This window comes from Novosphingobium sp. GV079 (genome assembly GCF_003058045.1).
GTDB lineage: Bacteria > Pseudomonadota > Alphaproteobacteria > Sphingomonadales > Sphingomonadaceae > Novosphingobium > Novosphingobium capsulatum.
In genome coordinates this window covers 1-55,745 of the sequence record NZ_QBUE01000009.1, presented here as the reverse complement: position 1 = coordinate 55,745, position 55,745 = coordinate 1, and the positions used below count along the sequence as shown (strand labels likewise).

51 protein-coding genes and 1 other RNA gene are annotated in these 55,745 nt (G+C 65.6%); 30 read left to right on the top strand and 22 right to left on the bottom strand.

The features are described from left to right. The first annotated feature begins 100 nt into the window (after positions 1–100). From C8K14_RS12920 to C8K14_RS12910, 3 genes are all read left to right on the top strand, one after another. Complete coding sequence (locus C8K14_RS12920) at positions 101–910, top strand: GntR family transcriptional regulator (protein ID WP_133726811.1); 810 nt, start codon at positions 101–103, stop codon at positions 908–910. A 269-nt stretch (positions 911–1,179) separates the two neighbouring features. Next, the gene (locus C8K14_RS12915; RefSeq protein WP_107716961.1) at positions 1,180–1,524 is read left to right on the top strand and encodes a hypothetical protein; all 345 of its coding nucleotides are present in this window, start codon (positions 1,180–1,182) and stop codon (positions 1,522–1,524) included. A gap of 426 nt (positions 1,525–1,950) precedes the next feature. Continuing rightward, positions 1,951–3,921 (top strand): ATP-binding protein, encoded by a 1,971-nt coding sequence (locus tag C8K14_RS12910; RefSeq protein ID WP_158271912.1) that lies wholly within the window; start codon positions 1,951–1,953, stop codon positions 3,919–3,921. Positions 3,922–4,289: 368 nt separating this feature from the next. Here C8K14_RS12910 and C8K14_RS12905 read toward each other — a convergent pair whose 3' ends face one another. After that, complete coding sequence (locus tag C8K14_RS12905) at positions 4,290–6,236, bottom strand: NAD(P)-binding protein (protein ID WP_107716959.1); 1,947 nt, start codon at positions 6,234–6,236, stop codon at positions 4,290–4,292. Positions 6,237–6,339: 103 nt separating this feature from the next. Between C8K14_RS12905 and C8K14_RS12900 the strand changes: the two genes are divergently transcribed. After that, positions 6,340–7,407, top strand: a complete 1,068-nt coding sequence (locus C8K14_RS12900; RefSeq protein WP_022675408.1) for a PotD/PotF family extracellular solute-binding protein — start codon at positions 6,340–6,342, stop codon at positions 7,405–7,407. Between the two features lie 131 nt (positions 7,408–7,538). Here the strand turns inward: C8K14_RS12900 and C8K14_RS22880 are convergent, their stop codons facing one another. Beyond that, positions 7,539–8,015 (bottom strand): cupin domain-containing protein, encoded by a 477-nt coding sequence (locus tag C8K14_RS22880; RefSeq protein ID WP_199223729.1) that lies wholly within the window; start codon positions 8,013–8,015, stop codon positions 7,539–7,541. A 152-nt stretch (positions 8,016–8,167) separates the two neighbouring features. Between C8K14_RS22880 and C8K14_RS12890 the strand changes: the two genes are divergently transcribed. The 3 genes from C8K14_RS12890 to C8K14_RS12880 all read left to right on the top strand — a co-directional run bounded on the left by C8K14_RS12890 (position 8,168) and on the right by C8K14_RS12880 (position 11,540). Next, a complete protein-coding gene (locus C8K14_RS12890) occupies positions 8,168–9,136 on the top strand; it encodes a LysR substrate-binding domain-containing protein (RefSeq protein ID WP_107716958.1) in 969 nt (322 codons plus the stop codon). Between the two features lie 121 nt (positions 9,137–9,257). Next, entirely contained in the window at positions 9,258–10,622 is a 1,365-nt protein-coding gene (locus C8K14_RS12885; protein WP_107716957.1) for an aminotransferase class III-fold pyridoxal phosphate-dependent enzyme, read from the top strand. A gap of 6 nt (positions 10,623–10,628) precedes the next feature. Continuing rightward, positions 10,629–11,540: a LysR family transcriptional regulator gene (locus tag C8K14_RS12880; protein WP_062788337.1), complete on the top strand. Its 912-nt coding sequence runs from the start codon at positions 10,629–10,631 to the stop codon at positions 11,538–11,540. On the opposite strand, the gene C8K14_RS12875 is transcribed toward C8K14_RS12880, so the two are convergent. Continuing rightward, positions 11,517–12,455: a LysR substrate-binding domain-containing protein gene (locus C8K14_RS12875; RefSeq protein ID WP_107716956.1), complete on the bottom strand. Its 939-nt coding sequence runs from the start codon at positions 12,453–12,455 to the stop codon at positions 11,517–11,519. The two genes, C8K14_RS12880 and C8K14_RS12875, sit on opposite strands and share 24 nt — an antisense overlap. Before the next feature lie 110 nt (positions 12,456–12,565). Between C8K14_RS12875 and gabT the strand changes: the two genes are divergently transcribed. From gabT to C8K14_RS12850, 5 genes are all read left to right on the top strand, one after another. After that, positions 12,566–13,852 carry a 4-aminobutyrate--2-oxoglutarate transaminase gene (gene gabT / locus C8K14_RS12870; RefSeq protein ID WP_107716955.1) on the top strand — a complete coding sequence of 429 codons (1,287 nt, stop codon included), beginning with the start codon at positions 12,566–12,568 and terminating at the stop codon, positions 13,850–13,852. Further along, positions 13,849–15,330 carry an NAD-dependent succinate-semialdehyde dehydrogenase gene (locus C8K14_RS12865; protein WP_107716954.1) on the top strand — a complete coding sequence of 494 codons (1,482 nt, stop codon included), beginning with the start codon at positions 13,849–13,851 and terminating at the stop codon, positions 15,328–15,330. Before gabT ends, C8K14_RS12865 begins: the two co-directional genes overlap by 4 nt. Before the next feature lie 135 nt (positions 15,331–15,465). Beyond that, complete coding sequence (ald, locus tag C8K14_RS12860) at positions 15,466–16,581, top strand: alanine dehydrogenase (protein ID WP_022676896.1); 1,116 nt, start codon at positions 15,466–15,468, stop codon at positions 16,579–16,581. Positions 16,582–16,604: 23 nt separating this feature from the next. Continuing rightward, positions 16,605–17,483 carry an XdhC family protein gene (locus C8K14_RS12855; protein WP_107716953.1) on the top strand — a complete coding sequence of 293 codons (879 nt, stop codon included), beginning with the start codon at positions 16,605–16,607 and terminating at the stop codon, positions 17,481–17,483. A gap of 100 nt (positions 17,484–17,583) precedes the next feature. After that, positions 17,584–18,555 (top strand): nucleoside hydrolase, encoded by a 972-nt coding sequence (locus tag C8K14_RS12850; RefSeq protein WP_107716952.1) that lies wholly within the window; start codon positions 17,584–17,586, stop codon positions 18,553–18,555. A 75-nt stretch (positions 18,556–18,630) separates the two neighbouring features. On the opposite strand, the gene C8K14_RS12845 is transcribed toward C8K14_RS12850, so the two are convergent. Together C8K14_RS12845 and C8K14_RS12840 are read right to left on the bottom strand one after the other, a co-directional pair. Beyond that, complete coding sequence (locus tag C8K14_RS12845; RefSeq protein ID WP_107716951.1) at positions 18,631–19,227, bottom strand: nucleotidyltransferase family protein; 597 nt, start codon at positions 19,225–19,227, stop codon at positions 18,631–18,633. Continuing rightward, positions 19,224–19,727 (bottom strand): Lrp/AsnC family transcriptional regulator, encoded by a 504-nt coding sequence (locus tag C8K14_RS12840; RefSeq protein WP_022676900.1) that lies wholly within the window; start codon positions 19,725–19,727, stop codon positions 19,224–19,226. Before C8K14_RS12840 ends, C8K14_RS12845 begins: the two co-directional genes overlap by 4 nt. A gap of 143 nt (positions 19,728–19,870) precedes the next feature. Here C8K14_RS12840 and C8K14_RS12835 point away from each other — a divergent pair, with 143 nt between their 5' ends. Genes C8K14_RS12835 through C8K14_RS12825 form a run of 3 tightly spaced genes read left to right on the top strand, consistent with a single transcriptional unit; the run spans position 19,871 to position 23,509 of the window. Further along, complete coding sequence (locus tag C8K14_RS12835; RefSeq protein ID WP_233251072.1) at positions 19,871–21,166, top strand: thiamine pyrophosphate-dependent enzyme; 1,296 nt, start codon at positions 19,871–19,873, stop codon at positions 21,164–21,166. Further along, positions 21,163–22,194: an alpha-ketoacid dehydrogenase subunit beta gene (locus C8K14_RS12830; protein ID WP_233251071.1), complete on the top strand. Its 1,032-nt coding sequence runs from the start codon at positions 21,163–21,165 to the stop codon at positions 22,192–22,194. Before C8K14_RS12835 ends, C8K14_RS12830 begins: the two co-directional genes overlap by 4 nt. Positions 22,195–22,198: 4 nt before the next feature. Next, the gene (locus C8K14_RS12825; RefSeq protein ID WP_107716949.1) at positions 22,199–23,509 is read left to right on the top strand and encodes a dihydrolipoamide acetyltransferase family protein; all 1,311 of its coding nucleotides are present in this window, start codon (positions 22,199–22,201) and stop codon (positions 23,507–23,509) included. A 137-nt stretch (positions 23,510–23,646) separates the two neighbouring features. On the opposite strand, the gene C8K14_RS12820 is transcribed toward C8K14_RS12825, so the two are convergent. Then, positions 23,647–24,567 (bottom strand): SDR family NAD(P)-dependent oxidoreductase, encoded by a 921-nt coding sequence (locus tag C8K14_RS12820; RefSeq protein WP_022676904.1) that lies wholly within the window; start codon positions 24,565–24,567, stop codon positions 23,647–23,649. Continuing rightward, positions 24,564–25,508, bottom strand: a complete 945-nt coding sequence (locus C8K14_RS12815; RefSeq protein WP_062788321.1) for an SDR family NAD(P)-dependent oxidoreductase — start codon at positions 25,506–25,508, stop codon at positions 24,564–24,566. Before C8K14_RS12815 ends, C8K14_RS12820 begins: the two co-directional genes overlap by 4 nt. A gap of 177 nt (positions 25,509–25,685) precedes the next feature. Between C8K14_RS12815 and C8K14_RS12810 the strand changes: the two genes are divergently transcribed. The 7 genes from C8K14_RS12810 to C8K14_RS12780 all read left to right on the top strand — a co-directional run bounded on the left by C8K14_RS12810 (position 25,686) and on the right by C8K14_RS12780 (position 33,730). Next, complete coding sequence (locus tag C8K14_RS12810; protein ID WP_107716948.1) at positions 25,686–27,128, top strand: MFS transporter; 1,443 nt, start codon at positions 25,686–25,688, stop codon at positions 27,126–27,128. A 54-nt stretch (positions 27,129–27,182) separates the two neighbouring features. Next, on the top strand, positions 27,183–27,938 hold the full coding sequence (locus C8K14_RS12805) for a nuclear transport factor 2 family protein (RefSeq protein ID WP_107716947.1): 756 nt from the start codon (positions 27,183–27,185) through the stop codon (positions 27,936–27,938). 10 nt (positions 27,939–27,948) lie between these two features. After that, positions 27,949–29,385 (top strand): NAD-dependent succinate-semialdehyde dehydrogenase, encoded by a 1,437-nt coding sequence (locus tag C8K14_RS12800; protein WP_107716946.1) that lies wholly within the window; start codon positions 27,949–27,951, stop codon positions 29,383–29,385. Positions 29,386–29,469: 84 nt separating this feature from the next. Continuing rightward, positions 29,470–30,156: a DUF2490 domain-containing protein gene (locus tag C8K14_RS12795; RefSeq protein WP_107716945.1), complete on the top strand. Its 687-nt coding sequence runs from the start codon at positions 29,470–29,472 to the stop codon at positions 30,154–30,156. A 37-nt stretch (positions 30,157–30,193) separates the two neighbouring features. Next, positions 30,194–31,249, top strand: coding sequence for an amidohydrolase family protein (locus tag C8K14_RS12790; protein WP_107716944.1), 1,056 nt, complete (start codon positions 30,194–30,196; stop codon positions 31,247–31,249). Between the two features lie 34 nt (positions 31,250–31,283). Continuing rightward, complete coding sequence (locus C8K14_RS12785; RefSeq protein ID WP_107716943.1) at positions 31,284–32,123, top strand: NAD(P)H-binding protein; 840 nt, start codon at positions 31,284–31,286, stop codon at positions 32,121–32,123. 2 nt (positions 32,124–32,125) lie between these two features. After that, positions 32,126–33,730, top strand: coding sequence for an MFS transporter (locus C8K14_RS12780; RefSeq protein ID WP_107716942.1), 1,605 nt, complete (start codon positions 32,126–32,128; stop codon positions 33,728–33,730). A 137-nt stretch (positions 33,731–33,867) separates the two neighbouring features. Here the strand turns inward: C8K14_RS12780 and C8K14_RS12775 are convergent, their stop codons facing one another. Continuing rightward, positions 33,868–34,329, bottom strand: a complete 462-nt coding sequence (locus C8K14_RS12775; protein WP_107716941.1) for a DUF3237 domain-containing protein — start codon at positions 34,327–34,329, stop codon at positions 33,868–33,870. Between the two features lie 48 nt (positions 34,330–34,377). Then, positions 34,378–35,847, bottom strand: coding sequence for a carotenoid oxygenase family protein (locus C8K14_RS12770; protein ID WP_107717026.1), 1,470 nt, complete (start codon positions 35,845–35,847; stop codon positions 34,378–34,380). A 77-nt stretch (positions 35,848–35,924) separates the two neighbouring features. Here C8K14_RS12770 and C8K14_RS12765 point away from each other — a divergent pair, with 77 nt between their 5' ends. After that, on the top strand, positions 35,925–36,395 hold the full coding sequence (locus C8K14_RS12765; RefSeq protein ID WP_022676914.1) for a MarR family winged helix-turn-helix transcriptional regulator: 471 nt from the start codon (positions 35,925–35,927) through the stop codon (positions 36,393–36,395). 69 nt (positions 36,396–36,464) lie between these two features. Beyond that, a complete protein-coding gene (locus C8K14_RS12760; protein WP_166643357.1) occupies positions 36,465–37,769 on the top strand; it encodes an MFS transporter in 1,305 nt (434 codons plus the stop codon). 49 nt (positions 37,770–37,818) lie between these two features. Here C8K14_RS12760 and C8K14_RS12755 read toward each other — a convergent pair whose 3' ends face one another. Genes C8K14_RS12755 through C8K14_RS12740 form a run of 4 tightly spaced genes read right to left on the bottom strand, consistent with a single transcriptional unit; the run spans position 37,819 to position 40,447 of the window. Beyond that, on the bottom strand, positions 37,819–38,364 hold the full coding sequence (locus tag C8K14_RS12755) for an NUDIX hydrolase (RefSeq protein WP_107716940.1): 546 nt from the start codon (positions 38,362–38,364) through the stop codon (positions 37,819–37,821). After that, on the bottom strand, positions 38,361–39,032 hold the full coding sequence (locus C8K14_RS12750; RefSeq protein WP_107716939.1) for a TPM domain-containing protein: 672 nt from the start codon (positions 39,030–39,032) through the stop codon (positions 38,361–38,363). Before C8K14_RS12750 ends, C8K14_RS12755 begins: the two co-directional genes overlap by 4 nt. Position 39,033: 1 nt before the next feature. Next, on the bottom strand, positions 39,034–39,837 hold the full coding sequence (locus C8K14_RS12745) for a YgcG family protein (RefSeq protein WP_062788304.1): 804 nt from the start codon (positions 39,835–39,837) through the stop codon (positions 39,034–39,036). A 4-nt stretch (positions 39,838–39,841) separates the two neighbouring features. Further along, positions 39,842–40,447, bottom strand: coding sequence for a LemA family protein (locus C8K14_RS12740; RefSeq protein ID WP_043609664.1), 606 nt, complete (start codon positions 40,445–40,447; stop codon positions 39,842–39,844). 169 nt (positions 40,448–40,616) lie between these two features. Here C8K14_RS12740 and mscL point away from each other — a divergent pair, with 169 nt between their 5' ends. Together mscL and ssrA are read left to right on the top strand one after the other, a co-directional pair. Next, entirely contained in the window at positions 40,617–41,057 is a 441-nt protein-coding gene (mscL, locus tag C8K14_RS12735) for a large conductance mechanosensitive channel protein MscL (RefSeq protein ID WP_062788302.1), read from the top strand. A 177-nt stretch (positions 41,058–41,234) separates the two neighbouring features. After that, positions 41,235–41,631: a transfer-messenger RNA gene (gene ssrA / locus C8K14_RS12730) on the top strand. 42 nt (positions 41,632–41,673) lie between these two features. Here the strand turns inward: ssrA and C8K14_RS12725 are convergent. The 3 genes from C8K14_RS12725 to C8K14_RS12715 are packed head-to-tail and all read right to left on the bottom strand — an operon-like array spanning position 41,674 to position 44,173. Continuing rightward, entirely contained in the window at positions 41,674–43,134 is a 1,461-nt protein-coding gene (locus tag C8K14_RS12725) for an MATE family efflux transporter (protein WP_107716938.1), read from the bottom strand. 5 nt (positions 43,135–43,139) lie between these two features. After that, positions 43,140–43,661 carry a DUF177 domain-containing protein gene (locus C8K14_RS12720; RefSeq protein ID WP_107716937.1) on the bottom strand — a complete coding sequence of 174 codons (522 nt, stop codon included), beginning with the start codon at positions 43,659–43,661 and terminating at the stop codon, positions 43,140–43,142. Further along, positions 43,658–44,173, bottom strand: coding sequence for a ubiquinol-cytochrome C chaperone family protein (locus C8K14_RS12715; protein ID WP_107716936.1), 516 nt, complete (start codon positions 44,171–44,173; stop codon positions 43,658–43,660). The genes C8K14_RS12720 and C8K14_RS12715 overlap by 4 nt, the downstream gene beginning before the upstream one ends. A 233-nt stretch (positions 44,174–44,406) precedes the next feature. Between C8K14_RS12715 and C8K14_RS12710 the strand changes: the two genes are divergently transcribed. From C8K14_RS12710 to hslU, 3 genes are read left to right on the top strand one after another with little or no spacing between them, the layout of a single operon-like run. Then, complete coding sequence (locus C8K14_RS12710) at positions 44,407–44,925, top strand: outer membrane protein assembly factor BamE (protein WP_107716935.1); 519 nt, start codon at positions 44,407–44,409, stop codon at positions 44,923–44,925. Between the two features lie 48 nt (positions 44,926–44,973). After that, positions 44,974–45,531: an ATP-dependent protease subunit HslV gene (gene hslV, locus C8K14_RS12705; RefSeq protein WP_022676924.1), complete on the top strand. Its 558-nt coding sequence runs from the start codon at positions 44,974–44,976 to the stop codon at positions 45,529–45,531. After that, a complete protein-coding gene (gene hslU, locus C8K14_RS12700) occupies positions 45,531–46,832 on the top strand; it encodes an ATP-dependent protease ATPase subunit HslU (protein ID WP_022676925.1) in 1,302 nt (433 codons plus the stop codon). The genes hslV and hslU overlap by 1 nt, the downstream gene beginning before the upstream one ends. Before the next feature lie 18 nt (positions 46,833–46,850). Here hslU and C8K14_RS12695 read toward each other — a convergent pair whose 3' ends face one another. Next, complete coding sequence (locus C8K14_RS12695; RefSeq protein WP_107716934.1) at positions 46,851–48,251, bottom strand: peptide MFS transporter; 1,401 nt, start codon at positions 48,249–48,251, stop codon at positions 46,851–46,853. Between the two features lie 65 nt (positions 48,252–48,316). On the opposite strand from C8K14_RS12695, the gene C8K14_RS12690 reads away from it, so the two are divergent. Then, positions 48,317–48,517 carry a DUF1737 domain-containing protein gene (locus C8K14_RS12690; protein ID WP_062788295.1) on the top strand — a complete coding sequence of 67 codons (201 nt, stop codon included), beginning with the start codon at positions 48,317–48,319 and terminating at the stop codon, positions 48,515–48,517. Positions 48,518–48,669: 152 nt separating this feature from the next. Here the strand turns inward: C8K14_RS12690 and C8K14_RS12685 are convergent, their stop codons facing one another. From C8K14_RS12685 to C8K14_RS12665, 5 genes are all read right to left on the bottom strand, one after another. Further along, positions 48,670–50,487, bottom strand: a complete 1,818-nt coding sequence (locus C8K14_RS12685; protein ID WP_054132681.1) for an ABC transporter ATP-binding protein/permease — start codon at positions 50,485–50,487, stop codon at positions 48,670–48,672. Positions 50,488–50,553: 66 nt separating this feature from the next. Continuing rightward, on the bottom strand, positions 50,554–51,546 hold the full coding sequence (locus tag C8K14_RS12680; RefSeq protein ID WP_233251070.1) for an aspartyl protease family protein: 993 nt from the start codon (positions 51,544–51,546) through the stop codon (positions 50,554–50,556). 110 nt (positions 51,547–51,656) lie between these two features. Further along, a complete protein-coding gene (locus tag C8K14_RS12675; protein ID WP_107716933.1) occupies positions 51,657–53,189 on the bottom strand; it encodes a lipopolysaccharide biosynthesis protein in 1,533 nt (510 codons plus the stop codon). Further along, complete coding sequence (locus tag C8K14_RS12670; protein WP_107716932.1) at positions 53,186–54,202, bottom strand: glycosyltransferase family A protein; 1,017 nt, start codon at positions 54,200–54,202, stop codon at positions 53,186–53,188. The genes C8K14_RS12675 and C8K14_RS12670 overlap by 4 nt, the downstream gene beginning before the upstream one ends. 46 nt (positions 54,203–54,248) lie before the next feature. After that, positions 54,249–55,283: a glycosyltransferase family A protein gene (locus C8K14_RS12665; RefSeq protein WP_158271911.1), complete on the bottom strand. Its 1,035-nt coding sequence runs from the start codon at positions 55,281–55,283 to the stop codon at positions 54,249–54,251. Positions 55,284–55,745: the final 462 nt, after the last annotated feature.

The following is a 55,745-nucleotide window of genomic DNA, read 5'->3' as shown; positions in this document are numbered from 1 at the left end:
AAAAGCCTTGGCCTTGGCGTGCAAAAGGTTCATCACGGTAGCCAATTGAACGGGCATGGCCCAAGATCACGGCAGACAGGTTCATTTGGAACAGACAGGCATGAAAAACGGCGCCGGCACGGCCAAAAGCCCGGCCAAGGTAGCGGCCAAGAGCGCGGCCAAATCCGCCGCAAAAACCGGCGCTGCCAAGGTGGCAGCGGCCAAGGCGCCCATCGCGCGGGCGGCCCGCGCGTCCAAGGTGGCGGTGGCCCAGGCTGACGAGGGCGAAGCGACTTCGTCGCTGCGCGAACAGGTCTATGAAGACCTGCGCTATCGCCTGATCACCGGCAAGATCGCGCCGGGCGTGGGTATTTCCACGCGCGGTCTGGCGCAGCAACTGGGCGTGAGCCAGATGCCGGTGCGCGACGCGCTCAGCCGCATCGCCGCCGAAGGGGCGGTCGATATCCGCTCCAAGCGCGCGGTGATGGTGCCCAAGATGACGCTGGAGCGCTTTGACGAGATCATGCGCCTGCGCACACTGCTCGAACCGGTGGCCGCCGTGGCCGCGCTGCCGCACATCAGCGCCGAGCGTCTGCGCGACATTCGCGCCGCCGACGAGGCGACCGACGCTGCGCTGGGCGAGGGTGACGTGAACGCCTACATGGAATCGAACTTCCGCTTCCACTCGCTGATCTATGGCGCCGCGCCGATGCCGCTGGCCAACCGCATGATCGAAAGCCTGTGGATGCAGTTCGGCCCGTTCATGCGCGTGGTCTATGGCCGCTATGGCACGGCGGCGATGGTCGATCATCACCAGGCCGCGGCCAAGGCGATCGCCAAGGGCGATGCGCAGGGGCTGCACGATGCCATCGCCGGCGATATCGGCGATTGCGCCGATCTGATGCAGGATTGGGAACGGTTGAACCTTTAGGGTTCAAACTCGATTGGCATAGGGATCGTGATCGCCCATGGAAGCCCGCCGACAAGGAGTGCAGCGCAGACGCGTAGCACTGCTACGCGCAAGCAAGCGACGCTGCTCGGCGGGCTTCCATGGGGGACCGCTTCGCGGCGGGCGCCTTTTGGCGCCAGGCAGCGTCGCGCGTCGGTCACGATGGAATGCCATCGCTCCCTCCTTGCTCCTCGCCTGGCGCCAAAATGCGCTCCGTCACGACCCTATGCCAATCGAGTTTGAACCCTAATATGGCAAGAAAACACGCCAAGCGCGGCGGCTGGATGGACGACGAACCAGAAGCCACCGAAGACGAAGCCCCGCCGCCCGTTCCCTGCTGGCTGTGCGGCCGGCCCACCGGCACCACCATCGTGTGGCACCACCCCGTGCCCAAAAGCCGCGGCGGGCGCGACGTGGTGCCGATGCACGGCATCTGCCAGCAGACCCTGATCGCCAACTTCACCAATTCCGAACTGCAACGCGCCGGCCTCGACGTCGACGTGCTGCTCGCCCACCCGCCGATCCGCAAGTTCGTGGACTGGGTGGCGAATAAGGACCCGGACTTTACCGCGAGTGTGACGAAGAAGGGGCGGTGAGGGGATGGGTTTCGACCAGATTGCGCCGGTCCACGGCGCATCCATGGATGGCCGCTCGTGCGGAAACCCGCCATTCCTGTCCCGTTGAGCGGTTCGGCGGCAACTCGCCAATGGCGGTTGTAGCAGGGTCTTCGTGCCACCGCTGCACGTCGCTCGTCCTGTTTCAAGTCAATGAGGCTTTACCCCCAACGCGGAATCAGGTTGACCGGGTGGAGCGGCTTGGTTCGGTGGAGTGGAAGCCTGGCGTTTCCGACCTCTCGTTTCGATACATTATCGCGCCTGGCCTGCGCCCGATGGCACTCGCCTCTGGCGTAATGACAGTTGATGCTGCTGTTCAATGCAGCGACGCGACCATATCGGCAGATAGCGTCTCGCTTGATGCGGTCGGATGCGCTATCGCTAGGAAATTACTTACCGAGGCCAGCCATGACGTTTACGCCGTTTGATCCTCTCGAATTTAAGAACACGAAGATCAACGAGGCTGCAATCGGAGCGCTGAAGCGGGAGATAGGCAACATCCTATCATCTTATGTCGGCTGGTATGATCCCTTTGCGGAGTTGATCCAAAATGCCCTCGACGCGGTCGAGGCTCGGGCGGCGCAAGAACGAGCAGCGAGCTCATCGTCGGATTACAAGCCAACTATCACGGTGATAATTGATCTTGATGATAATGCGCTAACGGTTACAGACAATGGCATCGGATTAGATAAAGAAAAATTTGAGCAATTTCTTGCTCCAAATTTCTCATTTAAGACGGGAAAAACTCGAGGTCACAAGGGCGTTGGTGCTACCTACGTCGCATATGGGTTCAACTATATGCGAATTTCGACGCGGGTTCCCGGCTTCGAAGCATCAGGGCGCATCATTGGTGCCCGCAACTGGCTGCATGACAGTGGCGCAGGGGGCAACCCAAAGATTGAGCCGGACAACTCTCCGCATGTGGATCTGACATACGATGCTCAAGACCGGGGGGTGTCAATTACTGTCAGGTTCGACGACAGCACTCATCCTCGCCGCTTGGACTGGATCAAGGCCGACAATGCGGACAAATGGGCAAAAATTCTTGCGGTAAAGACTGGTCTTGGATCGATCATTGCGGATGAGGGGGTCGCCGTAACAATCCGTGTCATAGCCGCCGGGAATGAGACGGTCGCACGGCCTTCCGGAACTGCTTACTTGTGGCTTCACAAGAGCGCTGGCAAGGTCGCTCGCGTGCGCGAGGTTGAGACTGCAGCTAAGGCCTTGTTTGAAAAATTCGGGTCAGGACGAGCGCTGCCTGACAAGTATAGGAATCTCGATTTTGTCCATGACAGCTGGAACGCTACCGAGCTAGAGCTTCTGATCGGGTCATCGCTTGACCCCGAAGAAAAGGAAATACTAGCTCGCTACACGCCTAGTGTATCGGTAGAATTTGGCTACACAGCCAAGCTGTGGACGAAGTTTAATGAGTCGCTAGAGCTTCGGTTAAATTATAGAGTTTTAAATAGTGGCATTCAGCTTGCCGCCAACAATATGCCGCAAGGCGAAACAATACTCATACCTCTAACGCGCAATATAGGTCGTCAGAATCAGCTGCACTTCCTTATCCACTTTGACAATTATTCGCCGGACATGGGACGGAAAGGATTCCATCGCGAACTTACAGATTTTGCGAAGACCGTAGCTCGCCTGATAACTGAAAACCATTTGGCTAAAATTCGCCATCTACTTAAGGCAAATACGGGTGTTGCTCCTGATTTGGTCCGCGAGCTTAAGATCAGCGACTGGAAGAAGGAGATGCTTGCGCACGAGCGAGCTAGTCCATTGTCCCTAAGCAGCGAACATTTTTTCAAACCAACTGAGCGGGTGTCAGTAACCTCCGCTCCTACACGCGAACAGGACGTTATCGCGCTTTTCAATCAACTGATTGCAGGCGGGGTCGTGCGAGGCATTCGGGTGATGTCCACTAACGAGCGTTTCACCTATGACGGCTTATTCAAGGTCGTCTTCGATCTCGATCAGTCTCTATACATCTACGACGGCGAAACAAATCCACTTGGAGTGTCAAGTGACATTGCTGATGCGCTGCACGGCAGGATCACAGACCCACAGGTTTTAGAGTACAAATTTTGTTTGGACGGATTGATAGAAGATTTTGACAGTCAGGACAAAAATATAAATGATGTTAATCTGGCGGTGTTCTGGGAAACTGGTACTCTTTATAAAGAGCGCTTTGGTATTACATCGCTGCTAGTGCCTGAGAACGCCGATCAGCGCCAGTATCATGGTCTGACCCATGTACTAACCGATCTAGAATCTGGTGCAAAGCTCTGCGATCTTATTGTACTTGAAGAACTTATAGCATCACTGAATGATCCTGTCTCGACCGCGGCTGAACAGCGGGAGAAGTATGAGTAGGCGCTTATGGCCAGCACTGAAATAGATCGTGGATCAGGGGGTTTTTGGGAGATAGCTCGCCTTAATTAGAAGGCAGCTTTGGCGAGCCGTCCGGGAGTGACGGGTTTGTTCCAACATCAGTCATCATTTTTGAGCTTGCTGCAAGCCGATAGCGCGGACCCGTTCCTTCTGCCCCGTCAGTGAAAGGCGGATTTTGCTGACGCAAATTTGGCAGCTTCCGCTCCCGCACGTTTGCAAGCGCTCCGCAAAACTAACGGGGTGCAGGGGCGATGGCCCCTGCGTTTTTCCTTTTCTTAAAGCCTCTTGCCAGGCCTCGCATCACCCCCAACCCCCTCCTCTGAAGAGGAGGGGGCTTTGCGCGTCGCCTTTTATCCCAGCAATTCCGCCACCGCGCGCCAGGCCTGGTCGATGGCGCTGTCGGTGTAGGCGGCGCGGCCGCTGTCGGAGTTGGCGATGGTGATCGCGCCGAAGCGCTGGCGGGCGATCTTGTTGGGGGCTTGCGGATCGTCGTCCTGGTGCTTGTCCCACAAGGCGTTGTATTCCGGGGCATAGCCGTGTGGCCAGCGGTTCACCGTGATCGCGGCGATATCCTTGTCTGCGTCAAAGCCATAGGGGCCGAGTGCACGGGTGAGGAGGTCGCGGACGCGGGTTTCGTAGGTGGCGAGGTCGGTGCCGAGCAGTTCCATGCGGCCGGCGCGGCTCTGGTCGTGTTCGGGCAGGCCGGGCTGGTGGGGAATGCCGGTCATGTGCAGGACGATGGGATCATCGGGTGATCTGGGGCCGGCATAGCCGCCGATCGGCACGGCCTTGTCCAGCCCGGCGTTCTGGAACCAGGCCTGGGGAAACTGGATGCCCGAAAGCCCGGCCTTGGCAAAGGCGCGCCAGTTGTCGAGCGCGACGCTGACATAGACCAGCGGCTCCTTGACCAGTTCGTGCAGCGCTTCCTTCTGCGCGGCGGGCAGGCTGGGCACGAGGTAGGGGATGATCATGTTGTAGCAGGCCATGACCACGTGGCGCGCGGCCACCTTGTGTACCTTGCCGGCGTGGGAATAGACCACGTCGGCCCCAGCCTGGGCGCGGTTGACGGCGTGGACGACGATGCTGGAGAGGCGAAGGCGCACCGCGTTGTCTGGCCGGTCGAGCGCGGCATAGTCGGTGGGAGCGAGGATCGACTGTTCGACGGTGAGGCCCGGCGCCATGAAGCCGGGGATCAACTGGGCGACCAGGCGGCGGGCGATCGTGGCGTTGCCATCGGGGAAATGGAAATCATAGCTGCCGCCGGTGCTGGCAAAGCCGCGCGGGGTATAGCCCATGCGCATCGTGCCGCCGGGATCGAGCTTGAGGCCCTTGAAGCCGGGGAAGAAACTGGTGCCCCAGGCATCGAGCGCGCTGATCCCGTCCGCGCCCACGCACCACCAGCCGAGCGGGCGGTTCTGGTAGAACAGCATGGCTTCTTCGCCCAGGCCGCCATGCTTCATCAGGTAGTCGCGATAGCTGATGGTGGCGAGGTAATCCTTGCGCTGGTCCATCGCCATGGTGCCGAGCGGATCGCTGGCGCCAGCCTCCAGCGCAGCGATCTGCGCGCGCGCAGTGGCCGAAAGCGGCGACCTGGCCAGGGCATCGGCCAGTGGCAGATCATCGGGCAGGCGCACCAGCGCATCGCTGCCAAAGCTTTCCTTGTCGAAGAAGGCGGCGCGGCCCAGCTTGAGCCCGGCAAACATGCCTTCCTCTACCTCGGTATCGCCGCCATAGGCCTTGGCCAGCGCCGGCACATCGATCCCCAGGCGGCGCAGCAGGCCATCGGCAACCTTGCTGTAGGGCGTGGGGCTTTCGATGCCGGCGGTGCCGCCGTTCATCAGCAGGGTATGGCCGCGCACGCGAAATTCGTTGCGTTTGGCATGGCCGCCGAAATCATCGTGGTTTTCGAGGATGAGGATGCGCGCGGCCGGGTTGCGATCACGGTAGAACAGCGCCGCGGACAGCCCGCTGATCCCGCCGCCGACGACGACCAGATCATAGCTTTCGTGCGCCGGGCCGGCCAGCGCCTGGCCCACCGCCTGGCCATCGCGCAGGGCATGCGCCACTTCGAACGAGCCAACGTGCGATCCGCGCAGGCCAGTGCGCAGCGGCGGGTAGTAACCACCCGGTTCGCCCGGATGCACGGGCAGGGCGGCGGTGGGGGAGGCAGGCTTGGCCGGGGCGGCAACGGCGGGTGTGGCCAGCGCGGCGGCCGCCGTGGCAGAGCCGGTCTGCACGAACGCGCGCCGCGTCAGCCGTCCGCCGGGCATGCCTTTGGGTGAGCCATCGCGTGCCATTGTCGTTTCCCCGTGATGAAAGGCTTTACCTGTATCCTGTGATCACATATCGTGCGCAAAAGCAATGCCCGAAAATCCAACCGGGCCAACCATGAGGGCAATCATGCAAGCAACCCCTTCGCGGCGCGGATTCCTGGCCGGCCTGGGCACGGCAGCGGTCGGCATCACGTTTTCCGGGCTGGCGGGGTGCAAGAAGCATCCTTCGCAGATGGTCAATTTCTACAACTGGGATACCTACGTCGGCAAGCATACCCTGTCGGGCTTTGAGCAGGCCAGCGGCATCGGCGTGAACATGAGCCTCTATTCCAACAACGACGAGCTGTTTGCCAAGCTGCGCGGCGGCAATCCGGGCTATGACGTGGTGGTGCCGGCCAATGATTTCGTGCAGCGCATGGCGAAGGCCAACATGCTGATGCCGCTCGATCACGCCAAGATTCCCAACATGAAGAACATCCTGCCGCGCTTCCAGGATGCGCCGTTCGATCCGGGCCGCAAATATGCCATGCCCTATACCTGGCTGGTGCTGGGCATCGGCTATCGCAAGTCAAAGATCCAGGGCGTGCCCGACAGCTGGAAATGGGTGCTGGATTCGCCGCAATACAAGGGCCGCATAGCCGTGCTGTCTGACGCGGCCGACCTGTGCCGGCTGACCGAAATCTATCTCGGCGCCGATATGAACACGTTCGACAAGGCGACGCTCGCCAAGGTGCAGGACCTGCTGATCCGCCAGAAGGGCAACATCGCCACGTTCCATGACGACAATGGCCAGGATCTGCTGCTGTCGGGCGATTGCGATATCGTGATCGAATACAATGGCGACATTGCCCAGGTGATGCGCGAGGACAAGGACCTTGCGTTCGTGGTGCCCAAGGAGGGCAGCATCCTGCAGTCCGACCAGCTGTGCATCCCCGCCGGCGCGCCCAATCCCGATGCGGCGCACGCGTTCATCAACTACCTGCTGAGCGCGGACGCGGGCGCCGATATCTCGCGCACCATTCGCTATCCCACGCCCAATGGCGCTGCGCTGGCGCAGATGGACGCCGAATATCGCGACAACCCCGCGATCTTCCCGCCCGAGGCGGCGCTCGCCAAGTGCCAATACGCCAACTATCTGGGCGAAGATGCCTATCGTGCGTTTCAGGATGTGATCACCCGCGTGCGCGCGGCATAGGCGGAGGGGGAAAGCGGGCGTTGCTCTCCCCTCCTCTTCAGAGGAGGGGCCGGGGGTGGTGGAGGCGTAGCGCAAGGTTTCGCACCACCCCCCAACCCCCTCCTCTGAAGAGGAGGGGGCTTACGTTTGCGTTATTCCACCGGCTTTTCCGGGTCATAGACCACGTAGAACTTTTCATAGCCCTTGGAATCCCAGCGGCCGAGCCAGCCCTTGGGGATCGACACCGCATCCCCGGCCTTCACCTCCAGCACGGTGCCATCGGCCGAGGTGAGGGTGACGCCGCCCGATAGGAAGACCATGAATTCGTTCACCGGATAGCCTTCGCCGGTGAAGCTGTCGTGGTTGGGGCCGGCAACGGCATAGGCGCCGCTCATGAACTTCTTGTCGGCCGAATGCAGCTGCGGCAGGTCTGATACAGCCGCGCCGCCTTCGTCGCTGTGGTGTGCGGCGCTGCCGGCGAGGGCGGCGGTGACCGCGCTGCTTGCCAGTTTGGCCGGCTTGGCGATGCTGGCGGCGCCGGTATCAGCAAGGGCTGCGGTGGCGGGCAGGGCCAGCGCCAGGCCAAGGCCCAGGGCAAAATGCCGCGCAGAGCGGATGTGGACGCGCATCGGACGGTCTCCTGTTGTAAAGTGCTGCGATCACAATTGCGGTTGGATGTCAGGGCGTCAACTGCACGTGAGGCCGGAAATGTTGTCAATTTCCGAGTATTGGTGCATCTGGTGCACCGCTCGATTGGTGATATCATGCGATCGCACCAGCAATGAGGATGTCTGTGCCCGATCCGCTGCCTTCCGCAGACCTGAATTCCGGCGATTTCCTGTCGGGCAAGGCGATCCCGCCGTTTGCCGCGCTCCGGGCGTTCGAGGTGGTGGGCCGCGTCGGCGGGGTCCGCCGCGCCGCCGCGCTGCTGCGGCTCGATCACACGGTGGTTAGCCGCCATCTCAAGGCGCTGGAGGAATGGCTGGGGGTGATGCTGGTCGATCGCCAGGGCGGCCGCGTGACCTTGACCGAGGCGGGGCAGGCCTATCACGCGCGGGTTTCGGCCGCGATGCTCGATGTGGTGTCTGCCACGCGCGAGATCATGGCCCAGGGCCAGATTCACGACCTGCGGCTGTGGTGCGTGCCGGGCTTTGCCACGCAGTGGCTGTCTGCGCAGATTGCCGCGTTCGAGCAGACCGGGCCGGGTTTCCAGGTGGAACTGCGCCCCACCGACCGGCCGGCCAACCTGATCCAGTTCGAAGCCGATGTGGATATCCGCTATTACGGCGATGGCTGGCTGCCGCAGCCGGGCGGGCCGGGGCTGCACACGCTGGTGCTGGCGCGACCGCCGCTACTGGTCGTGGCGAGCCCGGGCGTGGCACAGGCGATGGTCGGGATCGGCGGGGTGGACGATCTCTTGGCCGCGCCGCTGTTGCATGAGGAGCACCACGAGCAATGGCGGTTCTGGCTGCGCGGCAATGGGCTGGACCTGGGGCGCCAGCCGCTGCCCGGCGCGCTGCTGTGGCATGCCCACCTGGCGCTGGCTGCGGCGCGGGCGGGACGCGGGCTGGCCCTGGCCAATCGCTATCTGGTGGCTGATGACCTGGCCAGTGGCGCGCTGGTGGAGCTGGCGGTGCCGGGCGCGCAGGCCGTGGCGATCGGGTCTTATTGCATGGTGACGCGCGCCGATCGCGCCAACAATCCGGCCATCGCGCAATTGCGCCGCTTCCTGCGCCAGCAAGCGGAGTGAGTCGCCGTGTGGTGCGCCCCATGCACCACCGGCGATCGCTTTTCCCCCTCCCGCGCCGGCGCGCCATTTTCGAAAGGTAACCTGAAAAAGATTCACGGCATCGCCGTTTGCAGGAGCTTTCATGGCCAGCCAGACCCAGCCGCCCGCAGCGGCCCCAGCGTCGATCGATTTCGCCAGCATGGATGGCGTCGATCTCGATCATTTCTGGATGCCGTTCACCAACAACCGGTTCTTCAAGCAGAACCCGCGCCTGTTCGTGGCGGCGAGCGACATGCACTATACCACGGCCGATGGGCGGCAGGTGCTCGATGCCACGGCGGGGCTGTGGTGCGTGAACGCCGGGCACGGGCGCGCGGCGATCACCGATGCCGTGACCCGGGCGGCGCAGACGCTCGATTTCGCGCCGACGTTCCAACTGGGCCATCCCCTGGCGTTCCGCCTGGCCAGCGACGTGGCGCGGATCATGCCGGCGGGAATGGACCGCGTGTTCTTTACCAATTCGGGTTCGGAAAGCGCCGATACCGCGCTCAAGATGGCGCTGGCCTATCACCATGCGCGCGGCGATCACACGCGCTTTCGCCTGATCGGGCGGCAGCGCGGGTATCACGGCACCAATTTCGGCGGGCTTTCGGTGGGCGGCATCGGCGGCAACCGGCGCCGCTTTGTCAGCCAGGTGTGGGGGGTGGATCACCTGTCGCACACCCATGGCCAGGCCGTGCGGTTTTGCCGGGGCATGCAGCCGGGCAACGGCGCCCTGGCCGAGGAACTGGAAGAACTGGTGGCGCTGCATGGCGCCGAAACGATCGCGGCGGTGATTGTCGAGCCGGTGGCCGGCTCCACCGGGGTCTTGGTGCCGCCGCAAGGCTATCTCCAGGCGCTGCGCGATATCACCCGCAAGCACGGCATCCTGCTGATCTTTGACGAGGTGATCACCGGCTTTGGCCGCCTGGGCAAAGCCACGGCAGCGGAATACTTTGGCGTGACGCCCGATATCATCACCACGGCCAAGGGGCTGACCAACGGCACCGTGCCGATGGGGGCAGTGATCGCCAGCCGCGAGGTGCATGATACCGTGGTCAACGGCAGCCCCGAAGGCATCGAGTTCTTCCACGGCTATACTTATTCCGGCCATCCCGTGGCGGCAGCGGCGGGGCTGGCGACGCTGGGTCTCTATCGCGAGGAAGGGCTGTTCGAAAACGCCGCCGCGCTGGCCGCGCATTGGGAAGCGGCGGCGCATGCGCTGGCTGATTGCCCGCATGTGATCGACGTGCGCAATCTGGGGCTGGTGGCCGGGATCGAACTGGCCCCGCGCGATGGGCAAGTGGGCGCGCGGGCGATGGAGGCGTTCCACCGCGCGTTCGATGCCGGGCTGCTGATCCGCGTGACCGGCGATATCATCGCGCTGTCTCCGCCCTTGATGATCAGCGCCGCGCAGATCGACACGATCTTTGGCATGCTGCGCGAGATCCTGAACGATCTGGCGTGATCACGCATGGCGCGTGACCGGCTTCCCCCGCTCAAGTCCCTGGAAGGGTTCGAGGCGGCCGCCCGGCTGGGCAGCTTTGCCGCGGCGGCGCAGGAACTGGGGCTGACGCAATCGGCGATCAGCCACCAGGTGCGCAACCTGGAAGAGGCGCTGGGCCATGCCCTGTTCCGCCGCGTCTATCGCCAGGTGGTCCTGACCGATGCCGGCCGCGATTTCCACCGCACGGTGCGCGACATGCTCAAGGTGCTGCGCGGCGGGGTGAGCCGATTGGCGCCCTATCGCAAGGCCAATTCGGTGATCGTCTATGCCGATGCCGGGTTTGCCGGGTGCTGGCTACAGCCGCGCCTGCCGCGCCTGATGGCGGATCTGCCGGGGATGGACCTGTGGCTCGACAGCCGCGGTCTGGCGGTGGATTTCGAGACGACCGAACTCGATATCTTTCTAACCGACGCGCCCGATGGCGGCGATACAGGCCTGCCCAGTGAAACCCTGCTGGGGCTGGACTATGCCGTCTATGCCGCGCCGGCGCTGGCCGGGGCGGCGGCTGGGTTTCTCGAAGGGCGGGGCACCGTGCCGCTGCTGCACGATGAAGGGCCGGTGGATTGGGCGGCATGGTATGCCCACTTCGGCTTGGCGATGCCGGGCGGCGACGCGCTGATCGCCGGGCCGACGTTTACCGCCGTGCCCGCCCTGCTGGGCGCGGCGGCCGATGGGCTGGGCCTGGCATTGGCGGCGCAAGGCTATGCCGCGCCATGGGTGGCGCGTGGCGAGCTGGTGCCCGTGGGTGACCGCATCTGGCTGGGCGCGGCGCAGCTGACCATGGTGGTGCGGGCCAAAGGGCGGGGCGATGCCCATGTCCATGCCCTGGCCGATTGGCTGCGCGCGGCTGCCGCGTCAGGCCAGCCAATCGACCGGTGAGGCGGCCACGGCCTCTGCCAGCCAGGCGCGGAAGCGGGCGATGGGCTGGGCGTCCCACATGTCTGCCCGCGCGGTGAAGTAATAGGCGCCCGGCGCGCAGGGGGAAAAGGCCGGATTGCCCGCGCCCAGTTCGACCAGGCGCCCGCTGCGCAGGTGCTCTGCCGCCAGGAAGCCATTGGTGATCGCCACCCCCTGGCCATCGGCGGCCGCAGCCAGGGTCATGTGCGCCTGCCACAGCCGCGCGGCGAGTGGCGGCTGCGCCTCTGCCAGGCCTTGCGCGGCAAACCAGGCGCGCCATTCGGCGTCGGAATCCTCGTGCAGCAGGGGCAGGGCCAGGAGATCGCGCGGGGTATCGACGCGGGCGCCGGCCAGCCAGGGCGCATCGGCCCGCGCCACCGGAAACAGGCGCGGTCGCACGATCGCCTGGCGCATGAGATTGCGCGGGGTGGCCAGCGCCGGGGCCGTGTCGAGATACCAGCGGATATCGCCCTGCGCCTCGCGCCGGACAAGGTCGGGCGGGCTGTCACTGGGCCGCAGGTCCAGCGCCATGCCGGGGTAGCGGCGGCCAAAGCCGGGTAGGTTGGGGGTGAGCCAGAGATAGGCCAGGCCCGCCACCGACCACACATCGAGCCGGCCGCCCGCCGCGCCACCGCGCATCTGGTTGGTGGCGGTGCACAGCTGGTCGAACGCCGGGCCGATCAGCGCGTGATAGCTTTCGCCCGCCGGCGTCAGCCCACCGCCCTGGCGATCGACCAGCATGACCCCCAGCCAGTCTTCCAGCGCGCGCAGATGGCGACTGACGATGGCATGGCTGACGCCCAAGGCAGCGGCCGTGCGGCGCACCCCGCCATGGCGGCCAAACGCCTCGAACGCGCGCAGTGCGGCAAAGGGTGGCAGGTGTGGGCGATCTGGCATGGCGATGGTAACCCCTGGTCACCATCTGGGTAGCATTAGTGGGCTTTTGTGCGCAAGCCGATGGTGCGACAAGCATGGGCATCTGTTTCTCTTGCCCGGAGTGTGCCGCCATGGCTGACAACGCGTCTCTTCTTGCCCGCCGTGAACAGGCCGTGCCGCGCGGCGTGGCTTCGTCCACCGCCGTGTTTGCCGATCGCGCGGACAATGCCGAGTTGTGGGACGTGGAAGGGCGCCGCTTCGTCGATTTTGCCGGTGGCATTGCCGTGCTCAATACCGGGCACCGCCACCCCAAGGTCATGGCCGCGGTGCAGGCGCAACTGGAACGCTTTACCCACACCGCGTTCCAGGTCTGCCCTTATGAAAGCTATGTCGCGCTGGCGGAAAAATTGAACGCTCTCGCCCCATTTTCTGGCCCGGCCAAGACCCTGCTGCTCACCACCGGGGCAGAAGCCACGGAAAATGCGGTGAAAGTGGCGCGCGCGGCAACGGGGCGTTCGGCGGTCATCGCGTTTACCGGCGGTTTCCACGGCCGCACCCTGCTGGCCAGTGCGATGACCGGCAAGACCACGCCCTACAAGCGCCGCTTTGGCCCGATGCCGGGCGAGGTGTTCCACGCGCCGTTCCCCACCGGCCTCAATGGCAACACGGTGGAGCGCACGCTGGAAGCGATCCACTACCTGTTTGCCGCCGATGTGGAGCCCGAGCGCGTGGCGGCGTTCATCGTCGAGCCGGTGCAGGGCGAAGGCGGTTTTCACGTGGCGCCGCCGGCATTCCTGGAAGCGCTGCGCGCCCTGGCTGACCAGCACGGCATCCTGCTGATCGCGGACGAGGTCCAGGCCGGCTTTGCCCGCACCGGCAAGATGTTCGGCATCGAAAATTCCGGGGTGGAACCCGATCTGGTCTGCGTGGCCAAGTCGCTTGCCGGCGGCTTTCCGCTCGCCGGGCTAATCGGCCGGGCGCCGCTCATGGACGCGCTCGATCCTGGCGGTCTGGGCGGCACCTATGGCGGTTCGCCGATCGGCTGCGCGGCTGCGCTCGCCGTGTTGGAGGTGATCGAGGAAGACGGCCTCTGCGCCCGCGCCGCCGCGATCGGGCAGCGCATGCGCACGCGGGTGGAAGGCTTTGCCGCCGCCGGCCTGCCGGTGGCCAACATTCGCGGGCTGGGCGCGATGTTCGGCTTTGACGTGACCAATGCCGCCGGGGAAACCGATGGCGCCATGGCCAAGGCGGTGACCGTTGCGGCGCTGGAACGCGGGCTGATCCTGCTGTCGTGCGGCACCAAGGGCGAAACCATTCGCGTACTTGTACCGTTGACCGCGTCGGACGAACTGATCGACGAAGGGCTCGATCTGGTGGAACAGGCCCTGGCGACAGTGGCCGGCAAGGTGATGGCATGAGTGACATTCTGGAAGTGACCCGCCCCGCGCTCAAGCGCGCCGACCTGTGGCGCGAACAGGCGTTCGTGGCTGGGCAATGGCGCGGCGCGGCGGCGACTATCGCGGTGGACAATCCCGCCACCGGCTCGGTGATCGGCCACGTGCCCGACATGGGCGCGGCCGAAACGCGCGAGGCGGTGGCCGCCGCGCATGCCGCGTTTGGCCCGTGGAAGGCCAGGACCGCCAAGGAGCGTGGCGCGGTGCTCAAGCGCTGGGCTGCGCTGATGCTGGAGCATGCCGATGACCTGGCCACGATCATGACTGCCGAACAGGGCAAGCCTCTGGCCGAGGCCAAGGGCGAAGTGGGCTATGCCGCATCGTTCCTGGAATGGTTTGGCGAAGAAGCGCGGCGCGTGCGTGGCGAGGTGATCGCCCCGCACCAGGGCGATCGGCGCCTGGTCGTCACCCGCCAGCCGGTGGGCGTGGTCGGCGCCGTCACGCCGTGGAATTTCCCCCTGGCGATGATCACCCGCAAGGCCGGCCCGGCGCTGGCCGTGGGCTGCCCGATCGTGATCAAGCCATCGGAGCTTACGCCGTTTTCGGCCCTGGCGCTGGCCGTTCTGGCGCAGGAAGCAGGGCTGCCCGATGGCTTGCTCAGCGTGATCACCGGGCAGGCCAAGCCGATCGGCGAAGTGCTGACCGGCGATCCGCGCGTGGCCAAGTTCACGTTCACCGGATCGACCGCCGTGGGCAAGCTGCTGGCCGCGCAGTGCGCCGGCACGGTCAAGCGGGTGAGCCTGGAACTGGGCGGCAACGCGCCGTTCATCGTGTTCGAGGATGCCGATCTCGATGCCGCGGTGGAAGGGGCGCTGGCTTCCAAATTTCGCAACACCGGGCAAACCTGCGTTTGCGCCAACCGCCTGCTGGTGCACACCGACGTACACGATGCCTTTGCGCAGAAGCTGGCCGCGCGGGTGGCCGCCTATCGCGTGGGGCCGGGCCTGGACGGGCCGACCGACCAGGGCCCGCTGATCGACGATCGCGCCGTGGCCAAGATCACCGCGCATGTCGCCGATGCCGTGGCCAAGGGCGGAAAGATCCTGACCGGGGGCAAGCCGGCCGAGGCGATCGGCGCGCGCTTTTTCGAGCCGACGGTGATTGCCGACGTGCCGGCCGATGCCCTGCTCAACCGCGAGGAAACCTTTGGTCCGCTGGCCGGCCTGGTCCGCTTTTCGAGCGAGCAGGAAGCCGTTGCCCTGGCCAACAACACCCGCGCCGGGCTGGCGGCCTATGCTTACACCGCCGATGCCGCGCGGCAATGGCGCCTGACCGAAGCGCTGGAATACGGCATGGTGGGCATCAACACCGGGCTGATTTCTACCGAGGTGGCGCCGTTCGGTGGTGTAAAGGAATCGGGCCAGGGCCGCGAAGGTTCACACCTGGGCGTGGATGACTATCTCGATGTGAAGCTGGCCTGCATCGCGGTGCCGGCGCTATAATTTGCGCGGATCGCCGGATGGTCGGGAGGAAATCCCGATATCCGGCGAATTCGCGCTAAAAATAGGGAAAAATCGTCCTGCGTTTTCCCATATCATCCCACTGGGATCGTAATCGATCGCATCGGGAGATCACGTATGTTTGTCGGCACCGTCAAGGAAATCAAGAACCACGAATATCGCGTCGGGCTGACCCCCGAAAGTGCGCATGAACTGGTGGCGCATGGGCACACCGTACTGGTGGAAACCGGTGCCGGCGCCGGCATCGGCGCTGCCGACGAAGCCTATGTGGCGGCCGGCGCGCAGATCGTGGGCACCGCGGCTGAAGTCTTTGCCCGGGCCGACATGGTGGTGAAGGTCAAGGAACCGCAGGCGGTGGAACGCGCCATGCTGCGCGAAGGCCAGATCCTTTATACCTACCTGCACCTGGCGCCCGATCCCGAACAGACCGCAGACCTGGTGAAGTCGGGCGCGGTGTGCATCGCTTATGAAACCGTGACCGACGCAACCGGTGGCCTGCCGCTGCTCAAGCCGATGAGCCAGGTGGCCGGGCGCATGGCGATCCAGGCCGGCGCCACCGCCCTGGAAAAGGCCCATGGCGGGCGCGGCGTGCTGCTGGGCGGCGTGCCCGGCGTGCTGCCGGCCAAGGTGGCGGTGATCGGCGGCGGCGTGGTCGGCTTCAATGCCGCGCAGATGGCCGCAGGCCTGGGTGCCGACGTGACGATCATCGACCGCAGCCCCGAAGTGCTGGAACGCTTGGCCACCCATTTCGAAAGCCGTGCCAAGACACTCTATGCCGGCAAGGCCAACATCGCCGCTGCCGTGGCCGAGGCTGACCTGGTGATCGGCGCGGTGCTGGTGCCCGGCGCCGCTGCGCCCAAGCTGGTCACGCGCGAGATGCTGTCCACGATGAAGCCCGGCGCCGTGCTGGTGGACGTGGCGATCGACCAGGGCGGCTGCTTCGAAACCAGCCATGCCACGACCCATGCCGAGCCGACCTATGTGGTCGATGGCGTGGTGCACTATTGCGTGGCCAACATGCCGGGCGGCGTGGCGCGCACCAGCACTTATGCGCTCAACAACGTGACCCTGCCCCATGCCCTGGCCATTGCCAACCTGGGCTGGAAGGCCGCGCTGGCGCGCAACGTGCACCTCGCCAATGGCCTGAACGTGGCGTTTGGCAAGGTGACCTATGAAGCGGTGGCCAACGACCTGGGCTATGCCTATACCCCGGCGGCCGACCTGATCGGCTGACGCCAAGCCCACCTGGAGATGCGATGATCCACACCGACCATGCCGCGCTGCGGGCCGCCCATGCTGGGGGCACCGGGCTGTGCACGGTGGTGGGGATCGATGGCAGCTTTTCGCGCCGGGTGGGCGCGCAAATGGCCACCCAAGGAGTCGGGCAAGGAGCCGGCGCGGATGCATCCGTGGCCGGCTCTTTGGCCGATGTCTGCCTGGAACGGCAACTGGCCGGAGACTTGGCGCAGATGGCGCCGGGCGCGGTGCCGGCGCTGCAGCGCTATGGCCGGGGTTCGCCGATCATCGATTTTCGCCTGCCCTGTGGTGGCGGGCTGGATATCCTGCTCGATCCCGCGCCCGATCGCGCTGCGCTGGCGCAGGTGGTGCAAGCACTAGACGCGCGCCAGCCGGCCAGCCTGCCGCTGCCCGTGCCGGCCGATGCCCCGCCGCACCTGCTGCGTGCGCGGCCCTACATTCCCGCGCTCTCGCTGGTCTTGCTGGGCGAGGGCGCGGAGCTGACCGCGACGGCGGCGCTGGCCCGCACGATGGGCATCGCGACACAGGTCTTTGCCAAGGAAGACACTGGCGCGCTGCGCCTAGGCGGGGTGCCGCAGGGCGCGCAGGCCGATGCCTGGACCGCCATCCTGCTGCTGTTCCACGATCACGAATGGGAACGCACGATTCTGCGCTGGGCGCTCGACACGCCCGCGTTCTACATCGGCGCGCAGGGCGGGATGCGCGCGCGGATGGCGCGGCTGGATGACCTGGCGCGCGACGGGGTGAATGAAACCCAGCTGGCGCGGGTGACCAGCCCGATCGGCCTGATCCCCCGCACGCGCGAGCCCGGCGTGCTGGCGCTGTCGGCGCTGGCGGAGATCCTGGGCGCTTACGAGGCGCTGCATCCGCTGGCGTAACGCACGAGGCGGCGGCCCTGTTGCACACCTGCCCGATTGCCATATGATAGCGATAACAAGGGCGCCCGCCTTGGCGCACCAGAGGGGATTGAGGGCAAAGATGCTGACAAGACGGGCGTTTGCAGTTTCGCTGGCAGGAACGGGTGCATCGGTTCTGGCGGGCCGTGCCGGCGCCGCCAATTTTCGGGCCATCCCGCAAAGACCATCGGCGCGGGTGATCGTCGACAATGATTTTGCCGGCGATCCCGATGGCCTTGTCGCGCTTGCGCATCAGTTGCTGACGCCCAAGACCCGGACGGTGCTGATCACCAGCTCGGCGCTGAACCCCAAGCTTACCGATCCAGCCATTGCCGGCAAGACCGCTGCCGCCGGCAAGGATATTGCCGAAGAACTGATGCGCCAGGCCGGCCTCGCTGCGCCGCCGCCGGTGTTTGCCGGGAGTGAGGATATGGGCAACAGCAATGCACCCGCATCGAAGGCGGCGCTGGCGATCGTGGCAGAGGCAATGCGCGATGATCCCTTGCCGCTGTTCTTTACCTGTGGCGGGCCGTTGACCAACCTTGCCGCCGCGCTGCGCATCGAACCGCGGATCGCCCAGCGGATGACGGTGGTGTGGATCGGCGGTGGCAGCTATCCCAATGGCAACTGGGAATACAATCTGGCAACCGATGTTGCGGCGGCGCAAGAGGTTGTCGAGCGCTCCGCCGTTCCCTTGTGGCAGATTCCCCAGGCGGCCTATCGGCAGATGCAGGCCTCGGTGGCCGAACTGGATGACCAACTCAGGCCGATCTCGCCGTTCGGGGCGTGGCTCTATGATCGGTTTACCACGCCGCCTGCCTTTATCAACGTGGGTGGCAGTTGGCCGCTGGGAGATAGCCCGACGGTGTTGCTGACGGCGATCTCGCCCGAGAGCAGCAATTTTGTTGATCGGACGGCGCGCCGGATCAATGCCGATGGCACATACGGGGCGGAAATCGCGGGACGAACCGTGCGCGTCTATGAGACGCTCGATGCACGGCTAACGTTCGCGGACTTCTATGCCTTGATGCGGCAGCATGCGCAGGGGCATTGACGCGCTGGGCTGCTGACGCCCCCTCCGACGGCCTGCGGCCGCCACCTCCCCCCGAGGGGGGAGGATCTGGCTGGGTTATCCTCCCCCCTCGGGGGAGGTGGCAGCCCGTAGGGCTGGCGGAGGGGGAAGCAGCGCTTGTGCGCGTGCCAGGTCTTCGGGCGTATCGATGTCCAGTGCCTGCTCGGCCGTCAGCGCCAGCGCGGGCGCATCGCGCAACAAGGCGCCTGCGCCGCGATCTCCCGTCAGCGCCAGCAACGCGGGGAAGTGCTGCGCGCCGAGCAGGGCCGGCGGCAGCGGCTGGCGGTTACAACTGCTGGTCAGGCGATCGCCATCGAATGCGGCCAGCATCGCGGCAAAGTGTGCTGCCGGCACCAGCGGCATATCGGCCAGCGCGATCAGCACGGCGTCTGCCCCCGGCGCGGCGGCAATGCCCAGCGCGAGCGAGCGGGATTGCGGCGCCTGGGGCGGATCGAGTGCCACGCGGGTAAAGCTGGGCAGGGCTGGCACATCGGGCGCGGCGACGAGTATGCGTTGCGCCACGGGCAGGGCGGCGGTGGCAGCGGCGACGTGTTCGATCACGGGTTTGCCGCCGAGCAGGGCCGCGAGCTTGCCACCGCCAAAGCGGCTGGCGCGCCCGGCGGCGAGCAGGACCAGGGCGATGTTCCGGCTCATCGCGCGCGCCGGATGCGGCTTTCGCTGATCAGCGGGGCCGGGCGGTTGATGAAGGTCTTGAGCGCGAAGCTGCTTTGCACATGGGCGACGCCCTCGATCTGCGTCAGCCGTTCGAGCAGTTCGCGGTAGTGATCGAGATCGCGCACCACGCAGCGCAGCAGGAAGTCTGATCCGCCGGACATCAGAAATCCGCTCATGATTTCAGGCAGTTGTGCCACTTGCGCCTCGAACCGGTCGAGCGCCTCGCGCTGCTGGCGTTCGAGCGTCACCGAGACGAACACGCTCATCTTGCCGGCCAGCGCGCGTTCGTCGAGCCGGGCGAAATAGCCGGTGATCAGGCCGGCTGCCTCCAACTGGCGCACGCGGCGGATCGTGGGGGTGAGCGACAGGCCGATTTCCTCGGCCAGGTCGCGCCAGCTCATCCGGCCATCGCGGGTGAGGCATTGCAGGATGCGGATATCCCAGGAGTCGAGTTCGGGCGGTGCGGTGGTTTCCGACATGGAAGCGTGAATGCACTACATTTCGCCAAACCGGTAGTGCAAAGTGCACTCCCGTGCTTTTACCTGCCCCGCAATTGGCAACCCTTTCCAACCCTTTCGCGTTATGCTGCCAGGGAAACCGAAAGGCCTGGGAAAGGATAATCGTGGCAGAATTCGCCAACCAGCAGCCCCTGGCGCTGCATGTGCCCGAGCCCAAGGCGCGGCCCGGTGCCGAGCCGGACTGGAGCGGCCTCAACCTGCCGCCGGTAGGCGCGCAGGCCCGCCCGGACGAGGCCTGCGCCGCTGCCGATACCTGGCCCTTGTGCACCGACCTGATCCGCGTGCTGGATGAAAATGGCCAGGCCGTGGGGGCGTGGAACCCGCGGCTCGATCCCGAAACCCTGCGCGCCATGCTGCGCAATATGGCGCTGACCCGCGCGTTCGACGAGCGCATGTTTCGCGGCCAGCGCCAGGGCAAGACCAGCTTCTACATGAAGTGCACGGGGGAGGAGGCGACCTCGGTGGCGCCGGCCATGGCCCTGGCGGCCGATGACATGGTGTTTCCGAGCTATCGCCAGCAGGGCATCCTGATCACGCGCGGCTATCCGCTGATCGAGATGATCAACCAGATCTATTCCAACAAGGCCGACAAGCTGAAAGGCCGCCAACTGCCGATCATGTATTCGGCGCGCGACTATGGCTTTTTCACTATTTCGGGCAACCTTGCCACGCAGCTGCCGCAGGCGGTGGGCTGGGCCATGGCCAGCGCGATTTCGGCCGATACCCGCATTGCCGCCGCCTGGGTGGGCGAGGGATCGACCGCCGAGGGCGATTTCCATTCGGCGATGACCTTTGCCACCGTCTATAACGCGCCGGTGGTGCTCAACGTGGTCAACAACCAGTGGGCCATTTCGAGCTTTTCCGGCTTTGCCGGTGGCGAGCGCCAGACCTTTGCCGCGCGGGCGATCGGCTATGGCGTGGCCGGGCTGCGTGTCGATGGCAACGATCCGCTGGCGGTCTATGCCGCCACGCGCTGGGCGGCCAACCGCGCCCGCAGCAATGCCGGGCCGACGCTGATCGAGCATTTCACCTATCGCGCCGAGGGGCATTCGACCTCTGACGATCCCTCGCAATACCGCAGCGCGCAGGAGCGGAGCACCTGGCCGCTGGGCGACCCGATCGTCCGGCTGAAGAACCACCTTATCGCGCTCGGCGAATGGGACGAGGATCGCCAGGCAGCGATGGACCAGGAACTGGCCGAGGCGGTGAAGGCCGCCACGCGCGCGGCCGAGGCCAACGGCGTGCTGGGCCACGGCCTGCACCATCCGTTCCACACGATGTTCGAAGACGTGTTCGAGACGCTGCCCTGGCACCTGCAGGAGCAGAGCGAGCAGGCCATGCGCGAGCGGCGGATCAAGTGGCCCGACTGGCGGCCCGAAGATGGAGACGATATGCCATGACGGACCAGGGAACGAGCCGTCGCATGACGATGATCGAGGCGATCAACGACGCCCTCGACGTGATGATGGAGCGCGACCCCGCCGTGGTGATCATGGGCGAGGACGTGGGCTATTTCGGCGGGGTGTTCCGCGCCACTGCCGGCCTGCAGAAGAAGTATGGCAAGACCCGCGTGTTCGATACCCCGATCAGCGAATGCGGGATCATCGGCGTGGCGGTAGGTATGGGCGCCTATGGCCTGCGCCCAGTGCCGGAAATCCAGTTTGCCGACTATATCTATCCGGGCCTGGATCAGCTGGTGTCGGAAGCGGCGCGGCTGCGCTATCGCTCGGCCGGGGAATTTATCGCGCCGCTGACGGTGCGATCGCCCTTTGGCGGCGGCATCTTTGGCGGGCAGACCCACAGCCAGAGCCCGGAAGCACTGTTCACCCATGTTGCCGGCCTCAAGACGGTGATCCCGTCCAACCCGCACGATGCCAAGGGGCTGCTGATTGCCGCGATCGAAGACAACGATCCGGTGATCTTCTTCGAGCCCAAGCGCATCTACAACGGGCCGTTCACCGGCGCTTATGACAAGCCGGTTGAACCGTGGAGCAAGCATCCCGACAGCGTGGTGCCCGAGGGCCATTACACCGTGCCGCTGGGCAAGGCGCGCGTGGTGCGCGAAGGCGAGGCGGTGACGGTGCTGGCCTATGGCACGATGGTCCACGTGGCGCATGCGGTGTGCATCGACAAGGGCGTGGATGCCGAGGTGATCGACCTGCGCACGCTGGTGCCGCTGGATATCGCCACGATCCGCGAATCGGTGCGCAAGACCGGGCGCTGCATGATCGTGCATGAGGCGACCCGCACCGGCGGGTTTGGCGCCGAGCTTTCCGCCCTGGTGCAGGAGCATTGCTTCTACGAGCTGGAAGTGCCGATCGAGCGCGTGACCGGTTTCGACACGCCCTATCCCCACAGCCTGGAATGGGCCTATTTCCCGGGGGCCGTGCGCATCGGCGAAGCCCTCGACCGTATCTGCAAGGATTGATCCCATGGCGCTTTACACCTTCCGCCTGCCCGACATCGGCGAAGGCATTGCCGAGGCCGAGATCGTTGCCTGGCACGTGCAACCCGGCGACACGGTGGGCGAGGACAGCCCGCTGGCCGACATGATGACCGACAAGGCCACCGTGGAAATGGAAAGCCCCGTGGCGGGCCGCGTGGTTTCGATCGCCGGCGAAGTGGGTGATCGCATTCCGATCGGCTCCATGCTGGTGGAGATCGAGGTGGCCGGCGAGGTTGGGGAAGGGGCTTCGACAGGCTCAGCCCGAACGGAACCTGAGCACGACGAACCCGCACCCGTTCGCCCTGAGCCTGTCGAAGGGCGCTTGCCGGACGTGGAGGTTGCGCAGGGGGCTTCGACAAGCTCAGCCCGAACGGAAACGAGGCAGGAGGAAACCGCACCCGTTCGCGCAGAACCTGCTACCGGGCACCAGAGCGCCCGCGTGCTCGCCAGCCCGGCGGTGCGCCAGCGCGCCCGGGAACTGGGGATCGACCTGGCCCAGGTGCGTCCGTCGCAGGATGGGCGCCTGCGCCATGGCGATCTCGACCAGTTCCTCGCCTATAATCGCAGCTATGCCCCCGGCGCGGCGGCGCGGGCGGATGAGCAGGTCAAGGTGATCGGCCTGCGCCGCCGCATTGCCGAGAACATGGCCGCGTCCAAGCGCGCGATCCCGCATTTTTCCTATGTCGAGGAATGCGATGTCACCGCGCTGGAAGAACTGCGCGCGCAGCTCAATGCCGGCGGCCTCGATCGTCCGCGCCTGACCATGCTGCCGCTGCTGATCGTGGCGATCTGCCGCACGCTGCCGCAGTTCCCCATGCTCAACGCGCGCTATGACGATGAAGCCGGCGTGGTGACGCGCCACGGCGCGGTGCACCTGGGCATGGCGACGCAGACCCCGGCGGGCCTGATGGTGCCGGTGATCCGCAATGCCCAGGCGATGAACCCCTGGGCCCTGGCGCGGGAAATCGCCCGCCTGGCCGATGCCGCGCGCAACGGCACGGCCAAGCCGGACGAGCTTTCCGGCTCCACCTTTACCATCACCTCGCTTGGGCCGCTGGGCGGCGTGGCGACGACGCCAGTGATCAACCGGCCGGAAGTGGCGATCATCGGCCCCAACCGCATTGTCGAGCGGCCGATGTTCGTGCCCGATGGCCTCGGCGGGGAACGCATCGCCAAGCGCAAGCTGATGAACATCTCGATCAGTTGCGACCACCGCGTGGTCGATGGCTGGGATGCAGCGAGCTTTGTCCAGGCGGTGAAGAAGCTGATCGAAACGCCGGCGCTTATTTTGGCGTAATTCCGGCTTTGCCGGAATTACGGTTGCGGCACCGGCCCGCTCCCCCACCCGACCTCCCATAGGGTACTATCGTTGGGAGGTCGGGTGGGGGAGCGGGCCGGTGCCGCAACGCCGAAACGTCATTTTCGGCGCAAACGTCAAAAATCCGACGCGCGCGAGGCGGCGCGGGCTTTGGCGAATGAGTCGCGGCGGAACGCCTCGAACGCCACGCGCTGGTCGTGACCGGCATCCTTGGGATAATCGCGGTATTCGGCGATGATCTCGTCAAAGATTTCGCGCATCTCTTCCTTGTGATCGGGGTGCGAGAAAATGTGCAGGCGGTTTTCGCGCATGGCGTCGAGCGTGCGCTGCGCGATCACGTCGGGCTCCATGCCGAATTCGTGAACGCCCGCCAGGCGCTCCACGGCTTCCTGGTTCACCGGCTTGGCGCCACCCTTCAGGCTGTCGGGGCGGATCGCGTCGCTGGCGTAGATATAGCTTTTGACCAGGCCCGGGCACAGCACCGAAACCCCGATGCCATATTGCAGCAGCGAGTAGTGCAGCGATTCCGACAGGCCGCGCACGGCGAACTTGGTGGTGTTGTAGATCCCCGGCGTGCCGGCGGCGAGGAAGGCGGCCATCGAGGCGGTGTTGGTAATGTGCCCGCCCTTTTGGGTGCCGGCCTTCACCCGCTCCACCATGCGCGGCACGAAGGTCATCACCCCGTTGATCACGCCGTGGAGGTTGACGCCGAGCAGCCAGTCCCAATCGTCATAGCTTGATTCCTCGATCGGCTGGAAAAGGTTGACCCCGGCGTTGTTGAACAACAGCGAGACCGGGCCGAATTCGGCCTCCACGCGGTCAGCCGCCTCGCGAAACGCCTCGCGGCTCGACACGTCGAGTTGGACGCCCATGACTTCGCGGTTGTCCAGGCTGGCCAGGGCCTGGTCGATCGAATCCTGGCGAATGTCGGCAATCGCCACTTTGCAGCCTTCGTTGAGCAACTGGCGGACGAGGCCGATGCCGACGCCGTTGGCGCCGCCGGTGACGAAGGCCGTGCGGCCGGCAAAATCCTTCATGCGGTTACTCCCATCCGGGTGGCCTTGAGTGCGTTTTGCCGCTCGATCTCGGCGGTGATCGCCGGGTTGCGGAACAGCATGGCGAACGTCTGCTTGTATTCGGGGTTTTCCGGCAGGTGGGTCTGCACCGCGGCGGTGGTCGCCTCGCCCCGTTCCTTCACGCCCACCAGGAATTCGGAGTGGGTGAGGATATAGAGTTCATCGTTGAGGATGCCTTCGAGCACGCGCTCCCCGACCTGCTCCTTGGTCTGGTAGAGGTGCGAGAAATTGCCGCCGGCCTGGCGGCGCTTGTCGGCTTCGGCATAGCCGGTTTCGGCCAGCTCTGCCGGGCGGGTCTTGCCGGCTTCGGCAATGTTGGATTGCACTGCCCCTGGGCAGAACGCCGAACAGATCACCCCGCGCGATTCCAGTTCGGGACGCATGCATTCCATCATCGAAGTGACGGCCGCCTTGCCCGAGGAATAGATCGTGGTCGCCGCCGCCGGCACGAGGGCGGACATCGAGGCGGTGTTGACGATATGGCCGCCTTCGCCATGGGACAGGATGCGCGGCAGCACGGTGACGATGCCGTTGATCGTGCCGCCCAGGTTCACGCCCATGACCCAGTCCCAATCGGCGAACGTAGCGAGGTCGGTCGGGCCGACCACGGCGACGCCGGCATTGTTGACCAGGATGTGGATCTTGCCAAAGCGCGCCTCGATCGCATCGGCCACCGCGGCATAGTTGGCGCGGTCGGTCACATCGAGCTTGAGCGCGAGGATGCGGTCGGTCGCGCCGCCGGCCACGTCGGCCAGTTCGGCGCTGCCCTGCGCCAGGTGATCGTCGCGAATATCGGCAATTGCCACGTTCATGCCCGCGCCCAGCAGCGCCTTGGCGATTCCCAGGCCGATTCCGCTGGCCCCTCCGGTGACGAGTGCTGTTTTGCCCGGCAGATTCTGCATGGTTCCTCTCCGTTTTTGCAAGATAACGTTTGTTATGGTGGCGCGCGCTGATCGCAGCCCGTCATTTGTTTTTGTGCCTACCCTATTCACTACCTGAGAATTGTATGCAAGACTAACAATGATCCGGATGAAAATGGCCCGATTCCAAGAAAGGCCGGCCGGGAGAGGAGAGACGCGATGGCAGGTGCAATGGCACCGACGATCCCCGATGACGGGGTAGCCGCCCTTCAGGCAGAGGCAGCGTTCGACAGCGAATCGGCCGTGCCGACAACGCAGCCCTGGCCAGCGGCGGGCGCGGCGTGGTTCGCGCTGTTCGCCATCGTGCTGGCCACGTTCCTCAACTTCTTTGACCAGACCGTGTTTGGCATGCTGGCCCAGCGCATCAAGCAGGATTTCGCGTTGAGCGACGAGGCACTCGGGTTCCTGGGTGGGCCGGCCAGCGTTATCTTCTTCGTGGTGGTGGGCATCCCGCTGGCGCGGTTGGCCGATATCTATCCGCGCCGCCTGGTGCTCGCCGGTGGCATGCTGGCGACGGCCACGATCATGGCGCTGGGCGGCATGGCACAAAGCTTTGGCCAGTTCGTGGGCAGCCGCATGTTCCTGGGGGCTGGGGGCTCTGCCCATGCGCCGGCGTCCTATTCGCTGCTCGCCGATTTCTTCCCGCCCAAGAAGATCACCCGCGCCTTTGCCGTGCTGCAACTGGGTTTCATCGGCGGCACCACGGTGGGCGTGGCGCTGGGCGGCAAGTTGATCATGTGGCTGGCGGGCCGGCCCGATCCGGTACTGCTGGGCCTGCGCATCCATTCCTGGCAGCTGATCCTGCTGGGCGAGGCGGTGGCGGGCCTGCTGGCGGCCCTGCTGCTGCTGGCGATCCGTGAACCGGCACGACGCGGCCATCAACCGGCCGCGCGCCAGGGCGGCGTGGTGGCTGAAACCAGCCTGGGCCGACGCGTTCTGGCGTTCACCGGATTGGACGCGGTGCGTGCCATCCATGCGCGTGGCCGCGTCTATTATCCGCTGTTCCTGGGCCTGGCGCTGGCCGCGATCGAAACCTTTGGCCTGGCGTTCTGGCGGGTGCCATTCATGATCCGCACTTATGGCTGGAACGAGGGGCGCATCGGCATGGTCATGGCGCCGATGCTGCTGGTCAGTTCGCTGCTGGGCATTTTCCTGGGCGGCGTTTTCGTGGAATGGATGGCCAAGCGGCACAAGGACGCCAACGTGCGCTGCGCGGCGATCCTGTTTGCGCTGGTCACGATCTGCGCGATTACCGCGCCGCTGATGCCGACGGGCGAGACCAGCCTGGCGGTCATGGCGCTGGGCGGAATGTTCGGCCTGGCCGGCGCCGTGCCGCAGAACGCGGCGATCCAGCGCATCGCACCCAACGAGATGCGCGGTCAGGTCACCGCGATCTATCTGTTCATGTTCACTTTCTTCGGGGCGATGGGCAGCTTTGTGGTGGGCGTGGTGGCGCAGCGCATCGTGGGCGTCGAAGCGCAGCTGTGGAAAGCGCTGGTGATCACCGCCGGCGCGCTGCTGCCGATCGCCACGGTGTCGATGATCCTGGCGATCCGGCCCTATCGTGAGGAAGTGGCCCGGCTGGAAGCGCAAGGGCGTTGACAGCCGCTTGCTGATCCGCAATTTGTTAGTGACACATACAAAATGGAGAGAGCGATGACGGGCGAAGCGGCAGGCGATCGTATTGCGCTGCTTGAACAAAAGCTGGCCCAGGTGGAAGCCCGCCTGACCGTGCGCGAGGACGAGCTGGACGTGCGCAAGCTCCAGCATCTCTATGGCTATCTGATCGACAAGTGCCTCTATAACGAAACGGTCGACCTGTTTACCGACGATGGCGAAGTTCGCTTTTTCGGCGGCGTGTGGAAAGGCAAGGAAGGCATTCGCCGCCTCTATGTCGAGCGGTTCCAGAAGCGCTTCACCTATGGCAACAACGGCCCGATCGATGGCTTCCTGCTCGATCACCCGCAGTTGCAGGATATCATCGATATCCAGCCCGATGGCGTCACCGCGCTGGCGCGCGCGCGCTCGATGATGCAGGCCGGGCGGCACAAGGATTTCGAGGGCGACGCGCCGCACCTCAAGGTCCGGCAGTGGTGGGAAGGCGGCATTTACGAAAACACCTACAAGAAGGTGGACGGCAAATGGCGCATGCATATCCTGAACTACATGCCGATCTGGCATGGTGATTTCGAAAAGGGCTGGGCGCACACGCCGCCCGAATACGTGCCGTTCCCCAAGGTGACCTATCCCACCGATCCCAGCGGGCCGGATGAGCTGCTCGAAGGCCACTGGCTGTGGCCCACGCACAAGATCACCCCGTTCCACATGAACCACCCGATCACCGGCAAGCCGATCGAGGCGCAGCGCCTGCAGCGCGACCTCGATCACGATGCCGCGATCGCTGCGAAGTAAGCCCCAGCCCATGACCACGACGACCTATCCCTCGCTTTGCATGATCATCAACGGCCAGCGCGTGAGCGGGGGTGGGCGGCGCACCCACGCCGTGGTCAACCCGGCGACGGGCGCGGTGCTGGGCGAACTGCCGCTGGCCGATGTCGCAGACCTTGACGCCGCCCTCGATGTGGCGGCGCAAGGTTTTGCGCTGTGGCGCAAGTCCACCCCGCAGCAGCGTGCCGCCGTGCTCAATGGCGCGGCCCGGCTGATGCTGGAGCGGCAGGAAGACCTGGCGCGGATCGCCACGCTGGAGCAGGGCAAGACCCTGCCCGAGGCGCGGATCGAGGTTCTGATGAACGTCGGGCTGTTCCAGTTCTATGCGGGCGAGGTGCAGCGCGTCTATGGCCGGGCGCTGGTGCGGCCCACCGGCATGCGCTCTACCGTCACGCACGAGCCGGTTGGCCCGGTGGCGGCCTTTGCGCCGTGGAATTTCCCGCTCGGCAATCCCGGGCGCAAGCTGGGTGCGCCGATCGCCGCAGGCTGTTCGGTGATTCTCAAGGCGGCCGAGGAAACCCCGGCCAGCGCGCTGGGCGTGCTGCAATGCCTGCTCGATGCCGGGTTGCCGCCGCAAGTGGCGCAGGCCGTGTTCGGCGTGCCCGACGAGGTCAGCCGGCATCTGCTCGGCAGCCCGGTGATCCGCAAGCTGTCGTTCACCGGATCGACCCAGGTGGGCCAGCACCTGGCCAAGCTGGCGGCCGACGACATGAAGCGCACGACGATGGAATTGGGCGGCCATGGCCCGGTGCTGGTCTTTGCCGATGCCGACCTTGATCGCGCGATCGAAACGGCGGTGGCGCACAAGTATCGCAACGCCGGGCAGGTCTGTGTCAGCCCGACGCGGTTCATCGTGGAAGAGCCGGTGTTCGAGGCTTTCCGCGATGGCTTTGCCGCGCGCGCGGCGCAGGTGCGCGTGGGCAACGGGCTGGAGGATGGCGTGCAGATGGGCCCGATGGCCAATCCGCGCCGGCCCGAGGCGATGGAGCGCCTGATCGGCGACGCCGTGGCGCGCGGCGCACGCCTGCACACCGGTGGTGAGCGGGTGGGCAATGCCGGGTTCTTCTTTGCGCCCAGCGTGCTGTCTGACATTCCCCTGGATGCCGCGATCATGAACGAGGAGCCGTTCGGGCCGGTGGCGCTGATCAACCGCTTTGCCGATGCCGATGCGATGATCGCCGAGGCCAATCGCCTGCCCTATGGCTTGGCGGCCTATGCCTGGTGCCAGGGCCATGCCACCCGCGCCCGCGTGGCGGCTGAGGTGGAAACCGGCATGCTGGGCATCAACACGACGATGATCGGCGGCGCCGATGCGCCATTTGGCGGGGTGAAATGGTCGGGCCACGGGCACGAAGACGGCCCAGAAGGCCTGATGGCGTGCCTGGTGACCAAGACCGTGCACGAAGCCTGATGCGCAACGTCATGGGCGGGCAACATTCGGGAAAAGCAAGCGGCATAGCGGGGCAAGCTTGTCTGCTGCCTGCCGGAGTGCCCGATGCGCCGAATGCTTTTTCCTGCCCTGGTCCTTGCCGCCACTCCCGCTCTGGCGGCGGAGGACGACGCGCAGGTGTGGCTGGCGCAGCAATCGTTCCTCAACCTCAACCAGGACCTCGTGCTGTTCACCGACGTGCAGCTGCGCCTGACCGACGATGCGCAGCGCGCCGGGCAAGCGATCGTGCGCGGGGCATTGGGCGTCAAGCTCGACCGCTCGACCACGCTGTGGGGCGGCTATGGCTATATCCGCAGCGATCCGCTGGGCGGGCGGGTGAGCCACGAACACCGCGTGTTCGAGCAGGTGACCTGGCGCGCGTTTGGCGATGGGGCGGGCAATGGCACCACGCGCCCGACGCTGACCGGGCGCACCCGGCTGGAACAGCGCCTGGTCGACGGGCAGGGCGGAACGGGCTGGCGGCTGCGCCAGCTGGTGCGGCTCGACGTGCCGCTGGGCAAGCCGGGCACGCCGCAGGCGGTGGTCTGGGCCGAACCGTTCGTGGGCCTCAACCACACCGGGTGGGGCCAGAAATCGGGTTTCGACCAGCTGCGCGGCTTTGCCGGCGTGGCCCTGCCGGTGGGCCGCGGCATCAGCGTGGAGGCGGGCTATTCCGGCCAGTATGTCTCGCGCCCGGCGCGCGAGGATCGCATGAATCACATTGCCAGTCTGTCGCTCATGATCCGCAGGTGATCGCGCGCGGGCCGGCCCATAACCAGGAGAGGCCCGCATGACCCAGGATCTGAAAACCGGCGGCGCGCAAGGATATTTGCGCATCGCCACCGAGGAAGCCTTTGCCACCCAGGAACAGGTCGATGCCTATCTGCGCATGATCCGCGATGGCGAGGCGGACAAGGGCATGGTCTCGCTTTGGGGGTTTTACGCCCAATCGCCGTCGGAGCGCGCGGTGCAGATCATGGAGCGCCTGCTCGACCTGGGCGAGCGGCGCATTGCCGACATGGACGCGACCGGCATCGACAAGGCGATCCTGGCGCTGACCTCGCCCGGGGTGCAGCCGCTGACCAACCTCGACGAAGCCAAGGCGATTGCCACCCGCGCCAACGATCGGCTGGCGAGCGCCTGTGAAGCCTATCCCGACCGCTTCATCGGGCTTGGCACCGTGGCCCCGCAGGACCCGGAATGGTCTGCCCGCGAAATCCATCGCGGCGCCAAGGAACTGGGCTTCAAGGGCATCCAGATCAACAGCCACACGCAAGGGCGCTATCTCGACGAGGAATTCTTCGATCCGATCTTCCGCGCGTTGGTCGAGGTCGACCAGCCGCTCTATATCCACCCCTGCACGCCACCCGATGCGATGATCGGGCCGATGCTGGAGGCCGGGCTGGATGGCGCCATCTTTGGCTTTGGCGTGGAAACCGGCATGCACCTGCTGCGGCTCATCACGATCGGCATCTTTGACAAGTATCCCAGCTTGCAGATCATGGTCGGCCATATGGGCGAGGCGCTCCCCTATTGGCTCTATCGCCTTGATTTCATGCACCAGGCCGGCGTGCGGTCACAGCGCTATGCCCGGATGAAGCCGCTCAAGAAGACCATTGCCGAATACCTGCGCTCCAACGTGCTGGTGACCAATTCCGGCATGGCGTGGGAGCCGGCGATCAAGTTCTGCCAGGAGGTGATGGGCGCGGACCGCGTGATGTATGCGATGGACTATCCCTATCAGTACGTTGCTGATGAAGTGCGCGCGATGGACGCCATGGACATGACGCCCGAAACCAAGAAGAAGTTCTTCCAGACCAACGCGGAACGCTGGTTCAAGCTGTAATCTTGTCGATCACGCAGGCCGAAGGAGAATGAGCATGTACGCTGTTGCGGGTGCATCGGGCCAACTGGGGCGTCTGGTGCTGGCTGAACTGGTGGCCAAGGTGGGCGCTGGCAATGTCGTGGCGCTGGCGCGCGATTCGGCCAAGCTGGAAGGCAGCGGCGTGGCCGTGCGCGTGGCCGATTACGACAAGCCCGAAACGCTGGCGCCGGCGCTGTCCGGGGTGGAGCGGCTGCTGCTGATCTCGGGCAATGCCGTGGGCGCACGCGTGCCGCAGCACGCCGCCGTGATCGACGCGGCCAAGGCGGCCGGGGTTGGGTTGATCGCCTATACCTCGATCCTCCATGCCGATACCTCGACCATCGGCCTGGCGCAGGAGCATCGCGAGACCGAGGCGCTGCTGCGCGCCAGCGGCGTGCCTTTCGTGCTGCTGCGCAATGGCTGGTACAACGAAAACTACACCGGCGCCCTGGCGCCGGCGATTGCCCACGGCGCCATTCTGGGCGCGGCCGGGCAGGGCCGCATCGCCAGCGCCACCCGGGCCGATTATGCCGCGGCTGCGGCCCAGGCGCTGATCGGCGCCAAGGGCGGCGAAGTCTATGAATTGGCGGGCGATACCGCCTTTACCATGGCGGAATTCGCGGCCGAAGTGGCGCGGCAGGCGGGCAAGCCGGTGGCCTATGTCGATATGTCCAAGGCCGATTATGCCGCCGCGCTCGAAGGGGTGGGATTGCCTGGCTTCCTGGCGCAGATGCTGGCCAATTCCAGCTTTGAATCGAGCAAGGACCAACTGTTTGACGACAGCCGCACGTTGAGCGCGCTGATCGGCCGGCCCACCACACCGATCGCCCAGACCATCGCTGCGGCATTGGCCTGAGCATGACAGAGAGCAATAGCGCAGCCGGCCCATCGCGCACGATCGCGCGCGGGGGCTGGTATGCCCTGGTGCTGGTGGCGCTGACCAATGCGATGAGCCTGCTCGATCGCCAGATCCTGGCGATCCTGGCCCCGGCGATCAAGCACGACCTGGGCGTGGGCGATGCCGAGATGGGGCTGCTCTATGGCACTGTCTTTGCGCTGTTCTATGCCTTGTTCTCGCTGCCGGTAGGGCGCCTGGCCGATGGCTGGACGCGCACCCGGCTGCTGGGCATCAGCCTGGTGCTGTGGTCGGCGGCGACCGGGCTGGGGGGCCTGGCCACCAGTTTTGGCCTGCTGGCGCTGTCTAGGCTGGGCGTGGGCATTGGCGAGGCGGCTACCCAGCCGGCGGGCACGTCGCTGATCTATGATTTCTGGCCCAAGCACCGGCGCGGTTTCGTCATGGCGGTGATGGCCTCGGCGATTGCGCTGGGGCTGGGCGGCTCGTTGATTCTGGGTGGCGTTGCCGCGCAAGCCTGGACCGAGCATTGGGCGGGGGGCAGCGCGCCGCTCGGCCTCAAAGGCTGGCAGTTTGCGTTTCTGGTGGCGGCGGCGCCTGGTTTCGTCCTTGCCGCATTCGTCGGCACCATGAAGGAACCGGCACGCGGGGCGATGGATGGCATACCCGCGCCGGTCGATCCGCATCCGTTTCGCGCCAGTATCGCGCTGCTCGGTGGGGTGACGCCGGGGTTGCACTGGATCGCCATGGCGCTGCGCCGCGCCAAGGCTGCGGCTTTTGCCACCAACCTGGCGGCGCTGGCCGGGATCGCGGCGGTCATGGCCGTGCTGGCGGTGATCTGCCGGGGCCTGTCGGCCCGGCCGCCGCTGCCGCTGGGGCCGATCACGGTCGATGCGCATAGCCTGCAATGGGGCGTGATCGGTTTTGGCCTGTTCGTGCTGGTCAACCTGATGCAGCGCATGCGCGCCGATGATGCCCAGGCCTTTCGCGTGATTGCCGGATCGCCCACGCTGATCATGGCGATCGCGGTGGGCACACTGCAATCGGCGATCAACTATGGGATGATGGCGTTCAACCCCAGCTTCCTGATCAAGACCTATCACCTTTCGATGAAGGACACCGCGCTGCAGTTCGGGCTGCTGTCGGCGGCGATGGGCATTATCGGCCCGCTGATCTGGGGGCCGCTGGCCGATCTGCTGCACCGCCGCCTGCCGTCTTCGGGCCGGGCGCTGGTGGCGTTGTTTGCCATGGGGGTTTCGCCGCTGCTGTCGTTCTGGACGTACCTTTCGCCCGATCCGACCACGTTCTATTGGCACTTTGCGATCTACAGCCTGGTGCTGACCGGGTGGATGCCACCGCTCTATGCCATCATGTATGACCAGGTGCTGCCGCGCATGCGGGGGATCACTGCCAGCCTCTATCTGCTGACGATGACCATCGTGGGCATGGGCATCGGCCCCTATGCCGTGGGCCTGATTTCCGATGCCACGGGCAACCTGACCCACGCCATGCTGACGATGAATGCCGTGGCCATTCCCATCGTGGTCCTGATGCTGCTGATCGCGCGGCGTAGCGCGCGGGACGAGGCGGGGTTGCGCGCGCGGGCGTAAGACCTGAAGCGTCGGTGCTGTACCTCCACCACCCCCCGACCCCCTCCTCTGAAGAGGAGGGGGAGTTAAGGTATTGATGGAAAAGCTCCCTCCTCTTCAGAGGAGGGGGTTGGGGGTGGTGGAAACCACAAGCAACCTTACAGTACGCGCCACACCCACAGCTTGATGCCCAGGGGATAGCGCGCGCCGCTGCACACGAAGATCGACCGGTTCATCCATTCATACTTGCCCACCGGCGCGATGAATTCGGGCACGGTGCGGAAATAGTATTCGGCCGGATCGACTTCCTCGCCGGCGGCAAGCCGGGCCATGACATCGGGCGGGCCGTGGCGCAGGCCCTTGTTGCGGATCTGGATCAGCACGCCATCGTCGGTTTCGATCGCATAGAGCGCATCGGCCACGGTTACCCCGTCGGCGCGGGTGAGCTGCCAATCGGCGGAATTGCCGACCAGTTGTCCCTGGATCAGCGGCCCTTCAACCCGCCCTCCGCCGACGATGGGAATGATGCGGCGGGTGCCGTCATAGGTCTGGCCGATCTGGCGCGGCGGCTCCAGGTCGCCGCTCGCCTCATAGACGAATTCCAGTTCGGGCTTGATCATGCATGCTCTCCCATCGGCCAGATCGTTATGCGTCATAGCATGGTGCGGTCATGCCGCCAGGCCGATGTCGGCCGCATCGGCCCAGTTGCCGTGCAGGCCAAAGCGCAGGCGAATGGGGATGTGCACGGTGGCAAGCGGCCCCTGGGCGATCGCCTGCGCATCGAAGATCAACAGGTCGCTGCGGGCCTCTTCCAGGCGGTTGCACACCTGCACGATCCAGCCATCGCCTTCGGGCGCGTCCTTGCTGCGCGGGATGAAGCACGGCTCTTGCAGGCTGCTGACCGGGCCGCACCACCAGTGCTGTTCTTCGCCAGTGGCAAAGTTCTTGTGGAACAGGCAGTTCATCAACAACCCGCCGGCGCTGCCGCCGCGCAGCTCGACCGGGCGCTGCATGTCCATTTCCAGGAACCAGCCGTGGTGCGTGTGCTGCCCGGCAAAGCGATCGTCGATGCGCGGAAATTCGCAGGCGGTGTTCGACAGGCGCTCGATCGCGGTAAAGGCATCGCCGTTGCTGGCCATGTCCACCACCCAATCGGTGGGATAGCTCATCGCCTCGCGCCCGTTGAACGGGGCGCCGTGCACATCGGGGAAGAACGGGAACATGTTGTTCTTCGCCTCGCAGGTGACGAAGTGGATCTTGCTGCCCTCTTGCCAGGCGTTGAGCACGTGGCTGGCAAAGCAGTTGTCGCGTGTGAACCAGCGAATGTCTTCCTGGGTCACGCCATCGCGCCGGGGGATCACGCCCAGGTGAACGGGCTTGGTGGTGTCAAAGCCGAAGTGCGGCAGGCCCGCCTCCAGCCGCTCCCAACTGCCGATCGAGGGCACGATGTGCAGCAGCAGATAGTCTTGCGTGATGCCGAAGTCGTGCATCATGCAGTAATAGGGCACCTTGAACCACACCTCGCGCACCAGTTCGCCGGTCGGACTTACTTCCATATAGGTCACGTCATCGCTGCACAGGCCGCTGGCGGCATAGCCGATCGCCACCATGTTGCCGGTGGCCGGATCGACCTTGGGATGAGCGGTAAAGGTCTGGCCGGTCATGCGACCACCGAACTTTTCAAAGCCGATGGTTTCCATGCTGGCCGGGTCCATCAGCAGGGCGGGGCTGTCTTCCTTCATTGCCCACAGCTTGCCGGCGTGGATGAAGGCATTGGTATTGGCGGTGGAGCGGATCTGCCCTTGCACGCTCTCGTCATCGGTCAGCGGGTTGCGATAGGCGCCGAACAGGCCCTTGCCGGCGGCCTTTTCCAGTTTCCACTTGTCGGTGTGGGCCCAGCGCTGGCGGAAATCCACCTGCCCATCGTGGATGTGGAACCGGGTGATCATGCCATCGCCGTTGAAGGCAATATCGTCACCCAGGCGCGGGGGGAATTGCGGGTCTGGCTGAACGCGGTAAAACGCCCCGTTCAGTTCGCGGGGAATTTCACCATCGTGGGCCAGGTCGGCAATGTCGGCCTCGACCCGCGACGGGGTGTTGAAGCCGGTAAAGCTGGGCGAGGCGGGAAAGTGAGACACTGGCATCCTCCTGCTAGTTTTGTATGGTTGGCTAACAATTGCGCTTATCTGATGCGCAAGGCAATGGGGAGCAGGCATTGATCAAGGACAAGTTTGCCGATGTGGTGACCCCGCCACCGGGCGAAGAGGCCGATATCGGCGAAATCAACGGCATCCTGGGCTTCCATATCCGCCTGGCCCATGGCGCCTGCCTGCGCCATTTTACCGAGACCTTCACCGAGCTGGACCTGACGCAGAAGCAGGTTTCGGTGCTGTGGCTGGTCGACGATCACCCCGGCATTGCCCAGACCGACCTGGCTCAGCGCCTGCGGATGGACCGTGCCACCACCATGGCGATCATCAACCGCCTTCAGGCCAAGCACTATCTGCGGCGCGACCGATCGGCTGAAGACGGGCGCAAGCAGGCGCTGTTCCTGGAACCTGAAGGCCAGGCCATGCTTTCGCGCGCCAAGTTCGCGATTGGCGAGCACGAGGCCTGGGTGAAGCGCCACTTCTCCGACAAGGAAGTGAAACTGCTGCTGGAATTGCTGGCGCGCATTCACGAGTAGCCAGATCGCTCCGGCATGTTATAAACCATAGCAATAACGCGTCAGCCGGGCGCGGACGGGAGAGATACGATGTTGCACGATCCGCGCGAGGTGATTCGCCAATCCCCGATGGGAGCGCGGCAATGGATCGCCGTGGCGCTGATGATCGCCCTCAACGCGCTCGATGGGTTCGACGTGCTGTCGAGCGCCTTTGCCGCGCCGGGCATTTCCAAGGAATGGGGCATCGGGCGCGATGCGCTGGGCGTGGTCCTGTCGATGGAACTGATCGGGATGGGCTTTGGCTCGATCCTGCTGGGCGGCGCGGCAGACCGGTTCGGCCGGCGTCCCACCGTATTGGGCTGCCTGGTGGTGATGGCGATCGGGATGGGCTTGGCCACGACGGCGGCCAATCCCTACACGCTGGGCTTGTGGCGCCTGCTCACCGGTTTGGGCATCGGCGGCATGCTGGCGGCGATCAACGCGGTGACGGCCGAGATCTGTAGCAACAAGGGCCGCAGCTTGGCGATGTCGTTGATGGTGATCGGCTATCCCATCGGCGCCACGGTGGGAGGCACGATCGCGGCGCTGCTGCTGAAAAGCGGCGATTGGCGCGTGGTATTCGAATTCGGCGCCATCGCCACGCTAGTGTTCATCCCGCTGGTGTTCTTCCTGGTGCCGGAAACCCCGGCGTGGTTCTTGGTCAGCCGCCCGGCTGATGCCCTGGCGCGGGCCAACCGCTCGCTCGCCGCGCTACGCCTGCCGGCAGCGCAGGGCCTACCGCCGGTGGAACCCGGTGCGCCGCGGGCCAGCCTGCTCGATATCCTGCGGCCCGGCCTGGTCGGCACAACGTTGCTGCTGACGCTGGGCTATTCGCTGCATTGCATCACGTTCTACTACATCCTCAAGTGGAGCCCCAAGATCGTGGCCGATTTCGGCTATACCCAGCCGCAGGCGGCCAGCGTGCTGGTGTGGGCCAACATCGGTGGTGCGATCGGTGGCGGGATGTTCGGCTTCCTGATGCACCGCTTTGGCATCAAGTGGCCCACGATCGCCATGCTGGTGGCCGGCACCGTGGCGGTGTCGCTGTTCGGGCTGGGGGCGCAGAGCCTGGCCGGTTGGCGCCTGGCCGTGTTCTTCACCGGGTTCACTACCAATGCCGCGATCGTCGGGTTCTATTCCGCCTTTGCCCACGGCTTTCCGGCCAAGGTGCGCGCCACCGGCACTGGCTTTGCCATCGGTGCGGGCCGCATCGGTGCGGCCGGTTCGCCGATCCTGGCGGGCGAGTTGTTCCACACCGCCGGCCTGCCGCTGCTGACCGTGTCGGTCATCATGGCGTTGGGGTCGCTTGGCGCGGCCGCCACTTTGCTGGCGCTGCGGCTGCGCGCGGCGGATTGATGGGAGTGAGCGCGCGGGCGTGGCACCCGGGGTGCCGCGCCTGCCGTGTTCAGCCCAGGATACCCGGCCCCAGAAGGGTGAGAATCTTCACGTCCACCGCCATGCCCTCGGCCCGGCGCGCGGCGATATAGTCGGCCATGCCATCCAGCGGCACGTGGTGCACGGTAATGCCTTCGCCCTCCACCCCGCCGCCGGCCGAAACGCGCGCCAGGCCATGGGCGCGGAACAGGGTGAAGCTTTCCGAGACCATGCCGGGGCTGGACCAGAACTCGCCCAGCGGTTCCATGCGCGTGGCGCGATAGCCGGTTTCCTCTTCTAGTTCACGCAGGGCGGCCAAGCCAGCATCTTCGCCGGCGCTGCTGTCATCGTCGCCGATCAGGCCGGCGGGCAATTCGATGCACGGGCGGCCCAGCGGCACGCGGAACTGTTCGACCAGGATAACCTCGCGCGCGTCGGTGATCGCCAGGATCACGGCGGCGCGAATGTTGCGCGCCCGGCCGACATATTCCCAGCGGCCGCGCGTTTTTGCGGTGATGAAGCGGCCTTCCCAGCGGGTTTCTTCGGGATTGTCGCGGTATTCGTCTTCAAGACTCATAGCAGGATAGGTCCGTCGGGCAGTTCATTGTGATCGTGCGCCCGCGCCGGAGAGGCTTGGCGCAGCACGGCGCCGATCTGGGCGAGGGCGGCCTCCATGCCTTCGGCGAGGTGCCCTTCGCGCAAGGGGCCGAGCAGCGCGGCCATCGCCTCGCCCCAGACATCGGGACTGACGCGATCGGCGATGGCGCTGTCGGCAATGATCTCGGCCTTGCGTTCGGCCAGCGAGACATAGAGCACCACGCCGGTGCGCCCGGTGGTGCGGCTTTCCGCGCTCAGGCGGAAGGCAGTCAGCGCGCGGGCATGGACCCGCGCCCGCTTGATCGGCGTCGGGGTGAGCCACAGGCGCAATGCGCGCCATTGCAGCAGCGCCAGCATGGCGGTGAACTTGAGAAGGGCGACGCTCAGCGCCAGGCCGAAATAGGCCCGGGCGGTCCATTGCGTGGCCCACAGGCCCAGCACGCGATCGACCAGCGCGACATAGAATGCCGGGGCTGTTTCCAGCGCGGCGAGGGCGAGGAACGCGATGAACACCGCCCAGGCTAGCGCAACATCGGCATAGGGATCGGACGCCGGCGTGATCACCGGGACGATCTCGCCCGCGGTTTCGGCCTCGGCCCGGGCCACGGCTGCGGCAATGCGGGCCTGTTCCGCCTCGGTCAGGATCATGTCACCAACTCCCCGAGGCGCCACCGCCGCCAAAGCTGCCACCGCCGCCGGAAAATCCGCCGCCACCGCCGCCGCCCCAGTCGGAGCCGCCGCCCCCGCCACCACCGCCCCAGCCACCGCTGGGGAAGATGAACACGCCCGGACCGCCACCGCCATAGCGGCGACCGCCGCCGCGCATGGCGCGGATGAACGGCAGGACGAAGAACAGGCCGAAGATCACCAGGAATACCACGGTGCCGGCATCGAAATGCGGTTCGCGCGCCTGTTTCTGCGCCTGCTCGGCCTTCGCCGCTACCTGGCGGGCCTGGTCTTCGGGCAGCTTGAGCTGGGCGATCAACTGATCGGTGGCGGCGTTGATGCCGCCGGCATAATCGCCGGCCTTGAAGCGGGGCACGATCTCGCGCTGGATGATGATTTCAGACAAGGCATCGGTCAGGATACCCTCCAGGCCATAGCCGACCTCGATCCGCACCTTGCGCTCTTTGGGGGCAACCAGCAGAATCGCGCCGTCGTTGCGCTGCTTGTCACCCAGACCCCAGGCGCGGCCCAGGCGATAGCCATAGTCTTCTATCTCGTACCCTTGAAGATCGGGCACGGTGGCCACTACCAGCTGGCGCTGGGATTGCTGTTCCAGCGCGGCCAGCTTGGCATCGAGGGCCTGGACCTGCTGCGGGTTGAGCAGATGAGCATCATCCACCACGCGCCCGGTGAGTTGCGGGAACGTCTGCGCCCAGGCTGGCGTGGCGAAGATCGCCAGCACCAGCAGGGCAAGGGCGGCCAGCCGCTGCGCCGCGCTCTGTTTCATCGGCTTAATTGAAATTGACCTTGGGCGCGGTATCGGCGCCCGGCGTCGTCGCCTGGAACGGCACCATCGGCTTGGCACCATAGATCACCTTGGCCCCGATCACTGCCGGGAACGTGCGGATCGTGGTGTTGTAGGACTGTACCGCGTCGTTGTAATCGCGGCGGGCCACGGCGATACGGTTTTCCGTACCTTCCAGTTGGCTTTGCAGGGCCAGGAAGTTTTCGTTCGACTTGAGGTCGGGATAGGCTTCGACATTGGCCATCAGCCGGCCCAGGCCCTGCGACAGCTGGCCCTGGGCGTTCTGGTAGGCGGCCACCTTGGCCGGATCGGTAAGATCGGCGGCGGTGATCTGGACCGAGGTGGCCTTGGCGCGGGCCTCGGTCACCTTGACCAGGGTATCCTGTTCCTGCTTGGCATAGCCTTTGACCGTGGCAACCAGGTTGGGCACCAGATCGGCGCGGCGCTGGTACTGGTTCTGCACTTCGGCCCACTTGGCCTTGGCGTTTTCCTCGGCCGTGGGGATCGTGTTGACGCCGCAGCCGGCAAGGCTGCCGGCCGCCACGGCGACCAAGGCAAAGCGGGGCAGGAAGCGGTTGAAAGCGCGGGACATGGATCGATCCTCGTTGCAGATGCGCAAGAGACATAGCGCGGCATGGTTGCGGATCAAGGGCAGTGCCTTGTCGTTGATCGAACTGTAAACGATTTGCCTGCGCGCTTGCCGCCGGCTGGCGGTGGTGGCAATCATTTGCGATTGTGTGGTTAAGAAGGGGAAATGCGCCGTGGCCATTCTCGAAGAGTTCAAGACGTTCATCGCGCGTGGCAACGTGCTCGACCTGGCGGTCGGTGTGATCATCGGCGGTGCCTTTGGCAAGATCGTCACCTCGCTGACCGAAAGCGTGATCATGCCGGTGGTCGGCTTTGTTACGGGCGGCGTGGATTTCACCAAGTACTTCGTGCGGCTGGGGCCGATTCCGGCCAGCTTCAAGGGCGATCCGGAAAACTATGCCCAGCTCAAGACGGCGGGCGTGCCGATGATCGGCTATGGCGATTTCATCACCCAGGCGGTGAACTTCCTGATCGTGGCGTTCATCATCTTCCTGATCGTGAAGGCGGCCAATTCGCTGATCCGCAAGGAAGAAGCCAAGCCCGCCGCGCCCAAGGGGCCGAGCGAGGTGGACCTGCTGATCGAGATCAGGGACGCGCTCAAGGCTAAGGATTGACGCTGGCTGGCGCGCGCCATCTCATGCTCCCCTCCTCTTCAGAGGAGGGGCTGGGGGTGGTGCGAAGCCTTGCGCTATCTTTCCACCACCCCCCGACCCCCTCCTCTGAAGAGGAGGGGGAGAGAATGCGGCTGATCCTGGCGCAATTTTTTGCACAGGCTGCGCCGGGCACAGCACCCCCTTTCCATCGCCGCAGGAATCCCTATATGGGGTCGTGCCGGGTTTGACCCGGCTATGGCGATAAACTGCGGCGTGCAATAGACGCAGCGGACCCGGGGGCGGTACCCGGCGGCTCCACCACCTCTCTCGTTCCGGCTCTTGGGCCAGGCGGGAAAGATGACGGGGCCGAACTAGGATCGACGTGTGTTGAAAAGCGTTGTTTTCGCCCGGGCTGAGTAACCCGTTCAAGGCTCAAAACCAACAAGTGCCAACGACAACGAAGCACTTGCTCTCGCCGCGTAACCTGACGGCCTAACGGCCTGATCTTACAAAGCGAAAGCGCGGCTGGACACGCCGGTCAACAGAAGTGATACCAGCGGCCCGGGGGGTGCCGGGCAACAGAAATCCCCCCACCTCTCTCCGTTTTCCAGCGTACAGCGGCAGCCCCGCACCGGCCTCAGGCCGGCACGCTTTCGGCTGCGCATTCGGCGGCTGCTTCGCTTTCCTGCCGGCGCGCCTGGCTCACCACCCGCGCCTTTTCGCGCCAGCCGGGCCGGGCATAGGCGATCGCCGCCATGGCCACGGCCGCGAGCGAGCCAACCGGGAAGGCGAGCCACAGCGCATCGGCGCCAAGCGTGGGATAGGCGAAGGAATAGAATCCCAGTCGCGCCGGGAACATGGCGATGGCCAGCACGATGAGGGGCGCAATCACCACGCCGCCCGCGCGCATCGTGCCGAACAGCATGATCGTCATGCCAAACAGGATATAGCTCCAGCTGGCGAGCAACTGGATATGGCGCGCCATGTCTACCGCCGGGCTGGTCGAGCCCAGGAACAGCACCAGGACCGGGCGGTCGAACGCCAGCAGCAGCGCGGTCATCAGGCCGGTCACGGCGAAATTGAGGATCAGGCCGGCGCGCGTGATCCGCCCCAGCCGATCGATCAGGCCGGCGCCGATCGCCTGCGCGGCCATGGCGCTGAGCGCGGCGGAAATGGCCATGGCCGGCATCTGCAGATAGGTCCACACCTGCAACGAGGCGCCATAGGCGGCGCTGACGATCGAGCCTTCGCGGTTGACCAGGCCGAGCATGATGATGCCCGCACCCGACACGATCAGCATTTGCGCGCCCATCGGCAGGCCCTTGGTAACGATATAGCGCAGCTCGTCCATGCGCGGCACCAGATAGCCCAGTTCCGCCCCGCGCAGGCGCAGCGGCAGGTTGCGGGCATAGGCATAGATCACCAGCACCAGCATCGAGACGTAGGACGAGATCGCCGTGGCCAGCGCCGATCCGGCGATGCCGAGCGCCGGGATCGGCCCCAGTCCGGCGATGAACACCGGGTTGAGCCCGCAATCGAGCACCACCGAGACGATCATGAAATAGAGGCTGGTCTTGGCGTCGCCCGCGCCGCGCAGGCCCATCGAGATCATCACCGAGATCATCGTTGCCGGCAGCGCCACGAAGATCACGCGCAGATATGCCAGGGCAAAGCCGAAGATATCGGCCGGGGTCGACATGATGCGCAGCAGCGCCGGGGCGGAGATCCAGCCCACGGTGGCCACGATCATCGCCAGCCCCACGCAGAAGCCCACTGCCGTGCCGAACGTGCGCCGCGCGGCATCGACATTGCCCGCACCGAACGACTGGCCGACCTTGACCGTGGCGGCCATGCCAAACCCGAACACGGCGGCAAAGACCAGGAACATCACCACGTTGGCATTGGCCGTGGCCGCAAGCGCCGAATCGCCCAGCAGGCGCCCGACCCAGATCGCGTTGATCGACCCGTTGAGCGATTGCAGGATATTGCCCACCAGCGTGGGCATCGAAAACAGCAGCAGCGTTTTCAGGATCGGCCCGCGCGTGAGATCGCGCGCGCCGGGCCCGCCGGGGGCGGTGTTGCCTTGCGGTCTGGCCATGTGCCTTATTCCTTGCCGCGCAGGGCAGCCAGCGCGGCGAACGGCCCGCTGGCATCGTCTCCGGCGAGGTTGTGTTCGGCCCGGGCCTTGTCGGCGAGGGGGCCTTCGGCAAAGGGATCGATCGCCAGCGCGAGGCTTTGCGCCACCGCTTCGCCCAGGTCGAACGTCAGCCCGGTGTAGGGGATTTCGTCGCAATCGTCGGCAGACAGCTCGATCTCTTCATCCGGTTCGGCCGCGATCTGCGTTTCGGGCACGAAGCGCAGGTGCAGCGGCTCGTCGATCTTGACCGGGAAATCCTCGCCGGAAATGGCGCAGGCCTGGATGATCGCGGCGGTCAGGCGGCCATCGGCGCGCACCACCGGGCCATCGGCGGTCAGCTTGACCTGTGCGCGCGCGGCATCGATCGCGGTAATGCCAAAGCGGCCGGCCAGGCGCCGGCGCGCATCGGCATCGGGTTCCAGCACCAGGGGCGCGTCGCCGATCTGGCGCAGATCGACGATGTAGGAATATTCGGGGGTATCGCTCATCGTCCAATCTCCGCAGCCAGGACCCGGTCTGCCGGCGCCAGCGCCAGGCCGGCGGCAAAGGCGCGTGCACGGCGGGCCAGGGGCAGGGCGTCTGTGCCCTCGGTCAATGTCATGTTGCGGGCAAGCGCGGCGGCAAAGGCGTCTTCACCGGCTTCCAGCCCATCGCGGTAGGCGCCCAGGCGGCCGCCCAGCGTGCTCATCAGCTTGCCCACATGCTTGCCCACCACCAGATCGCCCACGCCGCTTTCGCGCAGCTGGCCGTCCATGTCTTCCACGAACAGTTCGGTCAACCACACCGATGCCGGGATCAGACCGGGATCGCGTTCCATGCGCACCAGCACGATGCTGAGCACCAGGGTGATCATGTCGAACCGCCCGGCCACGGTATCGGCCACGCCGCAATCGGCATACCATTCCTTTTCGCGCGCGATTTCCACCACGCGGTGCCACAGCGGGCGGGCGGCATCGCGATCATCGCGGGTCTGGCCCAGCAGACGGGCAAGAAGGGACATGGGGCGGGCATCCTTTGCAAGCGTGGCGGCAGCGCCGGGGCGCGGCCAATTTCAACCGGACGGCGCAAACCGGCACGCCGCCATTGCGGACAACCCGTTTCGCCCCTAAGGCTTGCGCGGATATAGGGCGCTGTGGCGCGAAGGCAAAGTGTGCCTTTGTGCGTGGTGCCAGTGGGGATCGGGCCCATCAGACAGCCCGCATGTCCCGCAAGGGTCGAATTTGGAGTGATCGAATGCGCGAGAATCGGATGGCCCTGAACGGTGCGGCGCTGGCCAAGGCCACGGTGCTGGCTGGGCTGGTCGTGCTGGTCAGCGGCTGCGCCAGCATCCGCGACCATCGCGGGTTCCAGATGGACAAGGCGCTGACCGATTCGGTGCAGCCGGGCGTGGACAACCGCATGTCGGTGGAACGCGCGCTGGGCCAGGCCACGTTCAAGAGCCAGTTCGGCCCGCAGAGCTGGTACTACGTGTCGATCGATACCCGCCAGAAGCCGTTCAAGCGCCCGCGCACCAGCAGCGAGCAGGTGCTCAAGGTCAATTTCGATCCCGCCGGCAACGTCAGCACGATCGACCGCGTCACGCTGACCCGCGTGCCCACGATCCATCCGGTGCGCGAAGCGACGCCGACGCTGGGCCGCAACCGCAGCTTCTTCCAGGATCTGTTCGGCAATATCGGCTCGGTCGGCGCCATGCCGGGCGGCACCACCGGCCAGGGTCGTGGCCCGGCCGGCTCGGGCCCGAACGGCAGCTGAGCCAGGGCGGCGGCTTGAAAGCCATGCCGGCGATCCCATATCGCCGGCATGGACGATAGCAAGGCGAGCCACGGCCTGGTCCAGTGGCACGGCACCACGATCATCGGGGTGAAGAAGAACGGCCGTACCGTGATTGCGGGTGACGGCCAGGTTTCCATGGGCAACACGGTGATGAAGCCGAATGCGCGCAAGGTGCGGCGCATCGGCGATGGATCGGTGATCGCCGGCTTTGCCGGGGCCACGGCCGATGCCTTTACCCTGTTCGAGCGGCTGGAGCGCAAGCTGGAGCAGCACCGCGGCCAGCTGATGCGCGCGGCGGTGGAACTGGCCAAGGACTGGCGCACCGACAAATACCTGCGCAATCTGGAAGCACTGATGATCGTGGCCGATGCCAGCACGCTGCTGGTCTTGACCGGCAACGGCGATGTGCTGGAACCCGAAGGCGGGATTACCGCGATCGGATCGGGTGGCAACTATGCCCTGGCCGCCGCGCGGGCGGTGGATGCCTATGAAGACGATCCCGAGAAGATCGCCCGCCGCGCCATGCAGGTGGCGGCCGAAATCTGCGTGTTCACCAATGACCGCGTGACGCTGGAAGAAATCTGATGCTCGACAGTCTGACCCCCAAGGCCATCGTCCGCGCGCTGGACGAACATATCGTTGGCCAGGCCGATGCCAAGCGCGCCGTCGCCGTGGCCCTGCGCAACCGCTGGCGCCGGCAGCGCCTCTCGCCCGATCTGCGCGACGAGGTGAGCCCCAAGAACATCCTGATGATCGGGCCGACCGGCTGCGGCAAGACCGAGATCAGCCGCCGTCTGGCCCGCCTGGCCGATGCGCCGTTCGTGAAAGTGGAAGCGACCAAGTTCACCGAAGTGGGCTATGTCGGCCGCGACGTGGAGCAGATCGCCCGCGACCTGGCCGAAGAAGCGATCCGCCTGGAAAAGGACCGCCGCCGCGAAGCCGTACGCGAGGCGGCCAGCAAGGCAGCGATGGACCGCCTGCTCAAGGCCCTGGTGGGCGATGGTGCCAGCGAAGCGACGCGCGAAAGCTTTCGCCAACGCCTGAGCGAAGGCGCGATGAACGACGTGGAAGTGGAAATCGAGGTGGAGGATGCCCCCGCCGCCCCGATGGAAATTCCCGGGCTTGGCGGCAACGTTGGCATGATCAACCTGTCGGACATGATGGGCAAGGCGTTTGGCCGCCAGCCTTTGAAGCGCCGCAAGATGCGCGTGGCCGATGCCTGGGACAAGCTGGTGGACGAAGAGTCCGAAAAGCGCATGGACCAGGATGACGTGGCGCGCGTGGCCCTGCAGAACGCGGAAACCAACGGCATCGTGTTCATCGACGAGATCGACAAGATCGCCGTGTCCGACGTGCGCGGCGGCAGTGTCAGTCGCGAAGGCGTGCAGCGCGATCTGCTGCCGCTGATCGAGGGCACGACGGTGGCGACCAAGTATGGTCCGATGAAGACCGACCATGTGCTGTTCATCGCCTCGGGCGCGTTTCACGTGGCCAAGCCTTCGGACATGCTGCCCGAATTGCAGGGCCGCCTGCCGATCCGCGTCGAGCTGAAGGCGCTGAGCGAGGATGACTTCGTGCGCATCCTGGCTGAAACCCGCGCCAACCTGGTGGAACAGTATCGCGCCTTGCTCGGCACCGAGCAGGTCACGCTCGATTTCACGCCCGAAGCGGTGCGCGCGATTGCCCGCACCGCCGCGCAAGTGAACGAGAGCGTGGAGAACATCGGCGCCCGGCGGCTGCAGACGGTGATGGAAAAGCTGCTGGAAGAAGTGAGCTTTGACGCAGAGGATCGCGTCGGCACCACGGTGACGGTGGATGAGGCCTATGTCGCTGATCGTCTGGCCGGCCTGGCCGGCAATGCGGATCTGTCGAAGTATATCCTGTAACGGCGTGGGGGCGGTGGGTTAGTGACCTGCCGCCCCAGCCTCGTTTTTCACCAGCGTGTCGGGGCCGCCGAACACCCGCAGCGGATGGCGCAGGGCCAGGAGCAGGACGCCGGCAATCGCCGGGATCGCTGCCGTCACGAGCCAGAACACCGGCGCGCTGACCTGGGTGTACCATCCGCCCATCGGCCCGCTGATCAGGCTGGCCACCGCCACCGAAAGCATTTCCACCCCGATCAGCGTCCCGCGCCAGCGTTCCGGCGCGCGGGTGGCGAAATAGGCGTGCATCACCGGGGCAAAGAACATCGCGCCCAGGTTTGAGAGCAGGTGAAACGCCACTGGCAGCCAGATCGGCCCGCGCGTGGTTGTGGGCGAGAGGGCAAGCAGGAGCGTGGAGGCGGCAAAGATCAGGCAGCCAGTAGCCAGCTTGGTCAGGCTGTCAGGTTCGGCCTTGCGCGTGGCCTGCCAGCGCCACAGCAGGATCAGCAGCGGCGCCTCCACCGCCGGAGCCAGCCCGTCAAGCGATTGCAGCCAGGGGATCGGCACGGCAAACGTGCCCACGGTCATGGCGATATGGTCGCGCACCCACAGGCTATAGACGTTCCACACCTGCGCCTGCGCGGTCCAGAATGCCACGCTGAACGGCCAGACCATGACGAGCAGCCAGACATTGCGCTTTTCCGGCCCGGTGAGCGGCACCGCCGGGCCGCCCTGGCGCGGCGGCACCTGCGGCGGCAGGTGCCGCGATCCGGCCAGATACCAGATCAGGCCGGCCAGCATGCCCATGCCCGCCACGGCAAAGCCGGCGTGCCAGCCATAGTACTTGGCCATCGTGCCGCTGGCGATCGGGGCAATGAACGCACCCACATTGATGCAGAACGTATAGACCTGGAAGGCATCGCCCAGCCGCCGGTCGCCCGCCGCATAGAGCGCGCGGATCTGCGGCATCAGGTTGCCGCGCAGCAGGCCCGCGCCGATCACCAGCAGGACCAGCGCCAGCAGGAACGTGGCGTCGAACGCCATGGCGAAATGCCCGGCGGTCATCGTCAGGGCGCCCAGGCTGACCGCGGCACGGCGGGTCATCACCTTGTCGCCGATCCAGCCGCCGACCAGCGGCAGGAACGTGATCGCCGAAAAATAGAGCGCGAAGGTTTGCGTGGCCAATTGCGTCACGCTCATCGGGCCGAACACATGCTCGAGGCCCGCGCGATAGCTGGCAAAGCCGACGACATGCTCCACCCGCCCGGGCATCAGCAGTTCGCCGGTCATGTAGAGCACCAGCATGGCGACCATGCCGTGCCAGGAAATACGGTCCCACAACTCGGTCCCTGCCAGCACCCACAGCCCGCGCGGGTGATCGAGCCAGTTGCGCTTTGTGGCTTCGGGTGAAGGAATGGCTTCCGGACTGGTGATGGGCTCCATGGTTGCCGGTGGTGCCGCCAAACACGCGGGCTGGCAAGCGGCGGCGGCCGTGGTAAAACCCGGCCATGCACGAAACGCCCGACAACCGCCCGATCTATCGCCTGCTCACCGGCAAGGACGACCGCGCCTTTTGCGAGCGCGTGTCAGAGGCCCTGGCCCAGGGCTGGCGCCTCTATGGCTCACCGTCGATGACCTATGACGGCGGCATGGACTGCATCAAGGTGGCGCAGGCCGTGGTGTGGCACGGGGCCGATGTGGTGAAGTGACGGATTCGCTTGAGGTAAAAGAAAACTTTGTAAAATCAGCTTCATACCCCCCCTCCTCTTTAGAGGAGGGGCTGGGGGTGGTGCGAAGCCTTGCGCTGCGCATCCACCACCCCCCGACCCCCTCCTCTGAAGAGGAGGGGGAGAAAAGAGCCTTACTCTGCCGCCTCGCCCAGTTCCTCGCTTTCGGCGGCCTGGCGCGCCCACATTTCGGCGTAGAGCCCGGCGCGGCGCAGCAGATCGGCGTGGCTGCCCTGTTCGGCCAGGCGGCCCTGGTCGATCACCAGGATCGTGTCGCTATCGGCGATGGTCGACAGGCGGTGTGCGATCGACAGCGTGGTGCGATTGGTGGCTACGTCGCGCAGCGTGCCGAGGATATCCTGTTCGGTGCGGGTATCGAGCGCGCTGGTCGCTTCATCGAACAGCAGGATCGGCGGATTTTTCACCAAAGTGCGGGCGATCGCCACGCGCTGCTTTTCCCCGCCTGACAGCTTGAGCCCGCGTTCACCCACCTCGGTATCCAGCCCCTGGGGCAGGCGGGCGATGAAATCGCCGATCGCCGCACCGCGCGCCGCTGCGGCCACATCATCGGGCGTGGCGCCTTCGCGGCCATAGGCGATGTTGTAGCCGATGGTATCGTTGAACAGCACCGAATCCTGCGGCACGATGCCGATCGCCGCGCGCAAGCTGGCCTGCGTGACCGTGGCGATATCCTGCCCATCGATCAGGATGCGGCCCGACAGCGGATCGTAAAAGCGGAACAGCAGGCGGCCGATAGTGGACTTGCCCGCGCCCGAAGGCCCGACGATGGCCACGCGGCTGCCGGCCGGAACTTCGAACGAGAGGCCATGCAGGATGGTGCGATCGGGATCATAGCCGAACACGACATTGTCGAACGTGAGCGATGGCCGGCGCACGACCAGTGCCGGGGCGCCGGGCTTGTCGGCCACTTCCACGTCGGTATCGATCAGTCGGAACATCTCGGCCATGTCGATCAGCCCCTGGCGGATCGTGCGATAGACCATGCCCAGCATGTCGAGCGGGCGGAACAACTGCGTCAGGTAGGTCTGCACGAACACCAGCTGGCCGGCGGTGAACTGGCCATGCCACCAGCCCCACACGGTGTAGGCCAGCGCACCGGCCATCAGCAGGTTGACCACCAGCGCCTGCGCGATGTTGAGCAGGCCAAGGCTGTTTTCGCTGGCAACGGCCGCATCGGCATAGGCGCGCGCGGCCTGGCCATAGCGGGCTTCCTCGCGCTTTTCGGCGCCGAAATACTTGACCGTTTCGTAGTTGAGCAGCGAATCCACCGCGCGCGACAGCGCCTGCCCATCGAGCCGGTTCATCCGCTCGCGCAAGTGGCTGCGCCATTCGGTGATCGTGCGCGTGACCCAGATATAGGCCGCCACCGCCACTGCCGTTGCCGCCACCAGGCCCCAGCCAAAGGTGATCCAGAAAATCACCGCGACAACGATCAGTTGCAGGATTGTGGGGGCGATGTTGAACAGCATGAAATAGAGCATCGTATCGATGCTCTTGGTGCCGCGCTCGATCGTCTTGGTCACCTCGCCGGTGCGCCGCGCCAGGTGAAAGCGCAGCGACAGGCGGTGCAACTGAGCAAAGACATGCTCTGCCAGCGAACGCGTGGCATCCTGGCCCACGCGTTCGAACACGATATTGCGCAGGTTGTCGAACGCCACCCCGGCAAAGCGCCCGGCGGCGTAGCCCAGCACCGTCCACATGGCCAACATGCCCAGGCGCGGCCCGGACGTGTTCATGGCGTCGACCGCCCATTTCAGCAGATAGGGCAGGTAAAGCTGCACCCCGGTGGAGGCCAGGATGAACACGCACGCCACCACGATGCGCCAGCGCAGGCCGGGATTATCGGCCGGCCAGAGATAGGGAAGAAAGCGCTTGAGCGTGTGCCAGCCATCGTGACGGGCACCGGGGGCATTTGGTTTTTCGGGCGGCATCGCCTTCACATAGGCATTTTGCCGGCAGATGCCACCTGCTGTTTGTCCGCCAGATCAGCGTGCCGCTCAGCGTGCCGCCAGTGCCTGTGGCGCGGCTGGCGTGAAATCGAACATCACCCTGCGCCGGGCAAAATCGATCCCCACCTTCTGGAAAGCGCTCAAATCGCGCATGCCCAGCAAAAGAGCGGGGCGGCGGCTGAGCTTGAGGTGTGCAAAGGCGGGGGCATCGGCAAACGCGAAGGTCAGGTTGCGGATATCCATGCCGCCGATCCGCATCACGCGCGCCTGGCCGACGTCGGCCGTGATGACCTGTCCGGTCACCGCGATCAGGCGGGCCTGTTGCTCGCCCTGCCGGCGGTTGAGCGCGCGCTGCAGGGCGCGGTTGCCGATCGAGGTATCCGATCCGGTATCGATCATCACATCGGTGCGCACGCCATCGACCATGGCTTCGGTCATGATCAACTGACCCGAACGGCGGCGCGCGGTAACGACGATGTCATAGCTGTCGGCATGCGGCGCATCGGGCGCGGCATTGCCGATCATCATGCGGTGCGCGGCAAAATCGATCGTCACGCGCTGGTCCTGCAGCCCATCGAGGCCGACAATGCCCTCAGCCTCCAGGTCGTGCCCGTCCACCAACGGTGCTTCCAGCCCGGAAAAGCGCCGGGTGCCAAGCGACATTTCGGCTACGGTGACCAGGTCCACGTCTTCCAGGCCAGCGACGCTCACCAGCGTCGCCCGGCCACTGGGCGCCAGGCCGAGCACCTGTGCTGTCTGCCGCGTCAGCACTGTGCGTTCCGCGCCGGTATCGACCATGAAGGCAAAGGGCCCGGCACTGCCGATCGTGACCGGCACGGTCAGCCGAGTGCGGGCATCCTGGCCCAGGTGGATCTCTTCCATCGGGGGCAGGCCATCGCCCGTGGCAGGTTTCGGTGCGGCAAGCAGGGGCGCCGCAGTCAGCGGGGTGGTTTGCGCAGGTTGCGCGGACACCGGCAGGGCCGCCGCCATCAAGGCGAGCGGGCCGAGCGTGCCGGCAACCTTTTGGGCCAGCATCAACATCGTCAGGTTCCTCTCCGCCCAGCAGGTTACGCCTGCTTGGACGGCAGCGCCATTGCTATTTTCAACTGCGCAGGCCCGGATCGAACGGAAACGGGATATTCACCACCGTATCACGGCGAAACCGGTTGCTTTCGCCAAGGCATCGCCGCGACGATTTCACCCAGGAGGCCCAGCACTTCGTCAAGCAGGGGGTGGCGCGTCAACCGCATGACGACAAGCCAGCACAGGATGCCTGCTGCCACCATGGCAAAGACCTGGCCCAAACCGCACGCGCCTGGCCCGGCCCATAGCGCATAGCTTGCCAGCAGCGGCGCCACTGCCGCTGCCGTCACGGCCAGGCTCTGGCCATAGATGCGCGCCAGGCTCGACCACGAAAAATCCAGCATCGCGCGCATGAACGGGGCATAGATCACCATCCAGATCAGCCCATGGACAAAGCGCGAGATGGCCACCGCCACCAGGCCAAAGGGCGCTGCGGCGATGATCAGGCCCACCGACAGCACGGTTTCCACGATGTTGCGGTGGATCAGCCCGCGCTTGCGCCCCAGCAGCAGCGGCAGATCGGCATTGAGCGGCAGCGAGATATAGCACAGCTGCGCCAGCGCCACCCACAGCAGCAGCGGCGCAGCAGCCAGCCAGCGCTCGCCATAGAGCGCCTGGATCAGCGGCTGCGCCAGCGTGGCGATGCCGGCCATGGCCGGCCAGGTAACCCCGGTATAGGCGGCGACCACGCGCAGATAGGGCGGCCCCAGCGGATCGCCCTGGTCGCGCACCCGGCGGAACGCGGGATAGAACACGCCGGTCACCGCGCCCGCCACCAGCATGCGCAGTTGCAGGGCCAGGCCCGAAGCGCGCGCGAACAGGCCCACGGCGGTGTTGTCGATCAGCCGCCCGATCACCAGTTCGGGCGCCCGCGCCGTGATGGAATAGCAGGTGGACAGCACCGAATTGGTGCCGCCCAGTTCCAGCACCGGCCGTGCCCCCTTCAGCCGCAGCGGCCAGGGCACCATCACGCCGGCGCGCCACTGGCTCACCACCAGGCGCGCGCCCTGCTGGGCAAAGGCGCCCCAGGCCAGCGCCAGCGCGCCATGGCCGAGCACCGCGAGCGTCACCGCCGTGGCCGCGTTGGCGATCGACGATCCCACCTCGATCATGGTGTTGGACTTGTAGTCCATGCGGCGCTGGCAGGTCGCCTGCGGCACGATCGACAAGGGCACCAAGAGATAGGACGATGCCACCACCAGCAGCACCGGCAAGAGTGCGGGATCGTTGTAGAAGCGCGCCACCGGCACGGCGCTGGCCAGCGCCAGCAGTGCGATGCCCCAGGCAAACACCACCGAGATGGTAAACGCGGTCTGCAGCTTTTCCGGCGTGAGGTCGCGCTCGCCGTTGACATAGCGCGCCACCCCGAAGTCCTGCAGGAACGCCACGATCGTGACCGCGGCAAAGGCGATCGAAAACAGCCCGAGCTGCGCCGGCGTGATGAACCACCGGGCCAGAACCACGCTGGTGGCGAACTGAATGGCGAAAGAGGCGTATTGCGACACCAACGCCCAGGCCGCTGCCGTGCGCACCGACATTTCGGGCGCCGGGCTGCCGGTTGCCGGATGGGGCCGGCGGGGCGTGTCGCGCGTCGCCGTCATGCTGCTTGCCGCGCCAGGGCGATCGCAGTCTGCATGGCGCGCAGCGGATGCCCGGCTTTAAGCAGGCGGATCGCGGTGCGCCACAACCGTGCCCTGGGGGCGCCATCGGCGATATGGCCCAACAGCACGGGCCAGGCCTCGCTTGCCAGGCGATCGGGCGCATAGAGCAGGCGATCGATCATCCGCTGCCGCACATAGGCCGCGCTGCCTGCGCCAAACATGCCATCCAGCATGTCGAGAGTGGGTAGGGCGGAAAGCTGCGCGGTCGGGTCGCTTCCGGTTCGCGCCCGCGCACCATGGGCCAGCCAGGCAATCGCGGCATTGCGCGCCTGGGCCACGACATGGCGCGAACTCACCTGGCCGGGCGTGATGCGATAGGCGAGCAGGCATTCCGCCAGGTTGGCCATGCGCGTCTCGCTCGCCAGGCGCAGCCACAGGTCATAGTCTTCCGCGTGGATAAACGCCTCGCGATAGCCGCCCGCCGCGCGCACCAGATCGGTGCGCACCATGACGGCGCTGTGGCACAGGATCGGTCCATGCTCCAGCGCGGCCAGAATGGCGCCATGATCGTGCGGGCGCTGGATCGGCGGGTTTGGCGCCGGGGCGCCGGTCTCGTCGATGAACGTGGTTTCGCAGGCGACCAGCCCGTGGTCGGGATGCTCTGCCAGGAACGCCACCTGACGCGCCAGGCGTTCCGGCATGCAGATATCGTCGGCATCGAAGCGGGCGACCAGCGGGGCGCGGGCCTGCGCGAACAACTGGTTGAGGCTGCGCACCAGGCCCTGGCGCGGCATCGCGATCGGCCGCACGCGCGGATCGCGCGCAGCATAGGCCTGGGCAATCGCCAGGCTATCGTCGGTCGATCCATCGTCGAGGATCAGGAATTCGAAATCGCCAAAGGTCTGCGCCAGCACGCTTTCGATCGCCGGGCCCAAGGTTTGCGCCGCGTTGTACACGCTGGTGGCCACGGTGACGGCCGGTGCGGAAGAGGGGGAGGCAGGAATAGCGGACATCTTTGCAAAAGGAGTAGGGGATGGGGGGCAAGCGGGCCGGGCATGGTCACTGCTCGCTATCGAGATAGCTGGGAGACGCTGCGCCGCGCGTGCCACCACGGCGATGGGCGCGGCGGCGCCAGCGCAGCATAGGCGCGGCCAGCCCCGGCAACCAGTGCCACAGCGCTAGGGCCAGCTGCCACATCGGGCCACCCATATGCCCATTCAGCCGCGTGCCGATCTGGCGCAGGTCCGCCAGGCCCGAACGCGCCTGGCCGGCGACGATGCGATCGATGGCTTCCTCGAATGCCAATGCATCGCGCGTGTCGTTCATCAAGCGCTCGACCGTGGCAATGTCCGGCGCGCCAGGTGGCAGGCTGGCGCGGGCCTTGCTCTGCACTTTCAGGCTCCCGCGCAGCAGGCGCAGCGCCTGGGCCGATGCGGAACCGGCGCGAACGCGGTATTCGCACAGCACCGCGTCGACATAATGCGCTTCGCCGCCCAGCGCCATGAGCCGCACCCACAGGTCGAGATCTTCGGCATGGGTCATGGTTTCGTCAAAGCCACCCACGGCCAGGCAATCGGCGCGGCGAAAGACCGAGCCGATATAGACGTTAAACGACCGGTCGAGCACGCCGAGCCAGGTGCCGCGCGTGTTCTGGAGATGCTCGACGCAATAACGCTCTCCTGCCACGGCGCCAAACATGCGGGCGTTGCAAGTGACCAGGCGCAGCGCGGGATCGGCCTCCAGCAACGGCACCATGGTCGCAAGGTAGGCTGGGCGAAACAGGTCATCGCCATCGAGCAGCGCGATCAGAGGCGCCGTGCTTTGCGCGATGGCGGCATTGCGCGCGGCCGAAACGCCGTGGTTCGCGGTCTGGCACAGACGAATACGCGGATCGGACCGGAACGGCGCGAGCGCACTGGCCACCGCCGGATCGCCATCATCCACCACGATCGCTTCCCACGCGGTCATGTCCTGGCGCTGCAGCGATGTCAGTGCCTCGCCCAGGAACGCCGCCACGCCAAAGCCCGGCACGATCACGCTGACGCGCGCGGGCGTGCCATCAGGCGGAAGAGGCGGGGCGAGTGGGGCGACCATTGATGCGGGCTTATTCCGTGCGGGTTTAAGGATTGGCTTACAATGGCCCAAAGAATCAGGAGAATCACGGAATGTCGGCGCCATCTGGCCACAAGGGCAGGCTAACGCGATCGAGGGGCACCAACGTGCGTGACAAAACGCGTTATTTTCCAACGGGTTCCAAAGATTTTGAAACAAAATTGCAAAACGTCGTTGACGCCTGTGCCACCCGTCCATATATGCCGCTTCACCGATGCGGTGCAGCCGGTTTTTCCGGCGGCTTGGTTGTCTCCAGGTTATGCTGAATTGGTCGCCAGATAGCTACGGACGGCTTAGATTTCCGGTGAGAACCGGGGATTGATTGTTGTCCGGGTTTTGTTGTCTGGGCTGGTCTTTGACATTGTTGATTAGATGAAGGGACATGTGGGCGACGGCGCCTGGTGTCGGGGGTCTTTGGGCTCCGACGTCCAGTTTAAAGCAAGC

What these genes read in the sequence shown, in the direction of transcription:
- C8K14_RS12920 (WP_133726811.1), top strand. Translation starts at nt 101, where the DNA reads ATGAAAAACGGCGCCGGCACGGCCAAAAGCCCGGCCAAGGTAGCGGCC.
- C8K14_RS12915 (WP_107716961.1), top strand. Translation starts at nt 1,180, where the DNA reads ATGGCAAGAAAACACGCCAAGCGCGGCGGCTGGATGGACGACGAACCA.
- C8K14_RS12910 (WP_158271912.1), top strand. Translation starts at nt 1,951, where the DNA reads ATGACGTTTACGCCGTTTGATCCTCTCGAATTTAAGAACACGAAGATC.
- C8K14_RS12905 (WP_107716959.1), bottom strand. Translation starts at nt 6,236, where the DNA reads ATGGCACGCGATGGCTCACCCAAAGGCATGCCCGGCGGACGGCTGACG.
- C8K14_RS12900 (WP_022675408.1), top strand. Translation starts at nt 6,340, where the DNA reads ATGCAAGCAACCCCTTCGCGGCGCGGATTCCTGGCCGGCCTGGGCACG.
- C8K14_RS22880 (WP_199223729.1), bottom strand. Translation starts at nt 8,015, where the DNA reads ATGCGCGTCCACATCCGCTCTGCGCGGCATTTTGCCCTGGGCCTTGGC.
- C8K14_RS12890 (WP_107716958.1), top strand. Translation starts at nt 8,168, where the DNA reads ATGAGGATGTCTGTGCCCGATCCGCTGCCTTCCGCAGACCTGAATTCC.
- C8K14_RS12885 (WP_107716957.1), top strand. Translation starts at nt 9,258, where the DNA reads ATGGCCAGCCAGACCCAGCCGCCCGCAGCGGCCCCAGCGTCGATCGAT.
- C8K14_RS12880 (WP_062788337.1), top strand. Translation starts at nt 10,629, where the DNA reads ATGGCGCGTGACCGGCTTCCCCCGCTCAAGTCCCTGGAAGGGTTCGAG.
- C8K14_RS12875 (WP_107716956.1), bottom strand. Translation starts at nt 12,455, where the DNA reads ATGCCAGATCGCCCACACCTGCCACCCTTTGCCGCACTGCGCGCGTTC.
- gabT (WP_107716955.1), top strand. Translation starts at nt 12,566, where the DNA reads ATGGCTGACAACGCGTCTCTTCTTGCCCGCCGTGAACAGGCCGTGCCG.
- C8K14_RS12865 (WP_107716954.1), top strand. Translation starts at nt 13,849, where the DNA reads ATGAGTGACATTCTGGAAGTGACCCGCCCCGCGCTCAAGCGCGCCGAC.
- ald (WP_022676896.1), top strand. Translation starts at nt 15,466, where the DNA reads ATGTTTGTCGGCACCGTCAAGGAAATCAAGAACCACGAATATCGCGTC.
- C8K14_RS12855 (WP_107716953.1), top strand. Translation starts at nt 16,605, where the DNA reads ATGATCCACACCGACCATGCCGCGCTGCGGGCCGCCCATGCTGGGGGC.
- C8K14_RS12850 (WP_107716952.1), top strand. Translation starts at nt 17,584, where the DNA reads ATGCTGACAAGACGGGCGTTTGCAGTTTCGCTGGCAGGAACGGGTGCA.
- C8K14_RS12845 (WP_107716951.1), bottom strand. Translation starts at nt 19,227, where the DNA reads ATGAGCCGGAACATCGCCCTGGTCCTGCTCGCCGCCGGGCGCGCCAGC.
- C8K14_RS12840 (WP_022676900.1), bottom strand. Translation starts at nt 19,727, where the DNA reads ATGTCGGAAACCACCGCACCGCCCGAACTCGACTCCTGGGATATCCGC.
- C8K14_RS12830 (WP_233251071.1), top strand. Translation starts at nt 21,163, where the DNA reads ATGACGGACCAGGGAACGAGCCGTCGCATGACGATGATCGAGGCGATC.
- C8K14_RS12825 (WP_107716949.1), top strand. Translation starts at nt 22,199, where the DNA reads ATGGCGCTTTACACCTTCCGCCTGCCCGACATCGGCGAAGGCATTGCC.
- C8K14_RS12820 (WP_022676904.1), bottom strand. Translation starts at nt 24,567, where the DNA reads ATGAAGGATTTTGCCGGCCGCACGGCCTTCGTCACCGGCGGCGCCAAC.
- C8K14_RS12815 (WP_062788321.1), bottom strand. Translation starts at nt 25,508, where the DNA reads ATGCAGAATCTGCCGGGCAAAACAGCACTCGTCACCGGAGGGGCCAGC.
- C8K14_RS12810 (WP_107716948.1), top strand. Translation starts at nt 25,686, where the DNA reads ATGGCAGGTGCAATGGCACCGACGATCCCCGATGACGGGGTAGCCGCC.
- C8K14_RS12805 (WP_107716947.1), top strand. Translation starts at nt 27,183, where the DNA reads ATGACGGGCGAAGCGGCAGGCGATCGTATTGCGCTGCTTGAACAAAAG.
- C8K14_RS12800 (WP_107716946.1), top strand. Translation starts at nt 27,949, where the DNA reads ATGACCACGACGACCTATCCCTCGCTTTGCATGATCATCAACGGCCAG.
- C8K14_RS12795 (WP_107716945.1), top strand. Translation starts at nt 29,470, where the DNA reads ATGCGCCGAATGCTTTTTCCTGCCCTGGTCCTTGCCGCCACTCCCGCT.
- C8K14_RS12790 (WP_107716944.1), top strand. Translation starts at nt 30,194, where the DNA reads ATGACCCAGGATCTGAAAACCGGCGGCGCGCAAGGATATTTGCGCATC.
- C8K14_RS12785 (WP_107716943.1), top strand. Translation starts at nt 31,284, where the DNA reads ATGTACGCTGTTGCGGGTGCATCGGGCCAACTGGGGCGTCTGGTGCTG.
- C8K14_RS12780 (WP_107716942.1), top strand. Translation starts at nt 32,126, where the DNA reads ATGACAGAGAGCAATAGCGCAGCCGGCCCATCGCGCACGATCGCGCGC.
- C8K14_RS12775 (WP_107716941.1), bottom strand. Translation starts at nt 34,329, where the DNA reads ATGATCAAGCCCGAACTGGAATTCGTCTATGAGGCGAGCGGCGACCTG.
- C8K14_RS12760 (WP_166643357.1), top strand. Translation starts at nt 36,465, where the DNA reads ATGTTGCACGATCCGCGCGAGGTGATTCGCCAATCCCCGATGGGAGCG.
- C8K14_RS12755 (WP_107716940.1), bottom strand. Translation starts at nt 38,364, where the DNA reads ATGAGTCTTGAAGACGAATACCGCGACAATCCCGAAGAAACCCGCTGG.
- C8K14_RS12750 (WP_107716939.1), bottom strand. Translation starts at nt 39,032, where the DNA reads ATGATCCTGACCGAGGCGGAACAGGCCCGCATTGCCGCAGCCGTGGCC.
- C8K14_RS12745 (WP_062788304.1), bottom strand. Translation starts at nt 39,837, where the DNA reads ATGAAACAGAGCGCGGCGCAGCGGCTGGCCGCCCTTGCCCTGCTGGTG.
- C8K14_RS12740 (WP_043609664.1), bottom strand. Translation starts at nt 40,447, where the DNA reads ATGTCCCGCGCTTTCAACCGCTTCCTGCCCCGCTTTGCCTTGGTCGCC.
- C8K14_RS12725 (WP_107716938.1), bottom strand. Translation starts at nt 43,134, where the DNA reads ATGGCCAGACCGCAAGGCAACACCGCCCCCGGCGGGCCCGGCGCGCGC.
- C8K14_RS12720 (WP_107716937.1), bottom strand. Translation starts at nt 43,661, where the DNA reads ATGAGCGATACCCCCGAATATTCCTACATCGTCGATCTGCGCCAGATC.
- C8K14_RS12715 (WP_107716936.1), bottom strand. Translation starts at nt 44,173, where the DNA reads ATGTCCCTTCTTGCCCGTCTGCTGGGCCAGACCCGCGATGATCGCGAT.
- C8K14_RS12710 (WP_107716935.1), top strand. Translation starts at nt 44,407, where the DNA reads ATGCGCGAGAATCGGATGGCCCTGAACGGTGCGGCGCTGGCCAAGGCC.
- hslV (WP_022676924.1), top strand. Translation starts at nt 44,974, where the DNA reads ATGGACGATAGCAAGGCGAGCCACGGCCTGGTCCAGTGGCACGGCACC.
- hslU (WP_022676925.1), top strand. Translation starts at nt 45,531, where the DNA reads ATGCTCGACAGTCTGACCCCCAAGGCCATCGTCCGCGCGCTGGACGAA.
- C8K14_RS12695 (WP_107716934.1), bottom strand. Translation starts at nt 48,251, where the DNA reads ATGGAGCCCATCACCAGTCCGGAAGCCATTCCTTCACCCGAAGCCACA.
- C8K14_RS12690 (WP_062788295.1), top strand. Translation starts at nt 48,317, where the DNA reads ATGCACGAAACGCCCGACAACCGCCCGATCTATCGCCTGCTCACCGGC.
- C8K14_RS12685 (WP_054132681.1), bottom strand. Translation starts at nt 50,487, where the DNA reads ATGCCGCCCGAAAAACCAAATGCCCCCGGTGCCCGTCACGATGGCTGG.
- C8K14_RS12680 (WP_233251070.1), bottom strand. Translation starts at nt 51,546, where the DNA reads ATGTTGATGCTGGCCCAAAAGGTTGCCGGCACGCTCGGCCCGCTCGCC.
- C8K14_RS12675 (WP_107716933.1), bottom strand. Translation starts at nt 53,189, where the DNA reads ATGACGGCGACGCGCGACACGCCCCGCCGGCCCCATCCGGCAACCGGC.
- C8K14_RS12670 (WP_107716932.1), bottom strand. Translation starts at nt 54,202, where the DNA reads ATGTCCGCTATTCCTGCCTCCCCCTCTTCCGCACCGGCCGTCACCGTG.
- C8K14_RS12665 (WP_158271911.1), bottom strand. Translation starts at nt 55,283, where the DNA reads ATGGTCGCCCCACTCGCCCCGCCTCTTCCGCCTGATGGCACGCCCGCG.